Origin of the sequence: Lagierella sp., assembly GCF_029983815.1 — a bacterium.
In the GTDB taxonomy this organism is placed as follows: Bacteria; Bacillota; Clostridia; order Tissierellales; family Peptoniphilaceae; genus Mediannikoviicoccus.
Genome location: NZ_JASBYU010000007.1, coordinates 1 through 57,671 on the forward strand (window position 1 = coordinate 1; position 57,671 = coordinate 57,671).

General features: G+C 33.1%; 53 protein-coding genes, 1 tRNA gene and 1 other annotated feature (1 of these 55 running past the window's edge). Of the genes, 49 read left to right on the plus strand and 5 right to left on the minus strand.

Annotated elements, in window-relative coordinates; genetic code table 11:
• The first annotated feature begins 338 nt into the window (after positions 1–338).
• The 12 genes from Q1K37_RS04120 to map all read left to right on the plus strand — a co-directional run bounded on the left by Q1K37_RS04120 (position 339) and on the right by map (position 17,190).
• Positions 339–2,696 carry a cell wall-binding repeat-containing protein gene (locus Q1K37_RS04120; protein WP_300409635.1) on the plus strand — a complete coding sequence of 786 codons (2,358 nt, stop codon included), beginning with the start codon at positions 339–341 and terminating at the stop codon, positions 2,694–2,696.
• A 110-nt stretch (positions 2,697–2,806) separates the two neighbouring features.
• Positions 2,807–4,105 carry a trigger factor gene (gene tig, locus Q1K37_RS04125; RefSeq protein WP_300409637.1) on the plus strand — a complete coding sequence of 433 codons (1,299 nt, stop codon included), beginning with the start codon at positions 2,807–2,809 and terminating at the stop codon, positions 4,103–4,105.
• A gap of 25 nt (positions 4,106–4,130) precedes the next feature.
• The gene (gene clpP, locus Q1K37_RS04130; protein ID WP_300409640.1) at positions 4,131–4,715 is read left to right on the plus strand and encodes an ATP-dependent Clp endopeptidase proteolytic subunit ClpP; all 585 of its coding nucleotides are present in this window, start codon (positions 4,131–4,133) and stop codon (positions 4,713–4,715) included.
• An 11-nt stretch (positions 4,716–4,726) separates the two neighbouring features.
• Positions 4,727–5,956 carry an ATP-dependent Clp protease ATP-binding subunit ClpX gene (gene clpX / locus Q1K37_RS04135; RefSeq protein ID WP_300409642.1) on the plus strand — a complete coding sequence of 410 codons (1,230 nt, stop codon included), beginning with the start codon at positions 4,727–4,729 and terminating at the stop codon, positions 5,954–5,956.
• A gap of 80 nt (positions 5,957–6,036) precedes the next feature.
• A complete protein-coding gene (gene lon, locus Q1K37_RS04140) occupies positions 6,037–8,370 on the plus strand; it encodes an endopeptidase La (RefSeq protein ID WP_300409645.1) in 2,334 nt (777 codons plus the stop codon).
• A 93-nt stretch (positions 8,371–8,463) separates the two neighbouring features.
• Positions 8,464–10,440 carry a transketolase gene (gene tkt, locus Q1K37_RS04145; RefSeq protein ID WP_300409647.1) on the plus strand — a complete coding sequence of 659 codons (1,977 nt, stop codon included), beginning with the start codon at positions 8,464–8,466 and terminating at the stop codon, positions 10,438–10,440.
• Positions 10,441–10,572: 132 nt separating this feature from the next.
• A complete protein-coding gene (gene secG / locus Q1K37_RS04150; protein ID WP_300409649.1) occupies positions 10,573–10,800 on the plus strand; it encodes a preprotein translocase subunit SecG in 228 nt (75 codons plus the stop codon).
• A 69-nt stretch (positions 10,801–10,869) separates the two neighbouring features.
• A complete protein-coding gene (locus tag Q1K37_RS04155) occupies positions 10,870–12,891 on the plus strand; it encodes a sodium-translocating pyrophosphatase (protein WP_300409650.1) in 2,022 nt (673 codons plus the stop codon).
• 220 nt (positions 12,892–13,111) lie between these two features.
• Positions 13,112–13,786, plus strand: a complete 675-nt coding sequence (locus tag Q1K37_RS04160) for a response regulator transcription factor (RefSeq protein WP_300409652.1) — start codon at positions 13,112–13,114, stop codon at positions 13,784–13,786.
• On the plus strand, positions 13,770–15,005 hold the full coding sequence (locus Q1K37_RS04165) for a HAMP domain-containing sensor histidine kinase (RefSeq protein ID WP_300409654.1): 1,236 nt from the start codon (positions 13,770–13,772) through the stop codon (positions 15,003–15,005). The genes Q1K37_RS04160 and Q1K37_RS04165 overlap by 17 nt, the downstream gene beginning before the upstream one ends.
• Positions 15,006–15,067: 62 nt before the next feature.
• The gene (locus Q1K37_RS04170) at positions 15,068–16,426 is read left to right on the plus strand and encodes a hemolysin family protein (RefSeq protein WP_300409656.1); all 1,359 of its coding nucleotides are present in this window, start codon (positions 15,068–15,070) and stop codon (positions 16,424–16,426) included.
• The gene (map, locus tag Q1K37_RS04175; protein ID WP_300409658.1) at positions 16,423–17,190 is read left to right on the plus strand and encodes a type I methionyl aminopeptidase; all 768 of its coding nucleotides are present in this window, start codon (positions 16,423–16,425) and stop codon (positions 17,188–17,190) included. The genes Q1K37_RS04170 and map overlap by 4 nt, the downstream gene beginning before the upstream one ends.
• A 72-nt stretch (positions 17,191–17,262) precedes the next feature.
• Here map and Q1K37_RS04180 read toward each other — a convergent pair whose 3' ends face one another.
• Both Q1K37_RS04180 and sfsA read right to left on the minus strand, forming a co-directional pair.
• A complete protein-coding gene (locus Q1K37_RS04180) occupies positions 17,263–18,456 on the minus strand; it encodes a nucleotidyltransferase family protein (RefSeq protein WP_300409660.1) in 1,194 nt (397 codons plus the stop codon).
• Complete coding sequence (gene sfsA / locus Q1K37_RS04185) at positions 18,425–19,144, minus strand: DNA/RNA nuclease SfsA (RefSeq protein ID WP_300409663.1); 720 nt, start codon at positions 19,142–19,144, stop codon at positions 18,425–18,427. Before sfsA ends, Q1K37_RS04180 begins: the two co-directional genes overlap by 32 nt.
• A 64-nt stretch (positions 19,145–19,208) precedes the next feature.
• On the opposite strand from sfsA, the gene Q1K37_RS04190 reads away from it, so the two are divergent.
• The 19 genes from Q1K37_RS04190 (at position 19,209) to hslO (ending at position 37,738) form a co-directional block, all read left to right on the plus strand.
• Positions 19,209–19,646, plus strand: coding sequence for a macro domain-containing protein (locus Q1K37_RS04190; RefSeq protein WP_300409665.1), 438 nt, complete (start codon positions 19,209–19,211; stop codon positions 19,644–19,646).
• A 106-nt stretch (positions 19,647–19,752) separates the two neighbouring features.
• On the plus strand, positions 19,753–20,361 hold the full coding sequence (locus Q1K37_RS04195) for a zinc dependent phospholipase C family protein (protein WP_300409823.1): 609 nt from the start codon (positions 19,753–19,755) through the stop codon (positions 20,359–20,361).
• Positions 20,362–20,380: 19 nt separating this feature from the next.
• Complete coding sequence (locus Q1K37_RS04200) at positions 20,381–21,106, plus strand: hypothetical protein (RefSeq protein WP_300409667.1); 726 nt, start codon at positions 20,381–20,383, stop codon at positions 21,104–21,106.
• Positions 21,107–21,307: 201 nt separating this feature from the next.
• A complete protein-coding gene (ruvC, locus tag Q1K37_RS04205) occupies positions 21,308–21,802 on the plus strand; it encodes a crossover junction endodeoxyribonuclease RuvC (protein WP_300409670.1) in 495 nt (164 codons plus the stop codon).
• Positions 21,803–21,806: 4 nt separating this feature from the next.
• Positions 21,807–22,397, plus strand: a complete 591-nt coding sequence (gene ruvA / locus Q1K37_RS04210) for a Holliday junction branch migration protein RuvA (RefSeq protein ID WP_300409672.1) — start codon at positions 21,807–21,809, stop codon at positions 22,395–22,397.
• A 5-nt stretch (positions 22,398–22,402) separates the two neighbouring features.
• The gene (ruvB, locus tag Q1K37_RS04215) at positions 22,403–23,410 is read left to right on the plus strand and encodes a Holliday junction branch migration DNA helicase RuvB (RefSeq protein WP_300409675.1); all 1,008 of its coding nucleotides are present in this window, start codon (positions 22,403–22,405) and stop codon (positions 23,408–23,410) included.
• A gap of 8 nt (positions 23,411–23,418) precedes the next feature.
• Positions 23,419–24,450 carry a tRNA preQ1(34) S-adenosylmethionine ribosyltransferase-isomerase QueA gene (gene queA / locus Q1K37_RS04220; RefSeq protein ID WP_300409678.1) on the plus strand — a complete coding sequence of 344 codons (1,032 nt, stop codon included), beginning with the start codon at positions 23,419–23,421 and terminating at the stop codon, positions 24,448–24,450.
• A 1-nt stretch (position 24,451) separates the two neighbouring features.
• Entirely contained in the window at positions 24,452–25,573 is a 1,122-nt protein-coding gene (gene tgt / locus Q1K37_RS04225) for a tRNA guanosine(34) transglycosylase Tgt (RefSeq protein WP_300409680.1), read from the plus strand.
• 11 nt (positions 25,574–25,584) lie between these two features.
• A complete protein-coding gene (gene yajC, locus Q1K37_RS04230) occupies positions 25,585–25,914 on the plus strand; it encodes a preprotein translocase subunit YajC (RefSeq protein ID WP_300409682.1) in 330 nt (109 codons plus the stop codon).
• 59 nt (positions 25,915–25,973) lie between these two features.
• A complete protein-coding gene (gene recJ, locus Q1K37_RS04235) occupies positions 25,974–27,710 on the plus strand; it encodes a single-stranded-DNA-specific exonuclease RecJ (protein ID WP_300409684.1) in 1,737 nt (578 codons plus the stop codon).
• A gap of 67 nt (positions 27,711–27,777) precedes the next feature.
• Complete coding sequence (locus Q1K37_RS04240; RefSeq protein WP_300409686.1) at positions 27,778–29,934, plus strand: bifunctional (p)ppGpp synthetase/guanosine-3',5'-bis(diphosphate) 3'-pyrophosphohydrolase; 2,157 nt, start codon at positions 27,778–27,780, stop codon at positions 29,932–29,934.
• Positions 29,934–30,386, plus strand: a complete 453-nt coding sequence (gene dtd / locus Q1K37_RS04245; RefSeq protein ID WP_300409689.1) for a D-aminoacyl-tRNA deacylase — start codon at positions 29,934–29,936, stop codon at positions 30,384–30,386. The genes Q1K37_RS04240 and dtd overlap by 1 nt, the downstream gene beginning before the upstream one ends.
• 8 nt (positions 30,387–30,394) lie before the next feature.
• Entirely contained in the window at positions 30,395–31,003 is a 609-nt protein-coding gene (locus Q1K37_RS04250; RefSeq protein WP_300409693.1) for an MBL fold metallo-hydrolase, read from the plus strand.
• Positions 31,004–31,041: 38 nt separating this feature from the next.
• Positions 31,042–31,221, plus strand: a binding site (T-box leader).
• Positions 31,222–31,311: 90 nt separating this feature from the next.
• Positions 31,312–33,963 (plus strand): valine--tRNA ligase, encoded by a 2,652-nt coding sequence (locus Q1K37_RS04255; protein WP_300409696.1) that lies wholly within the window; start codon positions 31,312–31,314, stop codon positions 33,961–33,963.
• Complete coding sequence (locus Q1K37_RS04260; protein ID WP_300409698.1) at positions 33,953–35,206, plus strand: Mur ligase family protein; 1,254 nt, start codon at positions 33,953–33,955, stop codon at positions 35,204–35,206. The genes Q1K37_RS04255 and Q1K37_RS04260 overlap by 11 nt, the downstream gene beginning before the upstream one ends.
• Before the next feature lies 1 nt (position 35,207).
• Positions 35,208–35,732, plus strand: coding sequence for a hypoxanthine phosphoribosyltransferase (hpt, locus tag Q1K37_RS04265; protein ID WP_300409702.1), 525 nt, complete (start codon positions 35,208–35,210; stop codon positions 35,730–35,732).
• A gap of 5 nt (positions 35,733–35,737) precedes the next feature.
• On the plus strand, positions 35,738–36,463 hold the full coding sequence (locus Q1K37_RS04270; protein ID WP_300409704.1) for a class I SAM-dependent methyltransferase: 726 nt from the start codon (positions 35,738–35,740) through the stop codon (positions 36,461–36,463).
• Between the two features lie 104 nt (positions 36,464–36,567).
• A complete protein-coding gene (locus tag Q1K37_RS04275; RefSeq protein WP_300409708.1) occupies positions 36,568–36,771 on the plus strand; it encodes a cold-shock protein in 204 nt (67 codons plus the stop codon).
• 85 nt (positions 36,772–36,856) lie between these two features.
• Positions 36,857–37,738 (plus strand): Hsp33 family molecular chaperone HslO, encoded by an 882-nt coding sequence (hslO, locus tag Q1K37_RS04280; protein ID WP_300409711.1) that lies wholly within the window; start codon positions 36,857–36,859, stop codon positions 37,736–37,738.
• A 7-nt stretch (positions 37,739–37,745) separates the two neighbouring features.
• Here the strand turns inward: hslO and Q1K37_RS04285 are convergent.
• Positions 37,746–37,821: transfer RNA gene (locus Q1K37_RS04285), tRNA-Arg, on the minus strand.
• A gap of 89 nt (positions 37,822–37,910) precedes the next feature.
• On the opposite strand from Q1K37_RS04285, the gene Q1K37_RS04290 reads away from it, so the two are divergent.
• Positions 37,911–38,225: a hypothetical protein gene (locus tag Q1K37_RS04290; protein ID WP_300409713.1), complete on the plus strand. Its 315-nt coding sequence runs from the start codon at positions 37,911–37,913 to the stop codon at positions 38,223–38,225.
• A gap of 126 nt (positions 38,226–38,351) precedes the next feature.
• Here the strand turns inward: Q1K37_RS04290 and Q1K37_RS04295 are convergent, their stop codons facing one another.
• Complete coding sequence (locus tag Q1K37_RS04295; protein WP_300409716.1) at positions 38,352–40,148, minus strand: ATP-dependent helicase; 1,797 nt, start codon at positions 40,146–40,148, stop codon at positions 38,352–38,354.
• Positions 40,149–40,200: 52 nt separating this feature from the next.
• Between Q1K37_RS04295 and Q1K37_RS04300 the strand changes: the two genes are divergently transcribed.
• From Q1K37_RS04300 to smpB, 7 genes are all read left to right on the plus strand, one after another.
• A complete protein-coding gene (locus Q1K37_RS04300) occupies positions 40,201–40,995 on the plus strand; it encodes a nitroreductase family protein (RefSeq protein ID WP_300409717.1) in 795 nt (264 codons plus the stop codon).
• Between the two features lie 11 nt (positions 40,996–41,006).
• A complete protein-coding gene (locus Q1K37_RS04305; RefSeq protein ID WP_300409719.1) occupies positions 41,007–41,954 on the plus strand; it encodes a tetratricopeptide repeat protein in 948 nt (315 codons plus the stop codon).
• A complete protein-coding gene (modA, locus tag Q1K37_RS04310; RefSeq protein ID WP_300409720.1) occupies positions 41,941–42,744 on the plus strand; it encodes a molybdate ABC transporter substrate-binding protein in 804 nt (267 codons plus the stop codon). The genes Q1K37_RS04305 and modA overlap by 14 nt, the downstream gene beginning before the upstream one ends.
• Complete coding sequence (gene modB, locus Q1K37_RS04315) at positions 42,737–43,411, plus strand: molybdate ABC transporter permease subunit (protein WP_300409723.1); 675 nt, start codon at positions 42,737–42,739, stop codon at positions 43,409–43,411. The genes modA and modB overlap by 8 nt, the downstream gene beginning before the upstream one ends.
• On the plus strand, positions 43,411–44,031 hold the full coding sequence (locus tag Q1K37_RS04320; RefSeq protein WP_300409726.1) for an ATP-binding cassette domain-containing protein: 621 nt from the start codon (positions 43,411–43,413) through the stop codon (positions 44,029–44,031). Before modB ends, Q1K37_RS04320 begins: the two co-directional genes overlap by 1 nt.
• Before the next feature lie 62 nt (positions 44,032–44,093).
• Positions 44,094–46,244 carry a ribonuclease R gene (gene rnr, locus Q1K37_RS04325; RefSeq protein WP_300409728.1) on the plus strand — a complete coding sequence of 717 codons (2,151 nt, stop codon included), beginning with the start codon at positions 44,094–44,096 and terminating at the stop codon, positions 46,242–46,244.
• Entirely contained in the window at positions 46,207–46,656 is a 450-nt protein-coding gene (smpB, locus tag Q1K37_RS04330; RefSeq protein ID WP_300409731.1) for an SsrA-binding protein SmpB, read from the plus strand. Before rnr ends, smpB begins: the two co-directional genes overlap by 38 nt.
• Before the next feature lie 145 nt (positions 46,657–46,801).
• On the opposite strand, the gene Q1K37_RS04335 is transcribed toward smpB, so the two are convergent.
• Positions 46,802–48,550, minus strand: a complete 1,749-nt coding sequence (locus Q1K37_RS04335; RefSeq protein WP_300409734.1) for an NFACT RNA binding domain-containing protein — start codon at positions 48,548–48,550, stop codon at positions 46,802–46,804.
• A gap of 198 nt (positions 48,551–48,748) precedes the next feature.
• Here Q1K37_RS04335 and Q1K37_RS04340 point away from each other — a divergent pair, with 198 nt between their 5' ends.
• The 10 genes in view from Q1K37_RS04340 to rlmN are tightly spaced (at most 24 nt apart) and all read left to right on the plus strand, a layout consistent with a single transcriptional unit that may run on beyond the window.
• Positions 48,749–49,630, plus strand: coding sequence for a YicC/YloC family endoribonuclease (locus Q1K37_RS04340; protein ID WP_300409737.1), 882 nt, complete (start codon positions 48,749–48,751; stop codon positions 49,628–49,630).
• Between the two features lie 9 nt (positions 49,631–49,639).
• Entirely contained in the window at positions 49,640–50,227 is a 588-nt protein-coding gene (gene gmk / locus Q1K37_RS04345) for a guanylate kinase (protein ID WP_300409740.1), read from the plus strand.
• Positions 50,227–50,430 (plus strand): DNA-directed RNA polymerase subunit omega, encoded by a 204-nt coding sequence (gene rpoZ, locus Q1K37_RS04350; protein WP_300409743.1) that lies wholly within the window; start codon positions 50,227–50,229, stop codon positions 50,428–50,430. The genes gmk and rpoZ overlap by 1 nt, the downstream gene beginning before the upstream one ends.
• Positions 50,431–51,597, plus strand: coding sequence for a bifunctional phosphopantothenoylcysteine decarboxylase/phosphopantothenate--cysteine ligase CoaBC (coaBC, locus tag Q1K37_RS04355; RefSeq protein WP_300409745.1), 1,167 nt, complete (start codon positions 50,431–50,433; stop codon positions 51,595–51,597). It begins immediately after the preceding gene.
• Positions 51,594–53,975, plus strand: a complete 2,382-nt coding sequence (gene priA, locus Q1K37_RS04360) for a primosomal protein N' (protein WP_300409748.1) — start codon at positions 51,594–51,596, stop codon at positions 53,973–53,975. The genes coaBC and priA overlap by 4 nt, the downstream gene beginning before the upstream one ends.
• A 17-nt stretch (positions 53,976–53,992) precedes the next feature.
• Positions 53,993–54,493 (plus strand): peptide deformylase, encoded by a 501-nt coding sequence (gene def / locus Q1K37_RS04365; RefSeq protein WP_300409751.1) that lies wholly within the window; start codon positions 53,993–53,995, stop codon positions 54,491–54,493.
• Positions 54,486–55,424, plus strand: coding sequence for a methionyl-tRNA formyltransferase (gene fmt, locus Q1K37_RS04370; RefSeq protein WP_300409754.1), 939 nt, complete (start codon positions 54,486–54,488; stop codon positions 55,422–55,424). The genes def and fmt overlap by 8 nt, the downstream gene beginning before the upstream one ends.
• 10 nt (positions 55,425–55,434) lie before the next feature.
• Positions 55,435–56,124 (plus strand): zinc metallopeptidase, encoded by a 690-nt coding sequence (locus tag Q1K37_RS04375; RefSeq protein WP_300409757.1) that lies wholly within the window; start codon positions 55,435–55,437, stop codon positions 56,122–56,124.
• A 1-nt stretch (position 56,125) separates the two neighbouring features.
• Complete coding sequence (gene rsmB / locus Q1K37_RS04380) at positions 56,126–57,427, plus strand: 16S rRNA (cytosine(967)-C(5))-methyltransferase RsmB (protein WP_300409760.1); 1,302 nt, start codon at positions 56,126–56,128, stop codon at positions 57,425–57,427.
• A gap of 24 nt (positions 57,428–57,451) precedes the next feature.
• Positions 57,452–57,671, plus strand: the beginning of a protein-coding gene (gene rlmN, locus Q1K37_RS04385) for a 23S rRNA (adenine(2503)-C(2))-methyltransferase RlmN (protein ID WP_300409763.1). The gene runs 815 nt beyond the window's last position; the window shows 220 of its 1,035 coding nt (coding positions 1–220); the start codon lies at positions 57,452–57,454; its stop codon lies off the right edge, out of view.

Below are 57,671 nucleotides of genomic sequence, written 5' to 3' on the forward strand. Positions count from 1 at the left end.
GCACGTGGTTTGGGACCATGGGGCCGGGGGTTCAAATCCTCTCACCCCGACCAATAATTTTAAGAAACGTCTGTGTTCAGGCGTTTTTTTATTTTCCATTAAAGTTACAGAAGTGTTAAGCAAAAATCTAATAATTTATTAACGAAAATTTTCTCAGATTTAATCTAGATCTAATATTCAAACTCTATTTCCTTAGGATAATCATTTTTAACAATTTCAAATGTTACAAAAAAGTTACAAAAGCATGATAAATTTTATCAAATAGGCTTGTAAATTGGATAAGCTGTTAGCTTTGATATATAATTGAGGTATATTTGGGAGATGAAAAGGAGTTAGAGATGAACAGAAAATCATTTAAATTTATGTCGATGTTAATGGCGATTTCTATATTCTTTGTAACTATATTTTCTACTGGTGCTATCAATTCAGTTTCAAAAGCTAATGATAAACCGGTAAATATAAGTAGTATAAAAGGGTTAAAAGGAAAACCACTTTATATTAAGGATAGTAGAATAGGAACAATAGGTGAAGGTTCGAAAGTTGTATTCAAAAATGAAAATGACGAAACTAGAGAGTTTACTTCTAAGTACAATGATGACACTGGACTATATTACTTTGATTTAAATTTTGACTTGTCAGGAAGTTGGAATTTAGTTCAAGATACCATAGATGGTGCTTTAGATAGTAATGAGTTTTCAGTTGACATCTATGAAAACCTAGAAGAAATGACAGGAGAGTCTACTGGATATGTCCTTTCTGATGTGCTAGAGGGAAAATCCTCAATCATTGGAGAAGACTTGGAGAATTTGCTTTCAACTATTATAGGATATGATGCCCAAGGGGAATACGCACAAGTAGATATTAGTATTAGCTCATCAAAGGCTACTTCTAATATGTCGGTTTTCAATAATGGACTATCTTCATCCCTTGGAGTTGAAGAAAATACTTACTTACCTGCAGGAGATTATGATTTAAACTTACAAGTAGGATCATATTCTAAACATGTAGGATTGACTCTACTGTCCGATTATACTAATAAAGTTGATTTGAATTTAGAGGAGCCTGTTGAAGAGGATCAAGCGCAATTGATGTCCCTATCTTCTGTAGAAGAAGATAATGTAAGTGAATTAAGTGGAGAATCATCAACATCTGCTGTTGTGAATGTAAATAGGCTTTCTGGTAGAAGTAGGTATGAAACGGCTGTTAGTATATCTAAAAGCAAATTTAGCAGTGCTAAGTCTGTAGTACTTGCAAATGGAGAGATGCCAAATGATATTTTAGTAGGATCTTCCTTGGCGGGAAGTTTAAATAGTCCTATTTTAATTACTGGAAAGGATCAATTAAACACATCAACTAAGTCTGAGATAAACAGATTAGGTGCTGGAAAGATATTTGTAATTGGTGGACTGTCAAAGATTTCCTCAAAGGTCATTTCTGAGCTTAAATCAATGGGAAAACAAACTCAAATTTTAGACGGAGGAAGTGATGAGGGAACTTCTGTAAAAGTTGCTTCACAATCTCAAAGTATAAGAAAGGCAAGCGCCCTAATCCTTTCAAGCAAGGATAGTTTACCAGATTCACTATCGGCTTCGGCTTTAGCGGCTAATAAGGGTTATCCAATACTATATACTTTTCAAAAGTCAGTACCTAATGCCGTTAAGAATTATATTAATAGCAGTGGCGTTTCCACTGTAATTGTTGTTGGTGGAGACTCAACAATAGACAATTCTGTTATAACTTTCTTAAGGTCCTTAGGAAAAAATGTTGTTAGGGTTTCTGGTAGATCAAGGTACGATACATCCTTGGCTATTGCTAATAAGTACTTTCCATCAGTTAGTGAGTTAGGGGTTGCTACAGGAAGGGAATTTGTAGATAGTTTGACTTCTGGTCCCGTTAGTGGTCTTAAAAATCAACCTACTATTCTAGTGAGTGACGATAATATAAGTAGTGGTTTAAAGAAATATGTACAAAATACTAAAGCTAAGACTGTAACTGTATATGGTGGTAACAAATGGGTTTCAGATGCTTTTATAAGCAATATGAAGGGCTATTTAAACCAACTTTATAACACATCTGACGTTCTAGATGTTACTGGAAATCAAAAACCTACTACGAAGGTAAGAATCATGTTGGACCCTGGCCATGGTGCAGGTTCAGCCCATAATAGAGGTTATGTTGGACCAAGATGGAATAACGAAGGTGATGGAAACTATCATTTTTCCCTATTATTGGCTAAGGAGTTGAGAAAGTACGGTATTGAAGTAAATACTACTAGAAGCAGTATTTGGAAAGATCCTGGCCTTGCAACAAGGGGTAAATTGGGAGCTAGTCACAACTTGTTTATTTCACTTCATACCAATGCAGCCAACTCAAAGGCAAGTGGCGTAGAAATCTATGAGGATGTCGATAGAAGGGCTACAACTCTTGCAAATCAGTTGACAAGGACCATCTCTTCAACTTTGGGAATCGGAAATCGTGGTGTAAAATATAGATACTACGGCGACAATACGGATGGAGTTGATCCAAAATCCAACTTCTATGGAGTTCTAAGAAATAATAAGGCGTCTGCAGGAATGTTAATTGAACACTGCTTCCATGATAATATGGACGACGTATTAAAATATGAAAAAAATGCTGAAATTTTGGCTGCTAATATGGCTAAGACCATAGCTAGATATTTTGGACTTACAAAATAAATTTCACTTGATTAAGCACTCAAATTTTTGAGTGCTTGATTTGTGCATAATTTAGAGAAATATGATATACTAATTTAATGTGAATACTTTAATTACAATGGAGGAATATTATGAGTGCTGTTTTAGTTAGCAAAGAAAAAAATAGGGCGGTTTTTACTGTAGAACTTCCTAATAGTCAGTTTGAGGAAGCTATACAAAAAGCCTACATTAAGAATAAAAATAGATTTTCTGTACCGGGATTTAGAAAGGGTAAGGTTCCAAGAAAGATAGTAGAACTTAACTATGGGATAGAAGTGTTCTATGAGGATGCTATTAATATTCTATTACCAGGTGCTTATGAGTCTGCTGTTGAAGAGCTTGAATTAGAGCCTGTTGCTCAACCAGAAGTGGACATAGATGAACTAGAAAAGGGTGGTCCTGTTAAGTTTAAGTTCGAAGTGGATGTTAAACCTGAGGTTAAATTAGGAGATTACTCTAATCTAGAAGTTGAAATAGAAAATACCGAAGTAACTGAAGATGATATAAAAAGAGTTATAGACTCTGAATTAGAGTCCAACTCCAGAATGATTTCTGTAGAGGATAGAGCAGTTAAGGATGGGGATATTGCAAATATCGACTTTGTTGGAAAACTTGAAGGTGAAGAATTCCCAGGAGGCTCTGCAGATAATTATGATTTAGTTATAGGTTCTGGTTCTTTTATTCCAGGATTTGAGGAACAAATCATTGGAAAGAAAATAGGGGAAGAATTTGATGTGGATGTTGTTTTCCCTGAAGACTACCAAGAAGAATCCTTGGCAGGAAAAAATGTAATATTCGAAGTTAAATTAAATTCTATCCAGGAAAAAGAACTTCCTGAACTAGATGATGAATTTGTAAAGGACGTATCTGAATTTGATACTTTAGAAGAATACAAAAACAATATTAAGATAGACTTGGAAGAAGAAAACAAGAAGTCTATTGAAGTACAAAAGGAAAATAAATCCGTTGAAGCTTTAATTGATGTTATGGATGTAGAAATACCTGAATCTATGATCGATATGGAAGTTGATAGGGAATATCAAAACTTCTTATATAGAGTACAAGGCATGGGAATATCTGCTGAGCAGTACTACGCCATTACACATACTGATGAACAAAAGACAAGAGAAGATTTAAGACCTGCTTCTGAAAAGAAAGTTAAGGGAGAACTAGCCTTAGACGCCTTCATTGAAAAGGAAAATATTGAGGCGACTGAGGAGGAAATAGATAAGGAAATTTCCGAATTAGCTAAACAATACGAAGTAAAAGATGTTGAAGGATTTAAAAAGAATTTAAAGGAATCTGGAGATTTTGACTTTATAACTGATACTGTAAATAGAAGAAAGGCCTTAGAAAAACTAGTTAGTATGGTAAGTTTCAAAGAAGCTTAACGGTTAGAATAATTAGGAGGTAAATATGACTTTAGTACCTATGGTAGTTGAACAAACAAATAGAGGAGAAAGATCTTATGATATCTATTCTAGACTTTTAAAGGATAGAATAATATTTGTAAGTGGGGAAATAAATAATGCAATGGCAGATTTGATTGTTGCCCAGTTGTTATTTTTAGAGTCTGAAGATCCTAAAAAGGATATTCAAATGTATATAAATTCTCCTGGAGGTTCTGTTAGTGCGGGATTTGCTATTTATGATACTATGCAATATGTAAAATGTGACGTTAGCACTATTTGCATAGGAATGGCTGCAAGTATGGGAGCTTTCCTATTGGCGGCAGGTGAAAAAGGCAAGAGATTTGCATTACCAAACTCAGATATTATGATTCATCAACCTCTAGGTGGCGCTCAAGGTCAAGCTGAAGATATTAGAATTCATGCTGAAAAGATTTTAAAGACCAGGGACAAGTTGAATAAGATATTGTCTGAGCGAACAGGTCAACCTTTGGAAGTAATTGAAAGAGATACCGATAGAGATAACTTTTTAGAGGCTGAAGATGCTAAGGAATATGGCTTAATAGATAAAGTTATTGAGAAATCAATGTAGTGGGAGGCTATATGGCAAAAAAAGAGGAAAATAGAATTAGTTGCTCTTTCTGTGGAAAAACCTCTGATGAAGTCAATAGATTGATTGCTGGGCCAAATGTCTTTATCTGTGATGAATGCATTAAATTATGTAATGATATCATAGATGAAGAGTTTAAATATGCTCAAGCTAAGGAAATCAAAGAAAGTAAATTTTATAAGCCTGCTGAAATGAAAAAGGTCTTAGACGATTATGTTATACAGCAAGACCAGGGTAAAAGAGCCCTGGCTGTTGCTGTATACAATCATTATAAGAGGCTTAATAGTGACATAGATGATAGTGATGTAGAATTACAAAAATCCAATATTTTGCTTATAGGACCAACAGGGTCTGGAAAGACTTTACTTGCTCAAACTTTGGCAAAGACCTTGGAAGTACCCTTTGCTATTGCTGATGCAACATCTTTAACTGAAGCTGGTTATGTTGGGGAAGATGTTGAAAATATAATATTAAAATTGGTTCAAGCAGCTGATTATAATATTGAAAGAGCTGAAAGAGGAATTATCTATGTGGATGAGATCGATAAAATTTCTAGAAAATCTGCAAATCCATCTATAACAAGGGATGTAAGTGGAGAAGGAGTCCAACAGGCCTTGTTGAAGATAATTGAGGGAACTATAGCAAATGTTCCTCCTCAGGGTGGAAGAAAGCATCCTAATCAAGAATATATAGAAGTTGATACAACCAATATCCTCTTTATATTTGGTGGAGCTTTTGAAGGTATAGAAAAGATTATCGAAAAGAGAAAAGAGACTAAGTCCATTGGATTTGGTGCAGATTTTCTTGGAAAACAAGATAAAAAAGTCTATGAATTATTAAAGGATGTTAGACAGGAAGATTTATTAAAGTATGGTCTGATTCCTGAATTAATAGGTAGAATTCCACTTATTGTAACCTTGGATGAGCTCGATGTAGATTCTTTAATAAAGATACTCTGTGAGCCTAAAAATGCGATTGTTAAGCAATATAAGAAACTTTTCAAAATGGATGGAGTAGATTTGGAATTCACTGATGATAGCTTGAAAGCTATCGCCCAAAAAGCATATGATAGAAAGACAGGGGCAAGGGGTTTAAGATCTATAATTGAAGAGCTTTTATTGGATATTATGTTTGAAATTCCTACTATGGATAATATAAAAAAGGTTATAATTGAAGAAAGTACAGTAACTAAAAACGAAAAACCAACCTTGGTTTATAATTAATTTTATGGCTCACTTAGGTGGGCCTATTTTTAAAATATTGGATACTTAGCACTTATAGTGTTCGATTTTGTGAGGTAAAGATGGATAAAGAAAAAGAAAAAATGGTTAAGAATTTAATTCCGGTGATTCCTCTAAGGGGTGTAACTGTATACCCTCAAACTATAATACACTTTGATGTGGGAAGGCCGAAATCTGTTAAGGCACTGGAGACATCAATTCTTAAGGACAATAAAATACTACTTATTCCTCAGAAGGATCCTGTGGAAGAAAATCCTTCCCAGGAGGACCTTTTTGACTATGGGGTTTGTGCCGAAATAAGACAGACTTTAAAACTTCCAAATGGAACTACTAGAGTTTTAGTGGAAGGAATTTTTAGATGTAAAGTTGTTTCATTTATTGAAGATGAGGAATTTTTCCAAGTGGAAGTTGAGGAATTAGTTGAGAATATAGAAGAGATATCTAGTGAAAAACTTGAGGTTCTTACAAGATTATTGCTTAAGGATGTACAGGAGTTTATAAAGAGTAATCCTTTGGTTTCAGAGGAAATGATAATTCCTGTTTTAGATACTAAAAATCCAACAAGATTGGCAGATATTGTAAGTTCTTATTTAGAATTAAAACCCAAAGATTATTACTCTTTAATAAAAGAAGATAATTTAGAAAAACGTCTGGAAATACTACATGAGATTTTGATAAAGGAGATAGAATACTTAAAGATTGAAGAGGAGATCAACAATAGGGTCAATGTTCAAATCAACAAATCTCAACGTGAATATTTCCTTAAGGAACAATTGTCTGTTATTAAAGAGGAATTAGGGGAAGAAGACGAAGAGTCTATTGTAGAGAACTACACTAAAAAGATTAAGAAACTAAAACTTGACAAGGAATCTGAAAAGCATGTTTTAAAGGAAGTAAAGAGACTTGAAAAAATGTCCAATATGAGCCCTGAAGTAAATGTTATTCAATCTTATCTAGATGAAATTCTTAGTATCAATTGGAATAAGAAGACTAAGGAAAGCTATGATATAAAAAAGGCAAGGGATATTTTAAATAGTGAACACTATGCTTTAGAGGACGTCAAAGAGAGAATTTTAGAATATATTGCAGTTAAAAAGTTAACTGATGGTTTAAAGGGGCCTATTCTTTGTTTGGTTGGACCACCTGGTGTGGGAAAGACTTCTATTGTAAAGTCTATTGCTAAGGCCACCAATAGAAATTTTGTTAGTATGAGACTTGGTGGAGTTAGGGATGAAGCTGAGATAAGGGGGCATAGAAAGACCTATATCGGTGCAATGCCAGGTAAGATAATAAAGCTGATGGAAGATGCCAATTCTACAAATCCTGTTTTTCTATTAGATGAGATTGACAAGTTGGCATCGGACTTTAGGGGAGATCCTGCATCGGCGCTATTGGAAGTCTTAGATCCAGCACAAAATGACAGTTTTGTGGACAATTATTTGGAAATTCCCTTTGATCTGTCCAAGGTGATGTTTATTACTACTGCAAACTCTCTAAACACAATCCCAGATGCTTTGCTTGATAGAATGGAAATAATTCGAATTGCAGGATATACGGAAATTGAAAAACTTAATATAGCTAAGAGACATTTAATCCCTAAGCAATTAAAAGAACATGGGATTTCTGAATCTCAGTTTAGGATTTCAGACAACTGTATAAAAAAGATAATTTTGAACTATACCAGAGAAGCAGGTGTTAGAAATTTAGAGAGGATAATCTCTAAAGCCATTAGAAAGTCTGTAATCGAAATTGTGGAAAAAAAGAAAAAATCCATTAGGATTGATGGTAGGAACTTAGAAAAGTATATTGGTTCTAAAAAGATAATCGATGACGATATTCCTACAGAGGATATGGTTGGTATAGTCAATGGATTGGCATGGACTTCTGTTGGCGGTGAAATCTTGACCATAGAGGCAAATATTATGAAGGGCTCTGGCAAGTTAAAACTCACCGGAATGTTGGGGGATGTAATGAAGGAGTCTGCACAAGCGGCTGTTTCTTACATCAGAAGCAATCAGGATGAATTAAATATAAAAGGAGAGTTCTATAAGGACAAAGACATTCACTTACACTTCCCAGAAGGTGCTGTTCCAAAGGACGGTCCATCTGCGGGAATTTCCATAACTACTGCTTTGGTGTCCGCTCTTAGTGGGAAAAAAGTCTCCCATAATATTGCCATGACAGGGGAGATTACACTTAGAGGTAGAGTTTTACCAATTGGTGGAGTAAAGGAAAAAGTCCTTGCTGCAAATAGGTATGGAATTAAGACTGTAATCTTACCATATGGAAATAAAAAAGATTTAACGGAAATTCCTGAAAATGTGCAAAAGAATATGGAAATAAAATTTGCCCAGACCATTAATGAAGTTTTAGATTTAGCATTAAAAGAGAAGTAAAAGTCTAATACGATATGATTTCCCACAACTTGTAGATAATCCATAGTACGGTTATAATGTTTATTGGGTATTAGAAAAATTGAGAGGTGGATTATGGATAATAGACAATTGGCAATAAATACTATAAAGGTTATATCCGCCGAAGGAGTTCAAAAGGCAAAGTCAGGTCATCCAGGACTTCCTTTAGGTGCAGCTCCTATGGCGTTTACCCTTTGGGATGAAGTATTAAAACACAATCCAAAAGATCCAAATTGGATTAATAGGGATAGATTTATCTTATCAGCTGGACATGGTTCCATGCTTTTATATTCACTTTTACACTTGTTTGGATATGGATTGGATATTGAAGATTTACAAAATTTTAGACAGCTAGACTCAAAGACTCCAGGTCATCCTGAGTTTGGACATACTACTGGAGTAGAAGCCACTACTGGACCATTGGGACAGGGTATTGCAATGGGTGTTGGTATGGCTATGGCGGAGGAGCATTTAGCTGCAAAGTACAATAGAGATGGTTTTAACATTATAGACCATTATACTTATGTACTAGTTGGGGATGGATGTCTGATGGAAGGTATTTCCAATGAAGCATCTTCCTTTGCTGGAACTAATGAATTATCTAAGTTAATTGTACTTTATGATTCAAATAATATAACTATCGAAGGGGGAACGGACTTAGCTTTTAAAGAATCTGTAATAGACAGATATAAGGCTTTAGGTTGGGAAACTTTCTATGTTGAAGATGGAAGGGACACCCAGTCCATTTTACAAGCAATCAATGAAGCTAAAAAGTCTAGTAAACCTAGCTTAATCGAAGTTAAGACTAAAATTGGTGCAGATAGTCCAAGGGAAGGCATGGCAAAGGCTCACGGTGAACCCCTTGGTGATGATGGCGTAAAAAGCTTAAGAGAAAAACTTGAGTGGTCTTATGAAGAAGATTTTTATGTTCCACATGAGGTTAAGGACTATATTTCTGAAGGAAATATTAAAAGAGAAGAAGAACATAAAAAATGGCAATCTCTATATGCTGAATATAGGGAAAAATATCCAGAACTTGCAGAGGAATTGGAATTTTCTTTAAAGAGAGAACTACCTCAAAACCTTTTTGATGATAATTTTTATACTTTTGAAAAGGATGATGCTTCTAGAGGATATTCTGGAATTATTTTAAATAGACTTTCTGAAAAATTACCATATCTATTTGGTGGTTCTGCCGACTTAGCTCCTTCAAACAAAACGGAAATGAAAAACTTTGGATATTTCAAGCCGGATAATAGAAGTGGATCAAATATAAATTATGGTGTTAGAGAGATGGCTATGGCAGCAATGGCTAATGGAATTAGTCTACATGGTGGATTATTACCATATGTGGCTACTTTCTTAGTGTTTAGTGACTATTTTAAACCATCCATTAGGCTGTCTGCGTTAATGAGTCAACAGGTTCTATATATATTAACCCATGACAGTATAGGTGTGGGTGAAGATGGTCCTACTCATCAACCTATTGAACAGTTGTGTATGCTTAGAGCAACTCCTAATATTTCAACTTTCAGACCTGCAGATGGTAAGGAAACGGCGAGTGCTTATGAATATGCACTTACGAATAAAACCGGTCCTACAGTCTTTGCATTGACAAGACAAAAGTTAGAAAACCTTGAAGAAACAGGTAGAGATGCTATATATGGAGGATATGTTTTAAAGGACTTAGGAGAAAGATTGGATATTATCTTAATGGCTTCAGGATCTGAAGTAAAACTTATATGCGATGCTGCAGAAAGACTTAATAAATTAGGTTATGGAGTAAGGGTTATTTCAATGCCAAGTCCTGATGTCTTTATGAAACAACCGCAGTCCTATAGAGATAAGGTCTTGCCTAATGAAATCAGAAAGAGGGTTTCTGTAGAAGCATTATCGACCATGGGTTGGGACAGACTTGTGGGCTTAGACGGAAAATGCATAGGCATGGAAAGTTTCGGAGCCTCTGCACCTGCAGAAGAATTATTCCCTAAGTTTGGTTTCACAGTTGAAAATATAGTTGAAGAGTCCTTAAGTTTATTGAAAAACGAATAAAAATCATTGGGTAAAAGATGCGTGCTAAAAGTTCTATTACCGATGAAATAGACATTTAGACGTATTTTTTACTTGATATGAAATTATAATTATGATATTATCGTAATTGAACTTATGCAGAGGAGGTGCCAAATGAATACTTTTTTACAAGTTTTACTAGGTCTAGCTAGTGTGGTTATTATAGTTGCTGTTTTATTTCAAGAATCAAAGTCCGATGGACTTGCATCTTTAACAGAAAGCTCTAATACTGCTGGTTATGGAAGAAAGACTTCAAAAAATTACTTAATCGACAGAATAGTTGTGGTAGCGTCAATTATCTTCTTACTTTCTGCATTGGTATTAGCTATGCTATCTAAGTAATTAATTTGTAATTTAGCGATTATTTTAATCGCTTTATTTTTGTTATTATAAATTTTAGGAGGGAAACAAATGAATACAAACGTATTTGGATACGTTGCCATAGGTGCTGGAGTTTTAGCATTGATTTTTGCATTTATTAAATTAAACTCAATTTCAGCTCTATCTGTGGGAACGGAAAGAATGAAAGAAATTTCAACTTTCATATACGACGGTGCAATGGCGTATCTTGGAAGACAAAATCGCGCAATTATCGTTTTTTTAGCGGTTGTAGCAGTAATATTAGGAACAACTGTAGGTTTAAGTACATCAATGTGCTTTATCCTTGGTGGAGTACTATCCATGTTAGCTGGATTTGTAGGGATGGTTGCTGCAACTAGGGCCAATGTTAGAACAGCTAATGCTGCTAAAGAAGGCGGTATGGCTAAGGCTTTAAATGTAGCATTCTCAGGTGGAGCTATTATGGGAATGTGTGTAGTTGGACTTGGAATTATTGGTATAACAGCTTCATATTTAATTTTCAAAGATGCTTCAATTGTAACTGGATTTAGTTTCGGTGCTTCTTCAATCGCACTTTTTGCAAGAGTTGGTGGAGGTATCTATACTAAAGCTGCGGATGTTGGTGCAGACCTTGTAGGTAAAGTAGAAGCGGGAATTCCTGAGGACGACCCTAGAAACCCAGCTGTTATAGCGGACAACGTAGGAGATAATGTTGGAGACGTGGCTGGTATGGGAGCGGATCTTTTTGAATCATATGTAGGTTCTATCCTATCTGGTATTACTTTAGGTATGGTTGCCTTTGGTGCAGAAGGAGTTTATTACGCTATTGCCGTAGCAGCAATTGGTGTAATCGCTTCAATAATCGGAATACTTACAGTAAGAGGAGATAGAGATCCTCAAAAAGCACTTAATGGTGGTACTCTTATTTCTGCAATTATTGCAATAATTGGGGCAGCAGCACTATCAAAGTATATACTTCAAAGTTTCGTTCCATTTATAGCAGTTGCTATAGGTATTGTAGTAGGAGTTTTAATTTCACAATTTACAGAATATTACACATCTGGAGACAAGAAACCAGTTCAAAAAATTGCAGAGGAATCTGAAACTGGTTCTGCAACAAATATAATTTCCGGTCTTGCAGTAGGTATGATGTCTACAGCAGCTCCAATAGTTATAATTGCAATTGGTATTATTGCCGCATTTGTATCTGCAACAGGTATTGCAGACCCTGCTAAGGGATTATATGGTATTGCTGTAGCGGCTATTGGTATGTTATCTACTTGTGGTATGACTATTGCAGTAGATGCTTATGGCCCTATCTCTGACAATGCTGGTGGTATTGCAGAAATGTCAAATCTTCCAGAAGAAGTTAGAAATATTACAGATAAACTTGATGCTGTAGGAAATACAACAGCAGCAATTGGTAAGGGTTTTGCAATAGGTTCAGCAGCACTTACAGCACTGGCTCTATTTGCTTCATATAATGCTGTTGTTAAACTAGAAGCTATAGATGTTTCTAAGCCAGACGTTGTTGCAGGTATGTTTATAGGTGGTATGTTACCATTCCTTTTCTCTTCACTTACTATGGATGCAGTAGGTACAGCGGCTAACGATATGATTAAAGAAGTTAGACGTCAATTTAAAGAAATTAGTGGAATAATGGAAGGTAAAGCAACACCAGACTATAAGAGATGTGTTGACATATCTACAACTGCTGCTTTGAAACAAATGATTGTACCTGGAATTTTAGCAGTTATCAGCCCTATTCTTATAGGATTTCTTTTAGGACCTGAAGCTCTTGGAGGACTTTTAGCTGGTTCACTTATCACAGGTGTTTTAATGGCGATATTTATGTCCAATTCCGGTGGAGCTTGGGATAATGCTAAAAAATATATTGAAGACGGCCATCATGGTGGAAAGGGTTCAGCGGCCCATGCAGCAGCTGTCAATGGAGATACAGTTGGAGATCCATTTAAGGATACTTCAGGACCTTCATTAAATATTTTAGTAAAACTAATGACAGTTGTATCATTGGTATTTGCCCCACTAATCTATCAATATGGTGGAATCATATTAAATATGTTTTCAAAGTAATAAAATCTTAACAGTTTAATATATTGGAATCAGGAATATAGCGTTAGTTATATTCCTTTTTTCAATCAGTAGAATATTTAAAACTTGGGAAAAAAATTAAACTTTAAGAATTAACAAGCATCGATTTTAAATAATTTACATATATGGATAATTATTATCATCCTTTAAGCAATTTTTAATAAAAATCTGATAAAATACTACTCAACGAGGTGATTTAAAAATGAGAATATTGATAGTAGAAGATGAGGTAAGACTGGCAGAAGCTATTTCGGAAATAGTAAAAAGCGAAAAATATGATTCAGATATAGTACATAATGGTAAGGATGGTTTGTACTATGCTTCCTCTGAAATTTATGATTGTATAATTTTGGATGTGATGCTTCCTGAAATGGATGGGTTTGAGGTATTAAGGGAAGTTAGAAAAAAGGGAATTGAAACTCCTATCTTGATGTTGACTGCTAAAGATGAAGTTAAATCTAAAGTGTTAGGACTTGATTATGGGGCTGACGACTATATGACTAAGCCCTTTGACGTAGAAGAGCTTCTAGCGAGGATTAGAGCCATTACAAGGAGAAAAGGACAAGTTATATTGGATGAATTGACCTTTGAGGATTTGATATTAGATTTAAACAATTACAGTATTTCCACAAAGCATAAATCCATTAACTTAACGGCAAAAGAGTTTGAACTAATTAAATTGTTGATGACAAATGCCAATATAGTTGTAACAAAGGATGACCTAATTTCAAAGATTTGGGGATATGACTCCGATGCTGAGGACAATAATGTAGAGGTGTATATCTCCTTTGTTAGAAAGAAACTGAAATTCATAAAAAGCAAGGTAGAAATTACTACTTTAAGAAAGTTAGGGTATAAACTTGAATATACTGGATAAATTAAAACGCAAGTTTTTCATCATTGCGGTGTCGTTGGTAGGCTCTGTTCTACTTGTGGTTTTTTCAGGCATTTTTCTATATTCCTATAGAGTTTTAAGGATAAGTACTGATGATTACTTAAATACTGTAGTTTCAGAGTTGCTCAGTGGAGGAGAACTCTACAATATTCCATTTTTTTTAAGAGGCGACAACAAGAGTCAACCCACTTTTGTCTATGAAATAGGTGACGAATACAGTTTTGTTGCAAGTAATATAAATAGAAAGCTGAAGGACGAAGTGTTAACAAAAATTGTTAATCACATAAATCGACATAAAGATGCAAAAGGATATGTTCTTAGCGAAGAGTTCAAATACCAAGTTGTGAGTTTGGAGGAAAATGGGAAGTATATTCTTTTCCTTGTCAATATATCGCCACAGATAAATATGATACAGCTTTTGGCAAAGGCTTTAATAAGTGCATTTATATTTACCATGATTATAATAGGGTTTATTTCTAAGTATTTAATAGACAAGGCTTTGGAACCGGTGGAACACACGTGGAAGGATCAAAAACAGTTTATCGCCGATGCCTCCCATGAATTAAAAACCCCCCTTACTGTAATACTCGCCAATCTGAAAATTCTTAAAAAATACGATAATTATAATAATGATCAGGTAAAATGGATAGAAAACACAGAGCTTGAGACTAAGAGAATGAAGGATTTAGTAGAAGAAATGCTGTTTTTAGCCAAGAAAGATGCCAATAATATGAATTTTAACTTAGAGAAAATCAATTTCTCTGAATTGGTAGAAGAGGTAGCGTTGACCTTTGAATCCATTGCCTTTGAAAATGATCTAAATATCGTTTATAAGGAGATGTCAGAAAATTTGATGACTTCAGGGGATAGGAATCAACTAAAAAGATTGATCATTATCCTTATTGACAATGCCTGCAAATATTCAAAGCCACATAATGACATAAGTATAAAACTCTATGAAAAGGAGAAAAAAATATTTTTTTCAGTAACATCTATAGGTCCGCCAATCGATGAAAAATGTGCTAATAAAATATTTGAAAGATTTGTAAGAGAATCTAAATCAAGATCTAGAAATTCTGAGGGGGGATATGGTCTTGGTCTTGCAATAGCTAAAACTATTGTAGAAAATCACCATGGTAGAATATACTGGAAAAATTATGAGAATAAGGGTAATACTTTTATTGTAGAATTACCAATCTGATACTTTTTTTTCCAAGGTTTATGTGTTATATTAAATAATAATGATTATTTTTAGGAGGAGTTATGGGAGATACTGTACCGGATGTCCCGAAGCAGATAGCAATATTATTGATATTGACGGCAATTAATGGCTTTTTTGCAGCTGCAGAAATGGCTATAGTATCCGTCGACAGGAAGAAGATTAAATTCTTAGCAGAAGAAAAGGGAAGTAGAAAGGCTAAAATTTTATTAAATTTAATAGCGGAACCATCTAGATTTCTATCTACGATTCAAGTAGGAATTACCCTTGCGGGTTTTTTCTCTGCTGGTTCTGCATCCGTAGGGCTTTCCAAGGAAATTGGAAAACTATTTTTCAAGTTGGGAATACCTTATTCAGGTAAATTGGCCTTTGTATTATTGACTGTAGTATTAGCGTATTTTAACTTAGTCTTTGGAGAGCTTATACCTAAGAGAGTAGCTTTACAAAATGCAGAAAAATTTTCAATGTCATCTATTGGAATAGTCAATTTCTTCTCTAAGATAATGAAGCCCTTTGTCTTTTTGCTATCTGCAACAACAAATGGAATTTTAAGACTTTTAGGTCAAGACACCAGTGGGATGGAAGCAAAGGTTACTTTAGAAGAGATTAAGTCCATAGTTGAAGTAGGACAAGAACAGGGGATTATTGACCCTGTTGAAAGGGAGATGATTGACTCTGTAATTGGTTTTGATGACATCCTAGCAGAGGATATAATGACGGCTCGGACAGAGGTTTTTTGCATTGATATCTCGAGTTCTATAGATGAATATATCGGTGAAATGATGGAATTGAAGTATAGTAGGATACCAGTGTATGAAGATGATATCGACAATATTATAGGTATCTTGTATATTAAAGACTTTATGAGAGAGGCCTTTGAGCATGGTTTTAACAATGTTAACATAAGAAAAATAATAAAACCCGCTTATTTTGTACCTGAAAGAAAAAATATAAACGAGTTATTTTTAGAATTGCAAGAAGCCAAGGTTCATTTTGCTGTCTTGATAGACGAGTATGGAGGTTTTTCGGGAATTGTTACAATGGAGGACCTTATTGAGGAGATAATGGGTGATATTTATGATGAATATGACCAGGAAGAACCGGATTTTAAAATAATAAATTCAAATACTTTTTCTGTCAAAGGAACATTAGAAATAGATGAATTAAATTATAGGATTGGCAGTAAATTCGATGAAGATACTGAGGACTATGACACAGTAGGTGGATTTATTATCTACCATCTAGGTTACATCCCTCGAGACGGAGAAAAACCTTCCTTAGAGGTGGACGGTGTCCAATTCAATGTCGAAACCGTTAAAAACAAGAGAATTCAACAAGTTAGAATAGTTTTATCTGAAGAGTTCCAAAGAAGAGAAGAAGCAGAGGAGCAAGAAGAATATTGATATATATTAAAAATTCAACTGAAATAGAAAAAATGTATAAATCTGGTCAAATCGTAGCAAGGATGCATGAGGAATTAAGAAATATTATAAAACCAGGAATTAAGACTTCTGAAATAAATCAGTTTTGTGAAAACTTCATTAGAGAGCAAGGAGCTATTCCATCTCAAATTGGATATCAAGGTTTTCCCTATGCCACCTGTACATCTGTCAATGATGTTATATGTCATGGATTTCCTTCTGATGAAGTACTAAAGGAAGGCGACCTTATCACTGTTGATACAGTTGTAGAATATGATGGCTTTATGGGGGACTCTGCTTGGAGTTACAGTGTAGGAGAAATATCAGACAATGTAAAAAAACTGATGGAAACCACTAAGGAATGTCTTTATTTAGGGATAAAAGAAGCTGTAATAGGAAATAGATTAGGTGACATAGGTGCCGTTATCCAGGAACATGCCGAAAAGAATGGCTTTTCCGTAGTTAGAGAATTTACAGGCCATGGAATTGGAAGGACCATGCACGAGGACCCTATGGTGCCACATTATGGCAAAAAGGGCAGAGGACAACGACTTCAAGAGGGAATGGTAATAACTATAGAGCCTATGATAAATATTGGGGACTGGAAGAGTAAAATCGACAATGACGGATGGACTGCAAGGACTAAAGATAAAAGCATCTCTTGTCAATACGAACATACACTAGCCATTACCAAGGATGGCCCGAGAATCTTAACTTTACAAAAAGGTGAAGAGCCTTTTATTTAATATTTTGATTTTAAAACTTTTTAATCTAAATAAATGAGGGTAAACTATCAAAACTAGTTTAACCCTCTTTTGTTATTTATTATTTTGTATTATAGGCATATATTGATATTCAGACTTCAACTCTCCAGAAATGATATTATACAGATCTGTGGCCTTATTCTCTAGCTGAAAAAGACTCTTAGAGTTACTATCTTTTAAGTTAAAGTCCCTTTTATTGACTATTAAACTAATATCTGAAACCTTGGAAATATCTTTTAAAATCGAAGCTCCTTTATTATTAAAACCCAAGACATTAACGAACTTTGGCTTGTGTTCTATGGAATCATCCACAAGATTTTTGCTTATCTCAAGGATACAGTTTAATATATATCTCTTTAATCTACCCTCTTTATACCTTTTACTCTTCGATTTTTCTATAAATTCCTTGAAATCATTAGAGGATTTTAAGTTTTTAACAATGAGATTCTCAAGCCCTTCCTCATATCCAGTAATTGTTTTTAAATTCTTATCTTCAACCAAAAAAACGTATTTTATCAATTCAAAATATTCTAAACTTGTCTCAACTGATTTTAATGACTCTAAAGTGGAATTTGGTAAATATTTTGAAATGGAGTCCAATTTGCCATTATAGATATATTTTCTTATGGCAGTTGCCGATGGCTGAGTATTATTTTCGATTTTTTCAGTTAAATAGTTAGATCCCACTCTAGTTATGGGAATGAATTTTAACGAAGAATTTGTTCTAATGGTTGATTTAATATACTCTAGGGCCAGTATGTTATTTGATAAAAAGAATTCATCAAATTCTAAGTTCAACAAAGTTTTAGTTGCAATTTCTAAGGCCTTTGGGTATGAAAATCCCTGGGACATAAGTTTTGAAGTTTTATCTTTTAGCAAGCTACCGTTTTTTATTTGAGACTCTGCAATTTTGTAGAGCATATCAAAGTTTTTGCTTTCGATTCCAAAGGATAGATAATCTACTACTTTTAATTCCTCTAAGATTTTAATTGAACCTAAAGCAAAATTTTCCGCAGATTGAAGTGAATAAATTGTCGGGATTTGTAAGGCTAAGTCCAATCCTGCGGAAATTGCATTTTTACATCTTTCATATTTGTTGAGGATGGCAGGTTCGCCCCTTTGTACAAAATTTCCAGACATAATAGTTATTATTGTACTATCTGGATGTTTTTTCTTAACTTCTTGTATCTGATGTAAATGTCCATTATGAAATGGATTATATTCTGAAATTATCGCTATATTTTTCATTTAGAATCACCGGTATTTCCTTAAATAATTCTATATTATCACTTTGAATTTTAGTGTTATATGCAAAAATTGACACATTTTCTTTCTCAGCTAGTTCCAAAGCCTTAGAAAATTCTTGGTCTGAAGAATAATTTAAAGTAAAATAATCTACCTCTTCTAACTGAACTAAGAATAATATGATTGAACCAAAACCACTTCTTTTTGCCTGTATCAATTCTTTTACATGTTTAGTTCCTCTAGTTGTTGGGGCATCGGGAAATTTTGCGACCCTATTTTCTTCAAGGGTAACACCCTTGACTTCTAGAAAATAATTTTTGTCCTCTGTTTGGGAATAAAAGGATATGTCAAATCTTGAAGATCCATAGGGGACTTCTCTTTTTATATTTTTAGTTTGAAGGTGTTGAAATATATAATTTTTAGTTATTGCATCATAAATAATCTGGTTAGGTACTTGGGAGTCGATATTTATTAGTACATGATTTTTTTCAACGCTAATTAAAGAATATTTAGTCTTTCTATTGGGATTATTAGATTTTTCTAAGTAGCATAAAACTCCAGGTTGTAGAATTTCTTTACAACGTCCGGTTGTCTTTACATGGACTAATTCTAAAGACTCATTTACATAAACCAAAGCTATGAATCTATTTAGCCTTTTTATAAAAATACCTTTGCAAATATTTGAATACATTATAACTCCTTATTGATTTTATTCCCCTCTTATTATATACTAAAAAACTATAAGGTGGGTGGATATGGATATAAGGTATACCTTGGATAAGATATTTGATGTAGAAAGTGAAGCTATAGTATATTTTGCGAAAAATTCCCTATTAGAAGGGTCTCAAGAGCTTATAAACAGGGCGGGACTTAAAGCGTTGGAATCATTAACTAAATTACAAGGCTGCCCGACGGGGGATGTAAAGATAATACCAGGATATGATTTAAGTAATCTCTATATTCTATTGACGGTTTTACCCCATGACATAAAATCAAATATCAATAAAATACTTTTTGATCGTGCTTTTAATGAGATAATTAGAGTCGCAAAGGAATATGATATCAAATCACTAGCCATTAATTTAACGTATTTAAAAGAGAAATATGGCAAGGACTACATTGAAAGTCTCAATAAGGTTCTGCATTCTAAGGCATATAAATTCGATGATTTTATTGTATATCTTTGCAGGTAATTTCATTGACTTTTCGCTAGTGTTTTGATAACATTCTAATTAGCAGTTAATTTAGAATTAACAAAAGAAAGGGTGTTCTACTATATTTCCTGAAACACATATAATAATTGCAGACAAGCTTTGTGAAAAGGTAAATGGAACCTATGATTTAAACTTAAGCAAAAAATGGATGGCATGGGGTGCGGTATCCCCAGATATTTTGCCTCAATATAAGATTGTAAGGCATTATAAAAAATATAGTGAAGACTTTTTAGTAAATGAGATTGTGAGCTTAATCTATCTTTTTAAATTTTTGAATTTTAAAAAGATTGATAGATTTAAGAGGAAGATTTTTTCTACAAAAATAGGAGTTATAAGTCATTTTCTTTGTGATTATATGTGTTTACCCCATAAGGAGAATTGGACTTTTGATAACGCCTTTAAAGATCATTATAAATACGAGAGGGATTTAAACAGATTTGTTAAATCCCATAATTTTACAGAAAATGTGATTAATGTACAACCCATTAATCTCTATGAATTTGAAACAATTCACTTGAAGAAGTTGGTAATAGATTATATTAATAAAGTTGAGGAAGAATATTCGAAAGCTGTATCTTTTAAACAGGATTTAGATTTTGCACTAAATTTGAGTTTAAACATATCCTGCTTTATATTGGATGTAGTGGAAGCTCTAGCAACCCAGGAGGATCTAAGGTACTCTTTTCTATTCTGATTAATATATGGGAGGGCCTATGCATCTTGCAAAGAAAAAAGAAGACAAACTAAAAGAAGATTTAAAGTCTAGATTTCTATATCAAGATGACTTGGACTCATTGTATCTCCTACTATCAGTAATAGAATCAGAGTATAGGTGTAATACTCTTAGGCCTAAGTATAGTTGTACTAAAAGGGTTTTTAATGCCATTGGCAAGTTTTTTAATGGTAGAGAGGATATCGATGAGATTAAATCCGCTGGAGTAAAAGTTTTGAATGAAGATCTTTCTAGACTGGAATTTGCAATATATCTTGAAGCCTATTCTCTGGGATATGAAAATTTTCATGCAGTTAATTATGCTGAAAATTTTGTTTTGAGTAAATTATCTCCTAAGGATTTAAAGGGAAGAAAGAAATTATTTCATACCTATAAGGATAAAGAGACTAGGGAAGTAAAAAAGTATATTGTTAAGGGCATAAAAAGCTATAAGGAATTTGAAAAAAACACTGAAATTCTTGTAAGAAAGTATTTTGATAGGGTAATACGGGACAAGATTTACTACTTGAACAAGTACTTGGATAAACAGCTTATATTTAGATTTGACGGTGTTAATACCTATATAGTTGAGGAAAGATTCATAACCTTAAAAGAATTAGAGCAATTATTTGATAAATTATTAAAAACTTATATTCGCTCAATCAAATTTCTAAGTAAAGAAGCGGTTTGGTTTGGCGTAAATGATAGAGTTTTAAGCAGATATTAAGAGAGGGGTAAATTACCCTCTTTTTATTTATCAATGTAGCACTCAAACCTGTTAAGTGATTAGCATTAGACTTGGTAGTGAGTGCTCGATTTATTTATTAAAGAACTAATAAATTCCTTTCGTTTTTATAAATCGTGATTATTGCCTAGGGGCTTACTAAATGAAAGTTATTTTATGGTAGAATTATATTGAGGTGTATTAGTGAGAGTATTGGGAATTGATCCAGGGATTGCAATTATTGGTTATTCTGTCCTGGATTTTTATAATAATAGAATAAAATTGGTTGAGTATGGTTGTATTACAACTTCTTCAAAGTCTACCCTGCCTGAAAGGTTAAGATTTATTGACGAAGAAATGAATAATATAATCACTGAATTTAAGCCGGAAGAAATGGCTATTGAGGAACTCTTCTTCAATAAAAATGTAAAGACCGCCATTACAGTTGCCCAAGCAAGAGGGGTAGAAGTCCTATCGGGGGTAAAAAATGACCTGGAAGTATTTGAATATACACCACTTCAAGTTAAACAGGCGGTGGTAGGGTATGGAAGAGCTGACAAGTTACAAGTTCAAGAGTCGGTAAAGGCTATTTTAAGACTTGATCATATACCTAAGCCCGATGATGCAGCAGATGCAATTGCAATTGCAATTTGTCACTGCTTTAGCAATAAATTTAAGTACTTATATGAAATGAGGTAATATATTGTACGCTTATATAATTGGCGATGTAAAAGCCATATATGAAGACGAAATAATAGTTGAAAACTCTGGAATAGGATATAGGATATATACTACTGCATCCACTATTGCAGAATTAAACACCTATGAAACCTTTAAATTATATACTGAGTATATTGTCAGAGAAGACGGTGTTTTTCTTTATGGATTTTCTAGTGAAGAGGAATTAAATCTTTTTAAGGAATTAATCAAGGTGTCATCAATCGGTCCTAAAGTTGCTATATCTCTATTGTCAACTTTAAACACCAATGATATAAAGTACGCTATCCACACTAATGATGTAGAGCTTTTAACAAAGGCACCTGGGATTGGAAAGAAGACAGCCGGAAGAATCATTTTAGAATTGAAGGATAAGTTGGCTAAGGATTACCATGTTCCAGATTCCGACTCTAATTTAGTTGATAAAGATGAGGATAGGGTTTTTGCAATTGAAGCTTTAATCAATTTGGGATATTTAAAAAATGATGTGGAAAAGGTATTGGGACAAATAGATCCTTCTTTAAGACTTGAGGATAAGATAAAAATGGCAATGAAAAATCTAGAGAGTAAGAGGTGATAGCTGTGGAAGATTCTAATGAGAGAATTGTTGGTAGAAATTTTATTTCTCAAGATGAAGTCATTGAATACTCTTTAAGACCAAAATGGATGAAGGATTATATTGGTCAGGATAAGGCTAAGAAAAAACTTGAGATTTTCATTAAGGCTGCTAGAGAAAGAGGAGAGGCCTTGGACCATGTGCTTTTACATGGACCTCCAGGCCTTGGAAAGACTACTTTGGCAAATATTATAGCAAATGAAATGGGAGTCAATTTAAGGATAACGAGTGGTCCGGCAATTGAAAAACCATCTGACTTGGCCTCCATCTTAACGAATCTACAAAAGGATGATGTCTTATTTATCGATGAGATACATAGAATAAATCGTTCTGTGGAAGAAGTGCTATATCCTGCGATGGAAGACTATGCTCTGGATATAATTGTAGGAAAAGGACCTTCTGCAAGGTCTTTGCGAATTGACTTAGAACACTTTACTTTAATTGGTGCAACGACTAGATCTGGACAATTGACTTCCCCATTAAGGGACAGATTTGGAGTGCTTTTAAATTTGGAATTGTATTCCAATAACGACTTAGCCAAAATAGTTAAAAGATCTGCAGGGGTATTAAAAGTTGAGATAGATGACAATGGCGCCTTGGAAATAGCGAGAAGAAGCAGGGGAACGCCAAGAATTGCCAATAGATTATTGAAAAGGGTTAGGGACTATGCTCAAGTAGTCCATGATGGTAAAATAACTGAAGAGATTTCTAAATTGGGGTTAAATATGTTAGAAGTAGACTCTTTAGGTTTGGATAGTGTGGATAAAAAGATAATTTTAACAATAATTAACAATTTTTATGGTGGTCCTGTTGGAGTTGATACAATAGCTGCTTCTACCGGCGAAGAGAGTATCACAATTGAGGATGTATACGAACCCTATTTACTCCAAATAGGATTTTTAAACAGAACTAGTAGGGGAAGGGTTGTGACTAAGAGGGCCTTTGAACACTTTGGTATAGAATATAGGGAATAGGTGGTTTATTGAGAACAGATGATTTTGATTTTAATCTAGATGAAACTTTAATTGCACAGCATCCATTAAAAAACAGGGATGAATCTAGATTGCTTGTAATGGGTAGAAATAGTGGAAAAATCGAACATAAAAGATTTTTTGATATTGTAGACTATTTAAATGAGGGAGATGTCCTCGTTTTAAATAACACGAGAGTGATTCCTGCAAGACTCTTTGGTAATAGGCCTGGTAAAGATGAAAAGATAGAGGTCCTTTTGGTAAAGAGGATGGAAGATGATATATGGGAATGTTTGGTAAAACCTGGTAAGAAGATGAAACTAAATTCGAAGGTTGAATTTGGTAATGGCCTATTAAAAGGAGAGGTTGTAAATATTTCCGAAGAAGGAAATAGATTTATAAAATTCTATTATGAAGGAATTTTTGAGGAGATTTTGGATAAGTTAGGAAATATGCCTCTTCCACCATATATTACAGAAAAGTTAGAAGACAAAGAAAGGTATCAAACTGTATATTCTAAACATGAGGGTTCTGCTGCTGCTCCTACTGCGGGACTTCACTTTACAAAAGAATTGCTTGAGAAAATAAGGCTAGAGGGAGTAATTGTTGCCTTTGTAACCTTACATGTTGGTTTAGGAACCTTTCGACCTGTTAAAGTCGATAATGTGGATGATCATAAAATGCACTCAGAAATGTATGTTCTACCAAAAGAGACCGCGGGACTGATAAATGATGCTAAGAAGAGAGGAAACAATATCGTTGCAGTAGGTACTACATGTATTAGAACCTTGGAGACAGTGGCTAAAAAATATGGAGATATTAGAGAAGACAGTGGATGGACGGACATATTCATTTATCCAGGGTTTGAGTATAGGGTAGTAGATAGTTTAATAACGAATTTTCACCTACCTAAATCTACACTATTAATGTTAGTATCTGCATTTTCCAGCAAGGAAAATATTATGAAAGCATACGAAATTGCACAAGAAGAAAGATATAGATTTTTCTCCTTTGGAGATGCTATGTTTATTATGAGGGATTAAAATGATAAAATATGAAATTGTAAAAAAATCATCTCAAACGAAAGCTAGAGCGGGTATACTTCATACTCCCCATGGGGATATAAAAACACCTGTCTTTATGCCTGTGGGAACAAAAGCTACGGTTAAGACAATGACTCCTGAGGAGTTAAAGGATATTGGAGCTCAAATTATTTTGGGAAATACCTATCATCTTTATCTAAGACCTGGTCAAGAGATTATGAGAAATGCTGGAGGTCTTCACAAATTTATGAATTGGGATAGACCAATACTTACAGACAGTGGTGGATTTCAAGTTTTTAGCTTAAATAAAATCAGAAAGATCAGTGAAGAAGGTGTGGAGTTTAGATCCCATATAGATGGTTCTAAACATTTTATATCTCCTGAGAAGTCAATGGAGATACAAAATGACATAGGATCCGATATAATGATGGCCTTTGATGAATGTGCGCCATACCCTTCTAGTTACGAATACATTAAACAATCCACCGAGAGAACCCTAAGATGGCTTGAACGATGTAAAGAATATCATAAAAACACTGAAAAACAATCACTTTTTGGAATTGTACAAGGTGGAATGTATAAAGATTTAAGGAAATTTTCTGCATTAGAGTCTGCAAAGCTCGATTTACCAGGGTATTCTATAGGCGGATTATCCGTAGGTGAACCTCGAGATTTGATGATAGAGATGTTAAATTTCACGACACCCTTTATGCCTGAAAACAAGCCTAGATACCTAATGGGCGTTGGAAGCCCTGACTATTTATTTGAAGCTGTTGAGGCAGGGGTCGATATGGCTGACTGTGTGCTTCCTACCAGGATTGCAAGAAATGGTACTGCCATAACCTCAAGGGGTAGACTTGTAATTAAAAATGCTACTTATAAAAATGATTTTTCAAGCCTTGATCCAGAATGTGATTGCTATACTTGTAAAAATTATTCTAGGGCCTATATAAGGCATTTGATGAATGTGGACGAGATATTAGGGGCAAGGCTGTTGACAATTCACAATTTATCATTTTTAATAAATATGATGGAAAGAATTAGAAATTCTATTTTAGAAGATAATTTTCTAGAATTTAAGGATGAATTTTATGAAAAATATGGTTATGATTACCATAAGTAAAGGAGGAAAAGATGCCACAACAATTAGGTAGTTCATTGGGATTTATGATAATCATCTTTGCAGCTATGTACTTTTTCATGATTAGACCTACTCAAAAAAGAGAAAAAGAAGTACGTAAGATGAGAGATAATCTTAAAGTTGGAGACAGAATAATCACTATTGGAGGAATCAAGGGAACTATTTTAAAGCTTGGAGATGACTTTGTTGTAATAGAGTCATCAAATGCTAAGACGAAATTAGAATTTGTTAAGTCTGCTGTAGGAACTGTTATAAGAGATGATAGTTCTGAAGTTGTAAAGGAAACTAAGGAAGACAAATCCGATAGTAAAGAAGAAGAATAGAAATGAAGGGAAAGATAAGATATTTGTAATTCAAATATTTTATCTTTTTTTGGTGATTTATGAGTAAATGGTTGATAAAAGCGGCAAATAAGGAATATAGAAAGATTGCCCAAGAGTTTAAGATAAATGAAATATTGGCAAAGATTATTGCAAATAGGGACATAAGTTATGAAGAAATTCCTGGATTTTTGAACCCGAATCAAAAAAACTCCATGCACGATCCCTTTTTAATGAAGGATATGGATAGAGCTGTGGAGTTGATTAAAGAAGGAATTGACAACAATAGCCATATAAGGATTGTAGGAGATTATGACCAGGATGGAAATTCTGCGACGATGACTTTGATGGATGGATTGTTGCTATTTACTGAAAATATCTCCTATGCAATACCCCATAGAGTGGAAGATGGGTATGGTATATCTAAGAGGATTGTGGAAGAAGCAAAGGCTGATAATGTGGATTTGATAATAACCTGCGACAATGGAATAAGTTCTTTGGAACCGGTAAAATTGGCAAAGGACCTGGGAATGAAAATAATTGTCACAGATCATCATCAAGTTCGAAAAAACGATAAGGGAAATGATATTTTACCCAGCGCAGATGCAGTGCTAAATCCAAATAGGGAGGACTGTTCATATCCCTTTAAATATCTATGTGGAGCAGGTGTTGCTTTTAAATTGATGTATGCCTTTTACTTAAAATACGATGGGGATATGGATTATCTCATGGATCTACTAGAATACGTTGCAATGGGAACCGTGGCGGACATTGTGGACTTGGTAGATGAAAATAGGTTTTTTGTAAAGGAAGGGTTAAATAAAATACACCATTCTAGTAATTATGGATTGCAGGCCCTTATTAGAGAGGCGGGGCTTAAACAGGATAAGATTAATACCTATGCTTTGGGATTTGTTTTAGGTCCATGTATCAACGCGGCGGGCAGACTGGATACTGCCGTCTGGGGCATAGAGTTATTCCTAGAGGAGAATATTGAAAAAATCGATGAGATTGCAAAAAAATTAGTTTCATTGAACGAAGAGCGTAAGTCCTTGACAGAAGATGGACTAGAGGCAGTTTTAAAAAGGATAGAGAAGGAAAAGACTTTTGAGAATGATATAATTGTAGTATGTGAAAAGTCTATTCATGAGTCTTTGGCTGGGATAATAGCAGGTAGAGTAAAAGAAAAATACAATAGACCCACTATAGTCTTTACGTCTTCTAGTGAAGAGGGAGTTTTGAAGGGTTCTGGTAGAAGCATTGAAGAATATAACATGTATGAGAATATTTTACCCTATAAAAACTTATTAAAGTCCTTTGGTGGACATCCCATGGCTGCGGGACTTTCTATATATGAAGAAAATTTTGAACTATTTTATTCCAGTTTATTAGAGTCCTCTACTTTGACAAAAGAAGATTTAATTGAAAAAAAATATCTGGATAGTCAATTATTTATTGACCGATTGAACTTTGAAGTGGTAGAAGAGTTAGAGAAATTGGAACCCTATGGCAAGGGAAATCCAACACCTCTTTTTGGTGATAGAAGGGTTTTGGTCGAAGATTTACGAATTATCGGTAAAAATTCTAACGCTTTACGCCTTGATTTATCTGTTAGAGGTAGAAAGGTAAAGGGAATAACTTTTTCAAGTTCACAGGAGATTAAAGCCATATACGACAATATAGTTGCAAGGAAAAAACACGACATGGACTGTCCGGAAATTGATATTTTGTATTATCCAAATATCAATGAGTACAAGGGAACAAAAACATTACAAGTAATAGTTAAAGATATACGTTAGATTGTAGATTACTCTAAAATATGGTAGTATGAAGTTATTAATTTTATATAAGTAGGAGGTGTATAAAATGCTTGGTAAATTATTGGACAAAATTGAATCATATAATCCTGACCTAGATAAGGAATTGATTACAAGGGCCTATAATCTTGCAGAAAAGCTTCATGAAGGTCAGTTTAGAAGTTCTGGAGAACCATATTTTATACATCCAGTTGCTGTAGCAAATATCCTTGCTGACTTGAGTATGGATGACGAAACCATAGTAGCAGGTCTTTTACATGATGTATTAGAAGACACGGATATTTCATATGATGATTTTAAGGAGATATTTGGAGACGAGATAACTTTATTAGTTGATGGAGTTACAAAACTTAAAAAGATCAATTATAAATCTAAACATGAAAACCAGGCGGAAAATTTAAGAAAAATGGTTTTGGCCATGTCAAAGGATATTAGAGTTATCATAGTTAAATTGGCTGATAGACTTCATAATATGAGAACCTTAGAATATATGGAAAGAACAAAACAAGTTGAAAAGGCTACGGAAACCTTAGAAATTTATGCACCCCTTGCCCATAGATTGGGTATTAGCACAATTAAATGGGAGCTTGAAGATCTAAGTTTAAGATATTTGGAGCCTAAGATTTATTATGATTTGGTAGAAAAGGTTAAGCTAAAGAGAAGAGAACGAGAGTCTTTTATTCAAGATATAATAACCATTTTAAATCTTGCTATGGAAGAACTTGGTATCAAGGGCGAAATAAGTGGTAGACCAAAGAGTATTTACAGCATTTATCGTAAGATGTATCATCAAGGAAAAGCTTTTGAAGAGATATTTGACCTTTCTGCTGTAAGGGTAATAACAGATAGTGTAAAGAATTGTTATGGTGTACTTGGAGCGGTTCACAGTCTATGGAAACCTATACCTGGTAGATTTAAGGACTATATCGCTATGCCTAAACCAAATCTATATCAAACTCTCCACACAACTGTAATTGGACCTCAGGGTGAAATTTTTGAAGTTCAGATAAGGACTTTTGAAATGCATAGGACTGCCGAGTATGGTATTGCTGCCCACTGGAAATACAAAGAGGGAACTACTGGCAAGAAATCCAGTTTAGATGAAAAACTGGTTTGGATAAGGGAACTTATGGAATGGCAAAAGGACATGTCAGATTCCAGGGAATTTATCAATTCTTTTAAGGAAAATTTCACATCGGACGAAGTTTTTGTATTCTCACCTAAAGGGGATGTAATAGAACTGAGAGAAGGTTCTACTCCTATAGATTTTGCTTATAGAGTTCACTCCGCTGTAGGTAATAAATGTGTTGGGGCAAAGGTTGATGGTAGAATAGTACCTTTAACCTATAAACTTAAAACAGGAAATATCGTGGAGATACTAACCTCAGCTTCTTCTCCTGGCCCGAGCATGGACTGGCTAAAGATTGTAAAGACTTCTCAAGCAAGACAAAAAATCAAACAGTATTTTAAAAAGAAGGAGAGGGACAGCAATATCATTAAGGGTCGAGATATGCTTGAAAAAGAGGTTAGGAAACAGGGATATACCTTTAATGAAATATTAAAAGACGAATGGCTTGAAAATATTATGGAGAGGATGTCCTTTAATAACCTTGATGACATGTATGCATCTATAGGTTTTGGAACTACACCTCTAACTCAAATCATGCCTAAGCTAAAGGATCTTCATAGGGATTATTATAAGACCGACGAGGATATAGAAGAACCACCAGAAGTGGAACTTCGACAAGTCCCAGCAAGTTCTGAACATGGAATTATTCTAAAGGGAGTAGACAATATACAGATTAAGATAGCAAAATGTTGTAATCCAGTACCTGGCGATGAAATCATCGGTTATATAACAAGGGGGCGTGGAGTGTCTGTTCATAGGAAAGACTGTTCTAATATAATAAATGTTGACGATCCTAATAGGTTGATAGAGGTTAGCTGGGATGCTGAAGACGACTCTACCTACAACGTAGAGATACAGATAATTGCCTTTGATAGGTTTGGTTATTTAGCAAATCTTACTTCAAAGATTTCTGAACTCGGTACAGATACAAAGGGTATGAATGTGATAAAAAATAAGGATAAAACCTATACTATCAATATAATTGTAGAAGTAAATCATACACAGCAGGTCAATAATATTTTACAAGCTTTGAGAAATATAAAGGGAACTTTAGATGTTTATAGGGTGAAGGTTTAATGCGTGCAATTGTACAAAAGGTAATAAAAGCTTCTGTTACGGTTGAAAATCATGTAATAGGCAAAATAGATAAGGGACTATTAATCTTTCTAGCCGTTCATGAAGAAGACGGAAAAGATGATTTGGACTATATATTAAAAAAGGTATCCAAGTTAAGGATTTTTGAAGATGAAGATAATAAGATGAACCTTTCTATTGAAGATGTGGGAGGAGAGTTTTTGGTAGTATCTCAATTTACACTCTACGGTGATGTTAGAAAGGGTAATAGACCAAGTTTTACCCAGTCGGCGAAGCATGAAAAGGCAGATGACTACTATCAGGCATTTATTAAAGGTTTAAAGGAAAAAACTGGATTGAAAGTAGAGACGGGAAAGTTTGCTGCCGACATGAAAGTTGAGTTGATTAACGATGGTCCTGTGACCATTCAATTGGACAGTACTAAAATATATTAGGAGCAATTATGGAAATTATAAAACTTGAAACTAGAAGGTTAATCGAAAATATCTATGTATTATTAAAGGGAAAAAATTGTATAATCATAGATCCTGGTTATGAATTGGAAGCGTTAACGGATTTAATAGTTAATAGAGATCTTAAGGTTGAAAAGATACTTCTTACACATGGCCATGGTGATCATATTGCAGCTTGTGAGGGTCTTAGAGAAAAATTTAATATTCCCATCTATGCCCATGAAAAGGAAAAAGAGCTATTGTTAGATCCGGATTTGAACTTAAGTTCTTCCATGTATGGAAATATAAGTTTAAAAGCAGATTTTTATGTAAATGAAGATACGGTCCTTGACTTTCAAGGGGAAGAAATAAACTTTATATATACACCTGGTCATACCATTGGTAGTCAATGTATAAAAATAGGAAATTACCTTTTTACAGGAGATACTCTATTTAGAAATTCTGTTGGAAGATCTGATTTACCTACTAGTGATTCGGAAGCTTTGAAAAAATCTTTGGAGAAATTAAAGAGTTTAGATGACTCCATAGTGGTATATCCAGGACACAATTCTGAATCTACAATCGGGTCAGAGAAAAAATATAATCCATTTATGATTTGATATTTTCATGAAAATATGATAATATTTCTATAAATTTGATATTTACGGTGATAAAGAGGAGTAGATTAAAGTTATTTTTCAGAGAGGAAGAGGTTGGTGAAATCTTCTACTTGCTTTAGTTGAAGGTTGCTTTTGAGTAAGGTTGATTACATTATAATCGTTAGAGTGTCATTTATTAATGAAAATTAGGTGGTAACACGGAGCCCTTCGTCCTAAACGGATGAGGGGTTTTTTTATAGTTAATTTTGAATGCTTAATGATAAGAAAAGTTGAATAAACACTTAAAAAATTATATTGAGGAGATTAAAATGAAAAATTTAGAAAAAAACTATGATCCTAAATCTTTTGAAGATAGAATCTACAAAACTTGGAAAGATAATGGATATTTTAGAGCTGAAGTTGATAAGTCTAAAAAACCATTTACTATTGTAATGCCCCCTCCAAATGTTACAGGGGTTCTTCATTTAGGCCATGCTTTGAATAATACATTGCAAGACATCTTGATTAGAAGAAAGAGAATGCAAGGCTATAGTGCGCTTTGGATTCCGGGTACTGACCATGCTAGTATTTCTACAGAAATGAAGGTAGTTCAGAAAATTGAATCCGAAGGAAAGTCCAAGAAGGATTTGGGTAGAGAAAAGTTTCTTGAGGAAGCCTGGGACTGGACTCATCTATATGGTGGAAATATAAAGAAGCAACTGGAAAAATTAGGGGTTTCTTGTGATTGGTCCAGGGAAGCTTTTACTCTAGACGACAATTTATCAGATGCAGTACTAGAAGTCTTTATCAAGATGTACAATGAGGGACTTATATATAGAGGAGATAGAATCGTAAATTGGTGCGTTTCATGTGGTACAGCTATATCCGATGCAGAAGTTGAACATATTGATGAAAATGGAAAGCTTTGGCATATTAAATATCCTTTCAAAGATAGGCAAGGTTATATTGTAATTGCAACTACAAGACCTGAAACCATGTTAGGAGATTTAGCTGTTGCAGTAAATCCTGATGATGAAAGGTACAAGGATCTAATTGGAGAAAAGTTAATACTACCGTTGGTTGAAAGAGAAATACCTATCATTGCAGATGAATATGTTGAAATGGAATTTGGTACTGGTATGGTAAAAATAACACCATCCCATGACCCAAATGATTTTGAAATTGGGGAAAGGCATAATCTAGGACAATGTATCGTAATTGATTCAAAGGGTCATATTGTTGATGGGTATGGAAAATATTCTAAAATGGAGCGTATGGAAGCAAGAAAAGCCATTGTAGAAGATTTGGAAGAGGCAGGTTTAATGGAAAAAATAGAAGACCATAACCATGCCGTAGGCCACTGTGAAAGATGTGGAACTATTATTGAGCCAGTGGTTTCTAAACAATGGTTTGTTAAAATGGAGCAATTTGCAAAGGATGCATTAGAAGCCTATGAATCTGGAGAATTAAATCTTATTCCTAATAGACTTGGGAAAACCTATGAAAATTGGTTAACAAATACTAGGGATTGGTGTATCTCTAGACAATTATGGTGGGGACATAGAATTCCTGTGTACTATTGTGATGACTGTGGAGAGATAATAGTTTCTAAGACAAAAGTTGAAAAATGTTCTTGTGGCAGCACAAATGTAAGACAGGATCCGGATACATTAGATACCTGGTTTTCTTCAGCATTATGGCCTTTTTCTACATTGGGTTGGCCAGAAAAAACCGATGATTTAGAGTACTTTTTCCCAACTGATGTCCTAGTTACCGGATATGATATTATCTTCTTCTGGGTAATCAGAATGGTGTTTTCATCATTGTATAATTTAGGAAAATTACCTTTTAAAGACGTTTATTTCACAGGTTTAATTAGAGATTCACAAGGAAGAAAGATGTCCAAGTCCCTTAATAACGGAATAGATCCTCTTGAAGTAATAGACAACTTTGGAGCTGACGCCCTTAGATTTACATTGGTAACTGGAAACTCTCCTGGAAATGATATGAGATTTTACATGGAGAGAGTCGAAGCAAATAGAAATTTTGCAAACAAACTTTGGAATGCTACAAGGTTTATCTTTATGAATTTAAAGGAAGATAAGATTAAAAAGATTTCTGATATAGACTTACAAGTTGAAGATAAGTGGATAATTTCAAAATTCAACTCTCTTATCAAGAATGTAGATCAAAATATAGATAAATATGAAATAGGACTGGCTGCGGATAAAATTTATGATTTTATATGGAATGAATTTTGTGATTGGTATATAGAGTTAGTAAAACCAAGACTTTATAACGTTGAGGATGAAAAATCTGAAATAGCTGCCCAATCTACACTGATATATGTATTAGATGGAGTATTGAAACTATTACATCCATTTATGCCTTATATTACAGAGGAAATATATTCAATAATGCCAACTAAAAAGGATATGCTGATTAATGAAAACTGGCCACTATATGAAGAGTCTTTGATTTGTAAGGATTCAGTAGATGAGATTGAAATCTTGATTGAAGCTACAAAGACTATCAGAAATGCAAGGGCAGAACTGGATATTGCACCAAGTAAAAGGGCTGACTTATTCTTGGTTACAGACAATAGTGGTGTTAAGGAAAAATTAGAAAATATTTCACACCATTTCAAAACTGTTGCTTCTGTTTCTGAAGTTCATTTTGGCGATAGTGGATTGGACGAAGAAGACAGTATTTCAATTGTACAAAATGGATTTAAGGGATATATTCCTCTAAGTGATTTGATCGACTACAATAAAGAATTAGAAAGATTAACCAAGGAACAAGAAAGATTAATCTCTGAAATTAAAAGAGCTGAAGGTAAATTGAACAATAAGAATTTTACTGAAAAAGCACCAGAAAAAGTCGTTCAAGAAGAAAGAGATAAGTTAAGTAAATATATTTCTATGAAGGATGAAGTGGACGCTTCAGTAGAAAAGATAAGAGAAAAAGTAAATGAACTATAATGAAGTCATAGATTTAATCGAAAGTGTTAACTATGGACATAATGAGGACTCTTCCAACTTTGAAAGAGTCCTTAAAATGTTAGATATTAACATAGACGAAAATAAAATTATTCAAATTGCAGGAACCAATGGCAAGGGATCTGTTGGAACATTTCTTTCAAGCCTTTTAAAGGATCAGGGTTATAAAGTGGGGCATTTTTCCTCTCCCCATTTAGAAAAATACGAGGAAAGGATAAAAATAAATTTACAACCAATTTCTCAAAAAATTCTTATAGACAATGTAGAAGAGATTTTGTCAGAGGTTTCAATTGAAAGTTTGAAAACACTAACTTATTTTGAAATGTCCTTTCTCTTGACATTAAAGGTGTTTAGTGGGGAAAATCTGGATTTTTATATAATTGAAACTGGAATTGGTGGTAGATTTGATATAACTAATCTATTTAGGTCAAATCTACTTAGCATAATTACCACAGTTGACTACGATCACCAACAACTTTTAGGAAAATCTCTTCCTGAAATTGCATATCATAAAGCTGGTATTATTAAGGAAAATGGAAAAGTTGTTTCCTTTAAACACCAGGAGGATGTGGATAGAGTTATCCTTGAAGAGGCTAATAATAAAACTGCTGAACTGGAGTTTTTGTTTGATAGAGATTATAATATAAGAAATGTAGATATTGGCGGTTCGATTTTTTTCTACAAGGGTATTGAATTTAAGACAAAGGTTATTGGCATTTATCAGATAAAAAATATTTCTTTGGCTCTATTGGCATTGGAAAAAATACTGGATAAGATCGATTTATCAAATGTAAAAAAATCGATATTAAATTTTAAATTTGAAGGCAGAATGGAGATTATCCACAGTAATCCATTGATTATTTTAGATGGGGCCCACAATGCTGAAGGAATATCAGCACTTTCAAAAAATGTTGAAACCTTAGGAATTGATGACTATTACCTGGTTTTGGGTTCAATGAAGGATAAGAGTATTGTCGAAGGATTAGATATTCTAGCAAAAAAAGCTAAGTGTATTATACTCACAAAGATAGATTATGAAAGGGCTATAGAACCAGAAGTTTTAGAAAAAAAATTATTGGGTTTCAATGATAAGATACTAATAAAAAAATCCGTTAAAGATGCATCAAATTATTTATTATCTGACCTGTCAGAAAAAGAAACGGTTTTAATAGCGGGATCCCTATATCTAATAGGTGAATTTAAAAAATATTTAAAGGATGAGTGATATGGAAAATAAAAAAGAAACTGTATTATTTAATCGTGAAGATATTCAAAAAAGGGTGGAAGAACTTGGAAAAGAGATAACAGAATTCTACAGTGGAGAAGAAGTGATTGTAATCCCTATTCTACGAGGTGGCTTTGTATTTGCCGCGGATTTGATAAGAGAGATAAAAGTTCCGGTAGTTGTTGACTTTGCAATAACATCTTCTTACGAGTCAAGGGAATATAGCAGTGGCGATGTTAAAATACTTAGCGATTTAAGGGAAGATATCAAAGGTAAAAATGTTCTTATTGTGGATGATATAATGGATTCTGGACACACCTTAAATACACTTAAAAACCTATTCGGTAAGAGAGATCCTAAAAGTCTTAATGTATGTGTTCTCTTGGATAAACCTAGTAGGAGACAGGTGGATATTAAGCCGGAATTTAGAGGTTTTGAGATAGATGATCTATTTATAGTAGGATATGGCTTAAACTATGGAAAACACTATAGAAATATCCCGTATATCTTTAGCTGGGAAGATTAGTTTATATGTATCAGGAATTTGCAAGGATATATGATAAATTAGTCTTTGATATCGACTATAAAAAATATAGCGATATCATTAAAAGCAATATAAGCTATAAAACTGGTCTAAGAATCCTTGAAATAGGTATGGGAACAGGTAATATGACTAAGTATTTCATAGATTCTTCTAAGGAATACTATGGGCTAGATCCAAGCGTTGAAATGTTGGAAGTTGCATCTAGTAAACTGAATGAGTTTAAAAATTTAAGATATCTCAATATTGGCATAGAAGAATTAGAGATGGATAATTATTTTGACCTAGCCTTTTCAACACTGGATACCATGAATTATATTTTGGATATAAAAATGCTAAACGAAAGCTTTAAGAGGGTTTATAATTCACTTAAACCTGGAGGTTACTTTACCTTTGACATCAACTCATTGGACAAGATAGAGAGGGTTTTAGGAAATAATAGCTATATCTATGAATACGAAAATATTTTTTATACATGGCAAAATTATTATGATGACAAAGAACAAAAAGTGGAAATGATTTTGGATTTTTTCATCAAGGAAAGAGATAGATATATTAGAATTACTGAAGAACAGATTCAGAAATATCATTCACCAGAAGAATTAAGTAAAACATTAGAGGAGATTGGTTATAATATTATTAAAATTGTAGATTTTGATACGGGAAAAGATGTAAAATCCACCAGCCAAAGAATTTTACTAATTTGCCAAAAATAATTATCTCCGATATTTCTTGCTATATTATTGGCTATATGATATATTACTAAGGTACAGTAAAGTATGCTGTAATTTATTTATTGGTTAATTTTTGGAGGAACAAAATGGCAAAAGGCAAAGTAAAATGGTTTAATGCAACTAAAGGATTTGGATTTATATCTACAGAAGAAGGCGAAGATGTGTTTGTTCACTACACTGCTTTAGAAGATAATGGTGAGTTCAGAACTTTAGACGAAGGACAAGAAGTTGAATTCGAAGTAGTAGAAGGAACTAAAGGTCCGCAAGCTTCTAATGTAGTTAAATTATAATATAATTTTTTTAGAAGTAAAACTTAGCCCCTTAATAGGGGCTTTTGCATTTTATAATTAAATTAATCAAAAAGAAAGGAATTTCATGGTTAAATTATATAGATATATAAACGAAAAAGAGACGTTGAGTTTTTTTATAATCAACTCCACTGACCTAGTTGAGGAAATGAGAAAAATTCATAATACATCTACCACGGCAACTGCCGCATTGGGAAGACTTTCCACAATGGCAGCATTAATGGGATCTGAAATAAAAAATGATAAGGAAAAGATAATACTAAAGATTAAGGGAGACGGACCAGCGGGACTTCTTATCTCTGAAATCAATAAAAACGGGGATATTAGGTCTTTTATCCAAAACCCACATATTGATATACCTTCTGTACCAAATAAGCCTAAGCTGGACGTTGGAGGCTTTGTAGGGCATAATGGAAACCTTGTAGTCATAAGGGATTTTGGTTTTGGTGAACCCTATAGTGGTCATACTGAGTTAGTGAGTGGTGAGATTGCTGAAGATTTTGCAAAATACTTCTATACTTCACATCAGCTCCCTACAGTTGTAAGTTTGGGAGTACTGGTAGATGTAGATTATTCAGTTAAATCTGCAGGAGGATTGTTTATTCAGGCATTACCTAATTGTTCAGAAGAAGATTTAAATAAATTGGAAGAGTCTTTAAAAGAGTTTCCACCAATTAGTTCCCTTTTTGTGGATTATGATAATCCTGAAAAAGTTATAAATAAGTATTTTAGTGATTTTAAGCCAAAGCTTTTAGGAATTGACAATAGACAGTATAAATGTAGTTGTAATCGTGATAAAATAGAAAAATTGATTGTGTCACTGGGAGAAAAAGAAACATCCGAGATACTTCAAGAAGAGGGACAGATCGAGATAAAGTGCAGTTACTGCAATGAAAAGTACGTTTTTTCAAAAGAAGAAGTAGACAATATCTTTGATAAAAGAAATTAATATGATATGGTGCACCAGAGAGGAGTCGAACCCCCAACACACGGTTCCGAAGACCGTTGCTCTATCCATTGAGCTACTGGTGCATATATAAGTCATTTTAGCATAAATTAAATAAAATTACATTAGCTTACATCTATGTTATAATTATTTTAGGTTAACCAAAGGAGTAATTATGAGAACGATAGTAGAAATGATAAATGAGAATATGGATAAGGTAATAAAAGTTCCCATGTTCTGTGTGTTTTCAATGATAATAGTATTTATCGTATTCTTTTTCATTAAAAAAGAGGGAATAGTTAAGTACCTGTTTGGATTACTGCTATTAGCAGCTGCCATGGTAACTTTTATAATAGCAATTACAAATCTAACGGATCCTGTTGCGCTGTCCATGCTTGAATATTTCGTATTATCTTTAGCATGTGGGGTAATTTCCCTATGTACGGCCTGGTTTTTAGATATATTCTTTGTAAAGAAAAAGAAAAGATAAATTTAATGAAATTGAAATTAAAAATATATTGGATAAGGCCCTAATTAAGAAAAAGACCCCTAAATCTCATCGGATTTATAGGGTCTTTTTAAAATTTACCAAACAGTTTTGAGTTTTATTTAATTGTTATCGAGTATTTTTAATTTCATCTATGAACACAGAAGGCTGTATTTTTCTACTCATCCTAGCCTTTGGAATCAATAGGGTTAGATGTTTTTTAGCTCTTGTTACTGCTACATAAAATAGTCTACGTTCTTCTTCCATATTGGTATTTTCCTCGTTATATATTGGAAATTCTCCATCTACTAAATCCGTAATTATCACATGATCATATTCTAAACCCTTTGATTGATGTACAGTGGATATAAATATATTTGAAGGTTTAGAAATATTTAATAAATCCTTTTTGCCCAGATTTTTTAAAAAGTTTATTATATCTGAAATGTCCTCCATATCCTTAGCTAAATTGATTAATATTTCTTGAATTAAATCCAAAGAGATATTTTCAAAATGCCTTTTTAAGTATTCAATGTAACCAGTGTTTAAAAAAATTTCAGTAAGTTGTCCTTCTAAATTACATTTATTTAGCCGGTTTAATGAATTGCTAAACTCAACAAGTAATTCCCTTTGATATGTTGGGATTGTAGAATCCAATAGTATTGTTTTAATAATACCTTGAGATGTATCGGGAATCATGCTATTTACATAATTTTTAGTAATATAGAGATTTAGTTTGTAGTATATTCTCTTGAAGATTTCCATATTGCAATTTTCCCTAGATAATTGTATGATATCAGATAAATCTCTTACTATGGAAAATAGAATTTCTGCTTTAAAATTCAATCTTTTGGTATATGGAATTTTATGATTATTTAAGCAGTTTATAATAGGAATTGCATTTATATTATTTCTGAATAGAATTCCCAGCGTTTCTTCTTCCTTGATTTCGTCTAAATAATTAATTATATATTTGTTTTGAACTTTTAAATTCTTTACTTTTGCAAGTGTAATAGGTAGTGTTTGGTCACTATTGGATTTAACTTTCTTCTCATATCTATTTTTGTTTTTTTGAATTAAAAAATCCGATAATCTTACAATATCTTTAGAGGACCTAAAATTTATATTTAGATACATAAGCTTTAGTTGTGGGTATATATTAGGTATCTGAAGTAGATAGTTGGGATTTGCTCCTCGAAAGGCATATATGGATTGATCGTCGTCAGCCACAATAAATAAATTGTCTGTAGGCTTGGAGATTTCTTCCAAAATTTTAAACTGTATTAATGATGCATCCTGTCCTTCGTCAAGTTGGATATATTTGTAAGAGCGCTTTACTAGCTTAAAGATTTTTTCATCTTTTAACAATATCTGATATGCGAAGGTAAGCATATCATCAAAGTCTATTAGGTGATGTATTTTTTTATATTCGTCATATTCTTTCGCTAAGGATGTGAAGAAATTATTTTTTTGATGGGAATAATCCAACATATTATTCTTAGTGAAGGAATAGTTAGTAAAAAACATGTCTAGGTCTTCCTTTGTAAGGTATCTATTGTGATTTTGAGCAGAAAGCCTATTCAGAATGGAATATTTATTAAATTCATTACTGCCTTCAACTAGGCGGAAATTTAATTTATATTCCTTGGCAAACATTCTAATTATGCTATAGCAGAAGGCGTGAATAGTTGAAAAAATTGGATTTATATCACAACCCATATTTTTGAATCTATTTTTCATATCCACAGCTTGAGTTTTAGAAAAAGTTAAGTTTAATATTTGATTATCCTTAACATTACAGGTATTATTTAAGTAAATGATTCTGTTTAATAAAACTGTGGTTTTGCCAGAACCGGGAACTGCTAAGACCAAAGCAGGACCTTCGTTGTGCTTTATGGCAATTTCTTGTTGTTTTGATATTTGCATATAATCACCATAGTTGATTATAACAGATACTATAAATTTTTATGGAGGAATTATGGAATTAAAAGAATTTTTAGAAAAAAGAAAATCCTGCAGGACTTATGAAGACAGGGAATTATCTAACTCTACTCTATTAAAGGTTAGACAACTTTTGGATAAGGTAAATGAAAAGGCTAAAGTTTATAACGTGGAATTTAAACTATATGGCAGTTCTATATTCGAAGCATTGGATGGAATAGGCGGATATGCTGGAGTAATGATCAAGTCGCCTAACTATATCTCAATGAATTATAAATCTAAGGACAAAGAGACCTTAATTTACGGTGCATATTATCTAGAAGAAATTGTAGGAGAATTGGCAAAATTAGACCTAGGTTCATGTTGGATAACGCTTTTCTCCATGGATAAAGAAATTAAATCCAAGACTTTTGGAACTAATGATGAAATAGATTTTATTTTAGCATTTGGATATCCGGCAGGCAAACCTGCTTTTGAACTAGATACTTATTCCAGCAGATTGGGAATTGAAGACTTTGTATTTTTCAATGACTTTGACACACCTGCAACGGTAGAGCAGTTATATAGTTATGGTCTTGATGAGATTTTTTACTATATAAAGAACGCTCCTTCTGCTTATAATAAACAACCTTGGAGATTTTTAATAAAGGGAGAACATATATATCTTTATATTGAAGATTTCCATGGAGATGCCAACCTTACAGATTCTGGAATTGTAATGTATTACTATGTAAAAATGGCAGAGATATCCAATATAAAGGCTACTTGGCATCTTGATGATGCGCCAGAAATTCAAACAGATTACAAATATATCGGACGTACTAACTTTTAGTTATTTGTGAGATGGACAGATACAGACGAAGTAATAACTATTTAAATTTAGCTAAAAACTTTTATCTAGAAGGGGATTACAAAAAAGCTATAGAATTTCTAAATAGGGCCTTGAAATTTGAAAACACAGAGGAAAAATATATAGAAATATATTTGGATGCAGCCCAAATATATTTTGAATTAAAGCAATACTACTTCGCTATTAAGACCTATAATTTAATAATTCGTCAGTATGGTGATATTGTTCAAGCTTATTACGGAATTGGAGTTATGTATGATTTCTTGAATGAATTTAAGCTTGCAGAAAAATATTACAGGAAATCTATTAGTATTGATGGGAATTTTAGAGAAGGGTTTTTCTTCCTATCAGATCTATATGATAGAAATGGTTTTGTAGAAAAGGCGAAAATTTATTATAAAAAAACCATAGAGAAGTTTCCAAAAGATTTCATGGCCCTTAACAATTTAGGAAGCATTTACGAAACAGAAGGTGACTACAAGAAAGCACTTTATTATTTTAAAAAATCTGTAGACATAAATCCCGAATATTTCCGGTCTACCTTTAATTTAGGAATTGCGTTTGAGAGGTTAAATAAACTCAAAGAAGCCGAAAAATACTACTTTAAAGCTTTAAAATTAAACGAAAAACACCAAGACATATATCTAAATTTATCAGCTTTATACATTGGAGAAAAAAGATTAATTGAGAGTCTTAATATTTTAACCAAAGGAATTAATAAAGTTGAAAACAATTATAAATTATTGTATAATAGAGCTTGTATCTATATCAAATTAGGGGACGAAAAGAGAAGCTTTGAGGACTTGAGAAAAGCCATAAAAATTAATCCTGAACTTATAGATTTTTTGAAGAAAGATGAGGATTTTAAGGATTATAGAGATCACCCTATTTATTTAGATATAATCTGTGATAAAGGTGTTGATGGGAATGAAAAGTATTAAGAAAATTATTTTAAGCATGATATGTTTGTCGTTGGTTATTTTAAGTGTTTCATGCAAGAACAAAGATGGAAAGACCAATACGAGTGAAGCCTCTAAAGTAGAAAATAATGAATTACTTATAGGAGCGGCAGCAAGCTTAACGGATGCGTTCAATGAAATAAAACCTATTTTTGAAGAAAAAGAAAACTGTAAATTAAATTTTAACTTTGCGGCTAGTGGTACATTACAAAAACAGGTAGAGGAAGATGGGGGATTGGACGTTTTTGTATCCGCCAGTGAAGATAAGATGAATAAACTAATAGAACAGGACTTAATTATTAAGGATACGGTATTTCCTGTTTTAAAGAATGGTCTTGTACTTATAACAAATAAAGATATGAAAGAAAGTATCAATATGGAAAATTTTGTTGATATTTCTAACAAAATAGCAATAGGACAACCGGATGTTGTACCGGCTGGACAATATGCAAAACAAACCTTAGAAAATAAAGATATTTGGGATAAAGTTGAAGGCAAGCTAGTATTTGCAAAGGATGTTAGAGCTGTTCTTGCCTATGTTTCCTCAGGGGAATGTGAGGCTGGATTCGTATACAAATCCGATGCTATCATAGATGAAAATGTGAAAATAGCTGAAGAGGTTGGCGAAGATTTACATGATCCAATCGTATATCCTGGAGGAGTGGTAAAATCTAGTAAAGCTGTGAAACTTTCTCAAAAATTCTTAGATTTCTTAAAAGAGGATGAATCAAAGGAAATTCTTAAAAAGTATGGTTTTTTAGTAAATGATTAATACGGATATATTAAGTCCAATACTATTATCATTAAAGATAGCTCTAATATCCACATCTGTAACTTTGATTTTAGGGCTTGTATTGGCTCATATATTTACAAAATATGATTTTGTTTTTAAGGATGCCATTGAAGTGTTATTGACATTGCCAATGACTTTGCCTCCTACCATAGTAGGATATTTATTGTTACTAGTTTTTGGAAGGAAAGGTCCTATCGGCAGTGTGCTAAACAATGTCTTTGGTATCAATATAATTTTCACTTGGATTGCAGGTTGTGTAGCAGCTGTAGTTGTGTCGTTACCTCTAATGTACCAAAGTATTAAATCATCATTTATGAGTATTGACCCAATTTATGAAAAGGCTGCTAGGACTTTGGGGAAGAATGAATGGGAAATTTTCTTTAAAATTACTCTACCTCTTGCTTTACCTGGTATAATAAGTGGAGTGGTGTTAAGTTTTTCCAGAGCAATTGGAGAATTTGGAGCAACTTTGATGATTGCTGGAAATATTCCTGGAAAGACAGAGACGATTCCACTTGCAATATACTATGCTGTGGAAAGCAATAATAGGCCAAAGGCCAATCTGTTGATGGGCATAGTTATAGGATTTAGTTTTATAAATATCTTATTGCTTAACAAGTGGCTAAAGAAGAAGAAGGTAAATTGATGTTTTTTGTAGATTTAAAAAAAGAACTAGAATTATTTCAGCTTGAGGTAAAATTTGAAATAGGAAATGAAATTTTAGGTATCCAAGGCCCTTCGGGAAGTGGGAAGACCACTATTTTGAACTTGATTTCGGGACTTATAAAAGGAGATAGTACTGAAATAACTATTGACGATTTGATTTTGGAATCTACAGACAAATGTATATATTTACCAACTAGAGAGAGAAATATCGGATATATGTTTCAAAATTATGCCCTATTTCCTCATTATAATGTAATGGATAATATAAAATTCGGTATGAAGGATAAGGATTTATATTTAGAATTGATTAAAATGTTACAGTTGGAAAAATTACTTAAGAGATACCCCTCTGAAATTTCAGGAGGGGAAAAGCAAAGAGTTGCTCTGGCTAGAACTTTAGTAACTACACCTAAAGTTCTTTTGATGGACGAACCTTTCTCTGCCTTAGATTTAGATTTAAGGAGAGATTTGTATAAAAATTTTAGGCAATTGATTAAAACTTTAAACATTCCTGTTATCTTAATTACACATGATAATGAGGAGGCAAGTATACTTGCTGATAAAATTATCCATATCAATAAAGGGAAAATAACAGCCTGAGGGCTGTTATTTTTAAGATGGGTATAAGGTATATAGTAATCATGGTATTACAGGAGGACATTATGAAAATTAAAGAAAAGATATTAGACTATATTTCATCTAAGGACTATACGCCAGTTACTTCTGAAGAGCTTTGTATGATTTTTGATATTGAGCCAAAGTACAGAAGAGACTTCGTTAAGGTCCTAAATGAATTGGAAAAAGAGGGTCATGTTTTAAAAACCAGTAAAGGTAAATATTTACTTCCTTCTTCTGAAAATGCATTTAAAGGTACTCTTCAAGGAAATAAAGCAGGTTTTGCCTATTTTATTGAAGAACACGGAATAATAGATGATGTATATATATCAAAAAGTGATTTAAATGGAGCTGGACATCTTGATATTGTGCTTATAAGAGTCACTAAAAAAGCTCGTGGAGATAAAAAGGCCGAGGGCGAAGTCTTAAAGATTATTCAAAAAAACAATAAGCCCATTATAGGAACTTATGTCCACGGTAAAAACTTCGGATTTGTAATTCCTGATGATACTAGGTACGGATTTGATTTATTTATCAGTAAAGGGGACAGAAACGGTGCAAAGACAAATGATAAAGTCGTTGTTAAAGTTAAAGATAAAGCACCAAAGGGAAAGAACCCTGAAGGCATTGTTACTAATATAATAGGAAATATCAACGAAAAGGGAGTAGATATAACTTCGGTGGCAATGGAATTCAATTTGCCATTTGAGTTTTCAAATAAAGTATTAAATAGGGCAAGGGAAATTGAAAATGAGGTTTCTCCTCATGAAATCGAAGAAAGAACGGATTTTAGAGAACTTTTTACAGTTACAATTGATGGAGCTACTGCTAAGGACTTCGATGATGCCATTTCAATAGATAGAAAAGATGACAATTACATCCTATACGTCCATATTGCAGATGTGGCTCATTATGTAACCAAGGGTTCAGCCTTGGATAAGGAGGCCTATAGACGTGGTAATTCGGTGTATCTTTTAGACAGGGTTATTCCGATGCTTCCAAAGGAATTATCCAACGGTATCTGTAGTTTAAACCCTGATGTAAATAGACTTGCCATAACAATAAAAATGGAGATAAATAAACGAGGTAAGGTTGTAGACTACAAGTTTTATGAATCGGTGATACGTTCTGATTATAGGCTGATATATAGTAATGTCTCCGACATTATCGAAGGCAAAAATGATATCTATGAAGATCCTATCCTAAATGATAAACTGTCTATTATGACGGAACTATTTGAAATTCTTAGGGAAAAAAGACAGTTAAGAGGTAGTCTTGATTTTAACTTTACTGACCCTGAAGTAATTCTTGGACATGATGGACGGGCAATAGATATTATTCAAGAAGAGCGTAGGGTAGCCAATAGAATCATAGAAGAGTTTATGATTGTAACTAACGAGACTGTAGGAAGTCATTTTGGATTTATGGAGGAGCCATTTATATACCGAATACATGAGGAACCTTCTGACATAAAAGTTGAAGAGCTAAAAAGAATGATAAAAAAGTTTGGATACTTTATCAAAGGGCAGGATATTCATCCTAAAGATTATCAATCCATTTTAAAGGAAGCGGAAGATAAACCGGAGGAGCCACTTGTGTCCATGATGTTACTTAGGTCAATGTCAAAGGCGGAGTATTCTCCTTATCCAGAGATGCACTTTGGATTAGCCAGTATGTTTTACACCCATTTTACCTCTCCTATAAGAAGATATCCAGATCTCTTCATTCATAGAATTTTAAAGAATTTTTTGAGAAATAGACGAAATACTAATAATGTTAATGAATATATGAGATTTCTTGAAAATGTGAGCAAACATTGCTCAATGACTGAAAGAAGAGCTGAAGATGCAGAAAATGAAGTGGAAAATATGAAGATGGCCGAATATATGGAACAAAATATTGGCAAGAGATTTGATGGAATAGTATCCGGTTTAACAAAATTTGGTATATTTGTAAGATTGGATAACGGTGTTGAAGGACTTGTATCCTTTGTACAGATGACTGATGATTTTTATACTTTCAATGAAGATTCTTATATTGTAGTGGGAGATAGTAGAAATAAGATTTATAGTCTTGGTCAAAAAGTAAGAGTTGAAGTAATCGATGCAAGTAGCATAAAGCGCCAGATAGATTTTAAGTTTGTGAACGGTGATTTAAGAAATGAATACAAAGCTGTTAGCCAGCAACAAGAAAGCTAGGCATGAATATTTTATAGAACAGGAATATGAGGCAGGAATTGTCTTAAAGGGAACTGAAGTTAAATCCCTACGACAAAGAAAAGTGTCCATAAAGGAAAGCTTCTGCCAGATTAGAAATGGAGAAGTTTATATTTACGGAATGCATATTAGTCCCTATGAACAAGGTAATATTCACAATGTGGATCCTGTTAGAACAAGGAAGTTGCTTCTTCATAGAAGAGAAATTAATAGACTGATTGGAGCGACAAAGGAAAAAGGATATACCCTAATACCCCTTTCCATATATTTAAAGGATGGACTTGTTAAAATTCAGCTGGGATTAGCTAAAGGTAAAAAAATCCACGATAAAAGACAAAGTATTGCTAAAAGGGATTCTGAAAGAAGAATACAACAAGCTCTAAGAAGAAAGTAACAATTTCAAAGTTTTTTCATAGTACAATAAAAACTTGGAAAAATTCGGTTCATAAGTAACTGACATTTAACTAAAAAACCTGAAATCCACAGTATCTAAAAACTTAGGATTTCAGGTTTTTATCTTCGAACTAGATTCTTAAATTTTATTTAATTAAGGTTAGAGTACTGTAGTTAAAGTCCTTTGGATTAACTACTACAGTTGTGAACTCTTCATAATATACCATACCAGGTCTTGCTCCCTTAGGTTTGTTTACATTCTTTTTATAAGTGTAATCCACAGAAATATTAATTTCTTCAGATATAGAACTATATTTAGCAGCTAAGTAACAACCATCAAGTATGTCTTCTTGTGAAATATTATCATTTCTAAGAATCACATGGGAGCCGGGAACATCTTTAACATGGATGAAAATATCCTCTTTATTTGCCAACTTTAGAGTTATATAATCGTTTTGAAAATTGTTTTTCCCTACATAAAAATGCTTGTTTCTACTATTGGTAAAGTGTAGTGGCGTAGACTTCTTGGAAACCACTTTTTTTGTTTTTTTACGTGATTTCTTTATATAACCCTGTTTAGACAACTCGTCCTTAACTTCTTCCGCCTCTGAATCTGTTTCGATTTTTTTTAAGGTGTCTAGAACTTGGCTAAAATATCTTATTTCCTCTTCTATCTTAGGTATTTGAACTTTTAATAGTGTAGCCGAAGTTTTCAGTTTGCTATATTTCTTATAATACATTTGGGCGTTTTGCCAAGGACTTTTTTTTATATCCAATGGTATAGATATCTTCTTTAAATTGGGATCATAGAAATTTTCTAGAACAATTTCTTTAGCTCCCCTGTCAATACTGTGAATATTTGCAGATAAAATATCCCCATAGGTTTTGTATTTTTCTCTATTTTCTGAAGTTTTCTTTTCTTCCAATAACTTAACTAATTTCTTTTGGTTTTTATCTAATAAGTTATTTACCTTTTTTGTTAAAACAGAAACCTTTTGTGAAACCTTATCAGAAAGAAAAGTCTCTTTATAATATTCTTCTACAGCCATAGAAGTGGATGGTTTTTCAATAAAATCACTAATAAGATGATTTAATTTAATACAATGAAAATCCAGTATATCCCCGTTTTCAGTTCTATAGATGCCTGAATTAAAATTATACAAATTAATATCTGATGATATGTTGGAGAAGGAGTTATCTAACCTATTCAAATCTTCAGAACTTAAATCTGATGATTTCTTTTCGCCATCTATCTTGGATCTAAATAAGACTTCCTCGCCCAACTCTGGTGAAAATCCTGTATAATTCATGTAAAAAAATCTTCTCATCTTAAGATTCTTTTGGCTAAGCTCAATTATTTCTGAAGGCTTTTTAAACTCTTTAGTTATATCTACCTTATCATCTTCCAAATACTTATAATCTAACCCTGGAAGAATTTGTCTAACCCTAGAGATATCCGCATTAACCCTTGTGATAGAGTCGATAATATTTGACTTTTCTCTTAGGATAATATTAGAATACTTTCCCATTACTTCAATTGTAATGGTCTTTATAATGCTATCTCCCAATTCATTTAAAGAAGATATATTGATATTTACAACACGGTCTAATCCCAGTTGTTCAATGGAATGGACTATGCCACCTTGAAGATGTTTTCTAAGCAACATACAGAAATTTGGTGCTTGCAAAGGATTTTGTCTATCAATATTTGAAAGCAACATTCGAGGTTTATTACTGGATGCATCCAATAATAATTTATAATTTTTTCTATTGTTGTATATTTGTAAAACTATTGTCTTATTTTCTGGTTGATTGATTTTATTAACCTTACCACCAATTAAATTTTTATTTAATTCTTTTACTATGGCTCTAGTTACAACACCGTCAAAACCCATAATTACCTCCTTAAAAATTTCATTAAAGGTATGTTTATTCTTAATTTCATTCGTAATAAGATTATAACACAGGTATTATATGTGGATATGTGCTTTTAACAAAGTCAAATATAATGTTTTAAATATTACGAAATTGTAATAAGTTATTGAATTAGACGGGTAAGTATTATAGAATGATTGTAAAGCAGAGGTGGAAGTATGATTTATTCAATGACAGGTTTTGGTAGAGCTACAAGAGAAGTAGATAATTATTCTATTTCAGTAGAAGTCAAAACAGTTAACAACAAATACTTAGATGTTCAAGTTAAAAATCCACATTTTTTAAATTTTTTAGAAGAGGATATAAAGAAATTCTGTAGGCAAAATTTGGGTCGTGGACGTGTGGATGTCTATATTAGGGGAATAAAAAAGGAAAAGAACATTTCAAATCTTTCCTTCGATGAAGGCTTGGTGTTAAATTATCTCGATGCTGTAAAAAGGTTAGAAGGAAGAACTGAACAAAAATTTGAAGTAAGTCTAAATGAAATTTTACAGTTGGAGGGAGCTTTAATAATCGAAGAGGGTGAAGATGACGATGAAACTCTTAAGAAACTAGTATTACAGCTAATGAAAGAGGCCTTGGAATCTTTGATTAATATGAGAAGAATTGAAGGAAATAATATTTCATCGATTATTATAGAGCAGCTTAATGAGATTTCCTCAATTGTAGAAAATATCTCTAAACTGGCTTCTTCCTCACAAGAAGAATACAAGGAAAATCTTCTTTATAAATTAAAAGATATCTCAAGGGATATTTCTAAATTAGATATGGACAGGATATATTTGGAAGTGGCACTCTATGGTGAAAGATCAGATATTACTGAGGAAATTGTTAGATTAAAGTCCCATATCGACCAGTTTTCAAACACCTTAAAAAGTGATTGTCCAATGGGAAGAAAACTTGATTTTATTATTCAAGAGATGAACCGAGAGGTTAATACGATCTCTTCAAAATCGCCGAATAAAATAATTGTTCAACATTGTATCGATTTAAAGACAATTATTGAAAAAATTAGAGAACAAGTACAAAATATAGAATAGGGGGAGAATATGAGAGATGGTTTTTTAATGGTTTTATCAGGACCTTCAGGTGTTGGAAAGGGTACGGTTTGTGAAGCGCTTTTAAAGGGAAGAAAGGATATCAAATATTCTATTTCTGCGACTACTAGAAAAAAACGTCCCGCTGAAGTAGATGGTGAAAATTATTACTTTTTATCACTGGATGAATTTAAAACTCGAGTTAGACGGGATGAGTTTATTGAACATGCAAAGGTTCATGGTAATTTTTATGGTACTCCTAGAAGTTATGTGGAAGAAAATATAGATAATGGGAATATAGTTATCTTGGAAATTGATGTTCAGGGAGCACTACAAGTGAAGAAAAATTTCCCAGGAGCTGTATATATTTTCCTTCTTCCGCCGGATTTAAAGGAACTTAGAAATAGAATTGAGAAAAGGGCAACAGAGGATGAAGATACTATTAATTTGAGGATGCATAATGCTCAAAAGGAATTATCTTTCATAGATAAATACGATTATGCAGTTATCAATGACAAGGTTGAAGACACAGTTCATAAAATTGAATGTATAATTGAAGCAGAAAAATTAAAAGCAACATATTTAGGAGAGGTGAAATAATGATAAATCCATCATTTAAAGAATTAGAGAGAATAAATAGCAGTAGATATGCAATTTGTGTTATAACAGCAAAGAGGGCAAGAAAGCTTATTGAGGGTTCAGAACCTCTTATCAAGACGAAAAGTAAAAGTCCTGTTACAATTGCGCTAAATGAGATAATGGAAAACAAAGTTACCTATAACAAGGATGATAAGGACAAATAGATGAAAAAGAGAATTTTACTTGGTATCACAAGTGGAATTGCCATTTATAAAATATTGGACCTTTGTTCCAGACTTGTAAAAGAAAACTATGAATTGGAAATCATCATGACAGAAAATGCAACAAAGATGGTTTCACCACTGGTATTTGAGACCATAGGAAGATGTAAGGTTCATACGGATATGTTTCACAAAGGTCATCATGGAGAAGTAGAACATATTGAACTTGGGAAAAGAGCTGATATATTCGTTATAGCTCCTACGACTGTAAATACTCTAGCTAAAATTGCAAATGGAATAGGAGATAATCTTTTAACTTCAACTGTTTTAGCATATGATAAACCGATTGTACTGGCTCTTTCTGCAAATACCAATATGATGGAAAATCCTGCTACTTTAAGTAATATTAAGGTCCTTGAGGAAAGGGGATTTCAATTTATTGAGCCAAAAACAGGGTTACTGGCTTGTAATACTATTGGTAGAGGAAGACTTGCAGAGCCCTTTGAAATATTTGAAAGGATTGAAGATTATTTCGAGACTAAAGATTTAAAGGGTAAAAAAATTCTAGTTACTGCTGGGCCAACTAAGGAAGATATTGATCCTGTGAGATTTATTACAAATAGATCCAGTGGCAAGATGGGTTTTGCCATAGCAAAAAATGCTTACCAAAGGGGAGCAGAAGTTGTTTTAATATATGGAAATACATCTTTAGAACCGCCTATAGGTCCTGAAGCAATCAAAATTTCCAATAATGAACAGCTTAAAAGTGAAATAGAAGAGAGATTTGACTCTATTGATTGCCTTATAATGGCAGCGGCACCTTGTGATTTTAGGGTAGAAAACTATTCTATTGATAAAATAAAAACTAAGGACAAATTGATTTTAAATTTAATTGAGAACGAGGACATTCTTAAATATTTTGGTAAAAGAAAGACCAATCAGAAAATTATAGGGTTTGCCGCGGAAACTTTTGATCTATTAGAAAATGCAAAGAAAAAATTGATTTCTAAAAACTGTGATTATATTGTAGCTAATGATGTTTCTTCGGAAAAATCTGGATTTGATGTTGATGACAACAAAGTCTCTATAATTTGCAAGGATAATATATATGATCTTCCTTTACTACCAAAGAAGGAAGTTGCTAAGAAGGTTTTAGATTTATTATTATGATTGCAAATATAGTATTAGAAAGCAAAACCAGGGTATTGGATAGACTGTTTAGTTATCTGGTACCAGATAATATAAAAAACTCTATTGAAAGGGGAACTAGAGTAATAGTTCCCTTTGGATTAGGAAACACAAAGAGGTTGGGAATAGTAGTAGAGTTAACAGAAAAGCCTCTAATTGATATTAAGCTAAAGGAGATATACAAATTAGTAGACGATGAGCCTTTAGTTTCTCAAGACTTAATTGAAACAGCATTGTTTATGCGAAGAAGATATCTTTCGGACCTATCTTCTGCTTTTCAGCAGATTTTGCCACCGGGAAATTGGAAGGATTTGGAAAAATTACTATATTTAAAGGAAGATCCTTCTAGTATGGAAATTGAAATTTTTTTTCGAACTCCTAAATCCGTTGAGTCTGCAATAGATAAATTTGGAAAAGAAAGGATAGAGGATTTAGTAAAGAATCATATCCTAGTAGAAAAATACGATATTAAAGGAAGGGTTAAGCCTCGGACTATAGAATATTATTCCATTAATAAAGAATTAAGAGATGGTGTCAGCTTGTCAGGTGCTCCAGTTCAAGAAAAGATTTATAAATTTATCTTAGAAAATGGACCTATGGATAGAAAAAGTATCCTGATGAATACTGGAGGAAACTCTTCAAGTTTAAAGTCGCTTGTTAAAAAAGGCATATTAGAGGTTGAGACAAAACACTACTTTATAGATTTTTCCAAGGAGTTTTCCAAGTATGAAAAGATAATGCTTAACTCTCAGCAACAAAGTGTTTTAAATGAAATCCTCAACAATGATAAAAATAGGTTTTTAATTCACGGTATTACTGGAAGTGGTAAAACAGAAATATATTTGCAAATTGTAGAATCCATGTTAAAAGAAGGAAAATCATCAATTATTTTAGTTCCTGAAATATCTTTAACACCTCAGACGATTGAAAGATTTTCTGGTAGGTTTCCAAATAAAGTTGCCGTGCTACATTCTAAACTAACACAAAGGGAGAAGTTAGAACAATGGCAACAGATTAAAAATGGAACTTTTCCGATTGTAATTGGTGCAAGGTCTGCAATATTTGCTCCCGTAAAGAATTTAGGGGCCATTATCATAGATGAGGCCCATGATTCCAGTTATATTTCTGATAGGAATCCAAAGTATATAACTAGAGAAGTAGCGGAAATGAGATCTGACATTTTAAATTCTAAATTAATCCTAGGCTCTGCTACTCCTGACATTGAAAGTTATTATTTGGGAGAAAGGGGAGTCTATGAAATTCTGACCTTAAATAAGCGGGCAACTTCTGGAACTTTACCAGATGTTAAAGTGATAGATATGAGAGAAGAATTAAAAAAAGGGAATATGTCTGTGATAGGTGAAGATTTGTATGAAGCTATAGGTGATAATTTAAAGGCTAAAAAACAGACTATTTTATTTTTGAATAAAAGAGGACACACTTCTTATGTTTTTTGTAGAAGATGTGGATTTGTGATGAAGTGTGACTCCTGCGATGTATCTATGACCTATCATAAGTCCAAAAATATTTTGATCTGTCATCAATGTGGCAGGACTGGTCACAAGCCTTTGACTTGCCCAAATTGTTCAAGTAAGTATATAAGAGAATTTGGAGCGGGAACTGAAAAAGTGGAAGAATTTTGTAGAAAAGAGTTCCCGGATGCAAGGATTTTTAGAATGGATGCGGACACTGTAAAGACAAGGGATCAATATTTAAGGGTTTTCCAGGATATGAAATCAAATAATATAGATATATTAATAGGTACTCAGATGATAACTAAGGGTTTTGATTTTCCTAATGTAACTTTGGTAGGGGTCATTGCTGCAGATCTAAGTCTAAATATTGGAAGCTATAAGGCTTCTGAAAATACTTTCCAGCTCATTACCCAGGTATCGGGAAGGGCAGGAAGAGGTGATTATAGGGGGCAAGTCTATATTCAGACCTATAGACCTGATGACTATTCTATAGTTACGAGTAGCGAGCAAAATTTCGATGATTTTTATAAAATGGAGATTGACTTTAGAAGAAGATTTAAATATCCTCCATTTTATAAGATATTTAGTATCAATATATCTGGTCTCAATAGAATTGCAACTAGACAGAAACTGTTTACTTTGCAAAGCTATATTCAAAGTGAGTTTAGGGCTGAAAAAATAAGAGAAGTTGAAACAATAGGACCAAATCCTTGTCCTATTTCAAGGATAAATAATAGATATAGATTTTATAGCTATTTTAAATACAACAAGAATGAAGAAAGAATAAAAGACATATTTAAAAAGGTCCTTATCGACAACAAATATAAAGTTGATTTAGAAGGATATAAATTGAGTTTGACTTTTGATCCAACTAATTTTATATAGAGGAGATGGAGGTTATTATGGCCATTAGAAAGATTAGGATCGAGGGAGATCCTATTTTAAGAAAGAAAGCTAGAAGAGTAGAAAAGATAGATGAAAGAACACTAGAGATATTGGCGGATATGGAAGAAACCATGAAGGATGCCAATGGTTTGGGACTTGCAGCCCCACAAGTGGGAATTTTAAGAAGACTTGTAGTAGTGGATATGCAAGATGGTAAGGGCACAATGAAGATGATAAACCCTACTATTTTGGATAAATCTGAGGAGTTGCAGGAAAATTTAGAGGGATGTCTGTCAATTCCTGGAAAGTCTGGGCTGGTGGATAGACCTAAGAATTTGGTGTTAGAATATACGGATGAAAATGGCAAATTAGTCAAATTGGACTGTGATGAATATAAGGCTGTTTGTGTTTGTCATGAGCTGGATCATTTAGATGGTATCTTATATCCTGATTTGGCAAAGGCAATGTATGATAATGACGAGCTTGAAAAGCTTGAACAGGAAGATATGAATGAATAGGATAAAGGTTGTATTTTTAGGGACTCCTGAATTTGCAGTTGCATCTTTAATAGCTATTAGTCAAAGAGAAGATATTGATATTCCTCTAGTTATTTCGCAAGTTGACAGAAAAAGAAATAGAGGAAAATTAAGTCCAACTCCCGTAAAAGAATTTGCTATTAGTAAAGGTTTAGAGGTTTTTACTCCAAAGGATATAAATAGTCAAGAAAGTATCGATAAAATTATGGAAGTTAATCCAGATTTTCTCGTAGTTGTTGCCTATGGTCAGATAATTGGTGATGAATTATTAAAAAAATATCACCATAGGATATTAAATGTCCATTCTTCACTGCTTCCAAAGTATAGAGGAGCAGCACCTATAAATTGGGCTATTGTAGATGGAGAAAAACAATCGGGAGTAAGTGTTATGTTAGTGGAAAAGGGCCTTGATACGGGAGATGTATTGTTGAGAGAAACAACATCCATCGGTGAAGATGAAACAGCAGAACAACTCCATGATGAATTAATGGAACTAGGTGGAAGAGCAATTGTTGAAGTGTTAGTGAACTTTGACTATTATTATGAAAAAAGAATGCCTCAAAATGAGAAGGATGCATCATATAAGGGTATATTAAAAAGAGAGATGGGAAAAATTAATTGGAATGAAACATCTCTTGAAATTTATAATAAATTTAGGGGTTTTTACCCTTGGCCAGGTAGCTTTTTTGAATACTTTGACAAAAAGGTTAAAGTTTTGAAAATGAGTTATGTTTTAGAAAATCATGATTTAATACCGGGACATGTAGAAGAGGTTGGCCCTGAATATATTAAAGTCGCTAGCAACGACGGCTTTATTTTATTAGAGGAAATACAATTTCCTAATAAGAAAAAAATGTCAGTTAGCAGTTTTCTTAGGGGAAATAGCTTTGAAAAGAATATCGATTTAGTCTAGGAGGAAAAATATGTATGGTAATCTAGTTCCCTATTACGGGGATGGATCCTGGATGATTTTGGTTTTTGCCGCTATGATTTTGGGCTTGATAGCACAAGCAAAGATTAAAAGCACCTATGCGAAATATAAGGAAGTACAAAATAGCAAAAGAATTACTGGAGCCCAAGCTGCAAGATATATTTTAGACCGTAACGGTTTACAAGATGTGAAGATTCAATCTATTAATGGAGAATTGACGGATCATTATGATCCGACTCAAAAGGTCATTAGGCTATCACAAGATGTGTACTCTGGGGATAGTGTTTCTGCAGTGAGTATAGCCGCCCATGAAGTGGGCCATGCTATTCAACATGGACGAGGATATTCCTTTTTGAATTTTAGAAATGCCTTAGTACCTGTGGTAAATATAGCGTCGAGATCTATTTACACTCTATTTATATTAGGGATATTCTTTGCCCCTATATTTTTGGATATTGCTATAGCTATATTTGCTGTAACTGTGTTATTTCAAGTAATAACCTTGCCTGTAGAAATAAACGCAAGTTCAAGAGCTTTAAACAACCTAGAAGAAGGGATTTTACAAAGAGAGGAACTTGGTCAAGGAAAAAAAGTTCTCTCTGCCGCTGCAATGACATATATAGCTGCCGCATTATTCTCCATCGCCCAACTTGGCAGATTGCTACAAAGAAGAAATAGATAATATGAATGAGAGAAACTTTGCAGTAGATGTTATTGTAAAAATCAAAAATGGAGGATATTCTTCAGAATTATTAGAAAAAACTCCTGAAAAATTAAATCTTGCTTTGGTTAGACAATTTGTGTATGGTGTGGTGGAAAATGAAATACTATTAAATTGGATAATTGAAAAATATCTTGATAATCCGAGTAAAAAGCTTCCCTTAGTTGTAAATACCATATTGGAATTAGGTATATATCAAAAGTTTTATTTGGATTCAATTCCACCATACGCAATAACAAATGAGGCATTAAAGTCCTGTGAATACTTTAATATGAGTAGATATAAAAGTTTAGTAAATTCTATTTTAAGAAATATAGATAAGGTAGATGTCAAGGCTAAAATATCAAAAATACCTTCTGTAAATGAGAGATTGAAGTTGGAATATTCAGTAGGGGATGATTTTTACTCATTTTTGTCAAGGGACTATAAGGTTAAAACTATTAGAAAAATTCTTGAATCCTACAAAAATGTTCCAGATTTTGTAATTCGTATAAATAGATTAAAATCCAGTGCTGATCATTTAAAATCAAAGATTGAAAGTCTTCATTATCAGGTTGAAGAACATGATTTTTTAGATAATGCATTGATAGTAAAAAATCCAAAGGGTATTTTTGAAACTGACTTATTTAAAGATGGTCTTTTCACTGTTCAAGGTGGAGGATCTATTTTGGCAAGTCTGGTTTTAGGGCCTAAAACTGATTCCAATATTCTCGACATATGTGCTGCTCCAGGAGGAAAGACATGCCATCTTTCGGAATTGACAAAGAATAGTGGAAAAATTTTGGCAAATGACTTATATTCTCATAAAATGAAAAAAATACGGGAAAACGCCCATAGATTAGGTTGTACTAATATTGAATATGATAATTTTGACGCAAAAATATTTCAAAGGGAATTAGTGGAATCCTTTGATTATATTTTGCTTGACGCTCCATGCTCTGGATCAGGAATTGTTGGGAAAAATCCGGAAATAAAAATAAAGAGGACAGCTACAGACATCTATTCATTAATAAAAACCCAGAGAACAATAATGGAAAATTGTATAAAGTATCTAAAGATTGGAGGTTACATCGTCTATAGCACATGTAGCATTTTTAAAGAGGAAAATGAAAATCAAAGAGATTTTTTCCTTGAAAACTACAAAAATATTCAAGGTGTTAACTTCGAATACAGAAATAATTCAATACCCTATCTTTCATTGATGCCCTATGAAAAAGGCACGGATGGATTTTTCATTTCGAAGTATAAAAAACTTAGTAAGTAGTATGTTATAATGATGTAAGATAATATGTCTAAAATTATATACAATAATTTAAGTCGCGAAGATTTAGCAAGACAAATGCAAATTTTAAATATTCAAAAATTTAGAGGTAATCAAATTTTTGAAGGAATTCATAATTTGCTTTATAATAATTTTGGGAGTTTTACAAATTTATCAAAGGATTTAAAGGATTGCCTAAATAAAAATGGTAAGATTCTACAAATTGAGCTACTAGACAAATTTAGTT

Bases quoted from the DNA above. Each gene is read 5' to 3' on its own strand.
- smpB (WP_300409731.1), top strand. From the start codon at position 46,207: ATGAATACAAAGCTGTTAGCCAGCAACAAGAAAGCTAGGCATGAATAT.
- hpt (WP_300409702.1), top strand. From the start codon at position 35,208: ATGGAAAATAAAAAAGAAACTGTATTATTTAATCGTGAAGATATTCAA.
- Q1K37_RS04375 (WP_300409757.1), top strand. From the start codon at position 55,435: ATGTATGGTAATCTAGTTCCCTATTACGGGGATGGATCCTGGATGATT.
- Q1K37_RS04240 (WP_300409686.1), top strand. From the start codon at position 27,778: ATGCTTGGTAAATTATTGGACAAAATTGAATCATATAATCCTGACCTA.
- Q1K37_RS04255 (WP_300409696.1), top strand. From the start codon at position 31,312: ATGAAAAATTTAGAAAAAAACTATGATCCTAAATCTTTTGAAGATAGA.
- tig (WP_300409637.1), top strand. From the start codon at position 2,807: ATGAGTGCTGTTTTAGTTAGCAAAGAAAAAAATAGGGCGGTTTTTACT.
- Q1K37_RS04290 (WP_300409713.1), top strand. From the start codon at position 37,911: ATGAGAACGATAGTAGAAATGATAAATGAGAATATGGATAAGGTAATA.
- Q1K37_RS04180 (WP_300409660.1), bottom strand. From the start codon at position 18,456: ATGAAAAATATAGCGATAATTTCAGAATATAATCCATTTCATAATGGA.
- sfsA (WP_300409663.1), bottom strand. From the start codon at position 19,144: ATGTATTCAAATATTTGCAAAGGTATTTTTATAAAAAGGCTAAATAGA.
- def (WP_300409751.1), top strand. From the start codon at position 53,993: ATGGCCATTAGAAAGATTAGGATCGAGGGAGATCCTATTTTAAGAAAG.
- Q1K37_RS04295 (WP_300409716.1), bottom strand. From the start codon at position 40,148: ATGCAAATATCAAAACAACAAGAAATTGCCATAAAGCACAACGAAGGT.
- Q1K37_RS04340 (WP_300409737.1), top strand. From the start codon at position 48,749: ATGATTTATTCAATGACAGGTTTTGGTAGAGCTACAAGAGAAGTAGAT.
- Q1K37_RS04305 (WP_300409719.1), top strand. From the start codon at position 41,007: ATGGACAGATACAGACGAAGTAATAACTATTTAAATTTAGCTAAAAAC.
- recJ (WP_300409684.1), top strand. From the start codon at position 25,974: ATGAGTAAATGGTTGATAAAAGCGGCAAATAAGGAATATAGAAAGATT.
- fmt (WP_300409754.1), top strand. From the start codon at position 54,486: ATGAATAGGATAAAGGTTGTATTTTTAGGGACTCCTGAATTTGCAGTT.
- tkt (WP_300409647.1), top strand. From the start codon at position 8,464: ATGGATAATAGACAATTGGCAATAAATACTATAAAGGTTATATCCGCC.
- Q1K37_RS04170 (WP_300409656.1), top strand. From the start codon at position 15,068: ATGGGAGATACTGTACCGGATGTCCCGAAGCAGATAGCAATATTATTG.
- modA (WP_300409720.1), top strand. From the start codon at position 41,941: ATGAAAAGTATTAAGAAAATTATTTTAAGCATGATATGTTTGTCGTTG.
- clpP (WP_300409640.1), top strand. From the start codon at position 4,131: ATGACTTTAGTACCTATGGTAGTTGAACAAACAAATAGAGGAGAAAGA.
- yajC (WP_300409682.1), top strand. From the start codon at position 25,585: ATGCCACAACAATTAGGTAGTTCATTGGGATTTATGATAATCATCTTT.
- clpX (WP_300409642.1), top strand. From the start codon at position 4,727: ATGGCAAAAAAAGAGGAAAATAGAATTAGTTGCTCTTTCTGTGGAAAA.
- hslO (WP_300409711.1), top strand. From the start codon at position 36,857: ATGGTTAAATTATATAGATATATAAACGAAAAAGAGACGTTGAGTTTT.
- rsmB (WP_300409760.1), top strand. From the start codon at position 56,126: ATGAATGAGAGAAACTTTGCAGTAGATGTTATTGTAAAAATCAAAAAT.
- Q1K37_RS04120 (WP_300409635.1), top strand. From the start codon at position 339: ATGAACAGAAAATCATTTAAATTTATGTCGATGTTAATGGCGATTTCT.
- Q1K37_RS04270 (WP_300409704.1), top strand. From the start codon at position 35,738: ATGTATCAGGAATTTGCAAGGATATATGATAAATTAGTCTTTGATATC.
- Q1K37_RS04275 (WP_300409708.1), top strand. From the start codon at position 36,568: ATGGCAAAAGGCAAAGTAAAATGGTTTAATGCAACTAAAGGATTTGGA.
- lon (WP_300409645.1), top strand. From the start codon at position 6,037: ATGGATAAAGAAAAAGAAAAAATGGTTAAGAATTTAATTCCGGTGATT.
- dtd (WP_300409689.1), top strand. From the start codon at position 29,934: ATGCGTGCAATTGTACAAAAGGTAATAAAAGCTTCTGTTACGGTTGAA.
- Q1K37_RS04190 (WP_300409665.1), top strand. From the start codon at position 19,209: ATGGATATAAGGTATACCTTGGATAAGATATTTGATGTAGAAAGTGAA.
- secG (WP_300409649.1), top strand. From the start codon at position 10,573: ATGAATACTTTTTTACAAGTTTTACTAGGTCTAGCTAGTGTGGTTATT.
- rpoZ (WP_300409743.1), top strand. From the start codon at position 50,227: ATGATAAATCCATCATTTAAAGAATTAGAGAGAATAAATAGCAGTAGA.
- gmk (WP_300409740.1), top strand. From the start codon at position 49,640: ATGAGAGATGGTTTTTTAATGGTTTTATCAGGACCTTCAGGTGTTGGA.
- priA (WP_300409748.1), top strand. From the start codon at position 51,594: ATGATTGCAAATATAGTATTAGAAAGCAAAACCAGGGTATTGGATAGA.
- Q1K37_RS04320 (WP_300409726.1), top strand. From the start codon at position 43,411: ATGTTTTTTGTAGATTTAAAAAAAGAACTAGAATTATTTCAGCTTGAG.
- Q1K37_RS04155 (WP_300409650.1), top strand. From the start codon at position 10,870: ATGAATACAAACGTATTTGGATACGTTGCCATAGGTGCTGGAGTTTTA.
- Q1K37_RS04250 (WP_300409693.1), top strand. From the start codon at position 30,395: ATGGAAATTATAAAACTTGAAACTAGAAGGTTAATCGAAAATATCTAT.
- Q1K37_RS04260 (WP_300409698.1), top strand. From the start codon at position 33,953: ATGAACTATAATGAAGTCATAGATTTAATCGAAAGTGTTAACTATGGA.
- Q1K37_RS04200 (WP_300409667.1), top strand. From the start codon at position 20,381: ATGCATCTTGCAAAGAAAAAAGAAGACAAACTAAAAGAAGATTTAAAG.
- modB (WP_300409723.1), top strand. From the start codon at position 42,737: ATGATTAATACGGATATATTAAGTCCAATACTATTATCATTAAAGATA.
- coaBC (WP_300409745.1), top strand. From the start codon at position 50,431: ATGAAAAAGAGAATTTTACTTGGTATCACAAGTGGAATTGCCATTTAT.
- Q1K37_RS04335 (WP_300409734.1), bottom strand. From the start codon at position 48,550: ATGGGTTTTGACGGTGTTGTAACTAGAGCCATAGTAAAAGAATTAAAT.
- Q1K37_RS04300 (WP_300409717.1), top strand. From the start codon at position 40,201: ATGGAATTAAAAGAATTTTTAGAAAAAAGAAAATCCTGCAGGACTTAT.
- Q1K37_RS04160 (WP_300409652.1), top strand. From the start codon at position 13,112: ATGAGAATATTGATAGTAGAAGATGAGGTAAGACTGGCAGAAGCTATT.
- tgt (WP_300409680.1), top strand. From the start codon at position 24,452: ATGATAAAATATGAAATTGTAAAAAAATCATCTCAAACGAAAGCTAGA.
- rnr (WP_300409728.1), top strand. From the start codon at position 44,094: ATGAAAATTAAAGAAAAGATATTAGACTATATTTCATCTAAGGACTAT.